General features: G+C 59.5%; 57 protein-coding genes and 1 tRNA gene (2 of these 58 only partly in view). 15 read left to right on the top strand and 43 right to left on the bottom strand.

Annotated elements, in window-relative coordinates; all coding sequences use genetic code 11:
* The 22 genes from secY to rpsJ form a co-directional block, all read right to left on the bottom strand.
* Window positions 1-768, bottom strand: the 5' portion of a protein-coding gene (gene secY / locus BN1137_RS14775) for a preprotein translocase subunit SecY (protein ID WP_042652867.1). Its footprint begins 561 nt before the window's first position; 768 of the gene's 1,329 nt are visible here — the first part of the coding sequence; it begins with the start codon at window positions 766-768; its stop codon lies off the left edge, out of view.
* 8 nt (window positions 769-776) lie between these two features.
* Window positions 777-1,214 carry a 50S ribosomal protein L15 gene (gene rplO / locus BN1137_RS14770; RefSeq protein ID WP_042652868.1) on the bottom strand — a complete coding sequence of 146 codons (438 nt, stop codon included), beginning with the start codon at window positions 1,212-1,214 and terminating at the stop codon, window positions 777-779.
* Window positions 1,215-1,216: 2 nt separating this feature from the next.
* Complete coding sequence (rpmD, locus tag BN1137_RS14765) at window positions 1,217-1,396, bottom strand: 50S ribosomal protein L30 (protein WP_005307985.1); 180 nt, start codon at window positions 1,394-1,396, stop codon at window positions 1,217-1,219.
* A gap of 6 nt (window positions 1,397-1,402) precedes the next feature.
* Window positions 1,403-1,903: a 30S ribosomal protein S5 gene (gene rpsE, locus BN1137_RS14760; protein WP_011704318.1), complete on the bottom strand. Its 501-nt coding sequence runs from the start codon at window positions 1,901-1,903 to the stop codon at window positions 1,403-1,405.
* A 14-nt stretch (window positions 1,904-1,917) separates the two neighbouring features.
* Window positions 1,918-2,271 carry a 50S ribosomal protein L18 gene (gene rplR / locus BN1137_RS14755; protein WP_005319717.1) on the bottom strand — a complete coding sequence of 118 codons (354 nt, stop codon included), beginning with the start codon at window positions 2,269-2,271 and terminating at the stop codon, window positions 1,918-1,920.
* Window positions 2,272-2,280: 9 nt separating this feature from the next.
* Complete coding sequence (gene rplF, locus BN1137_RS14750; protein WP_005319720.1) at window positions 2,281-2,814, bottom strand: 50S ribosomal protein L6; 534 nt, start codon at window positions 2,812-2,814, stop codon at window positions 2,281-2,283.
* Window positions 2,815-2,827: 13 nt separating this feature from the next.
* On the bottom strand, window positions 2,828-3,220 hold the full coding sequence (gene rpsH, locus BN1137_RS14745) for a 30S ribosomal protein S8 (protein WP_050719327.1): 393 nt from the start codon (window positions 3,218-3,220) through the stop codon (window positions 2,828-2,830).
* Between the two features lie 19 nt (window positions 3,221-3,239).
* Window positions 3,240-3,545 (bottom strand): 30S ribosomal protein S14, encoded by a 306-nt coding sequence (gene rpsN / locus BN1137_RS14740; protein WP_005319722.1) that lies wholly within the window; start codon window positions 3,543-3,545, stop codon window positions 3,240-3,242.
* A 10-nt stretch (window positions 3,546-3,555) separates the two neighbouring features.
* Window positions 3,556-4,095 (bottom strand): 50S ribosomal protein L5, encoded by a 540-nt coding sequence (rplE, locus tag BN1137_RS14735; RefSeq protein WP_005890912.1) that lies wholly within the window; start codon window positions 4,093-4,095, stop codon window positions 3,556-3,558.
* A gap of 13 nt (window positions 4,096-4,108) precedes the next feature.
* Complete coding sequence (rplX, locus tag BN1137_RS14730; protein WP_042652872.1) at window positions 4,109-4,426, bottom strand: 50S ribosomal protein L24; 318 nt, start codon at window positions 4,424-4,426, stop codon at window positions 4,109-4,111.
* 11 nt (window positions 4,427-4,437) lie between these two features.
* The gene (gene rplN / locus BN1137_RS14725; RefSeq protein WP_005890908.1) at window positions 4,438-4,806 is read right to left on the bottom strand and encodes a 50S ribosomal protein L14; all 369 of its coding nucleotides are present in this window, start codon (window positions 4,804-4,806) and stop codon (window positions 4,438-4,440) included.
* Window positions 4,807-4,954: 148 nt separating this feature from the next.
* Window positions 4,955-5,203 (bottom strand): 30S ribosomal protein S17, encoded by a 249-nt coding sequence (gene rpsQ, locus BN1137_RS14720; protein ID WP_005307966.1) that lies wholly within the window; start codon window positions 5,201-5,203, stop codon window positions 4,955-4,957.
* The gene (gene rpmC / locus BN1137_RS14715; RefSeq protein ID WP_005319733.1) at window positions 5,203-5,394 is read right to left on the bottom strand and encodes a 50S ribosomal protein L29; all 192 of its coding nucleotides are present in this window, start codon (window positions 5,392-5,394) and stop codon (window positions 5,203-5,205) included. Before rpmC ends, rpsQ begins: the two co-directional genes overlap by 1 nt.
* On the bottom strand, window positions 5,394-5,807 hold the full coding sequence (gene rplP / locus BN1137_RS14710) for a 50S ribosomal protein L16 (RefSeq protein WP_033130009.1): 414 nt from the start codon (window positions 5,805-5,807) through the stop codon (window positions 5,394-5,396). The genes rpmC and rplP overlap by 1 nt, the downstream gene beginning before the upstream one ends.
* Window positions 5,808-5,820: 13 nt before the next feature.
* Window positions 5,821-6,534, bottom strand: coding sequence for a 30S ribosomal protein S3 (gene rpsC, locus BN1137_RS14705; protein ID WP_033130008.1), 714 nt, complete (start codon window positions 6,532-6,534; stop codon window positions 5,821-5,823).
* Between the two features lie 3 nt (window positions 6,535-6,537).
* Window positions 6,538-6,882 carry a 50S ribosomal protein L22 gene (rplV, locus tag BN1137_RS14700; RefSeq protein ID WP_005890899.1) on the bottom strand — a complete coding sequence of 115 codons (345 nt, stop codon included), beginning with the start codon at window positions 6,880-6,882 and terminating at the stop codon, window positions 6,538-6,540.
* A 10-nt stretch (window positions 6,883-6,892) separates the two neighbouring features.
* Window positions 6,893-7,171, bottom strand: a complete 279-nt coding sequence (gene rpsS, locus BN1137_RS14695; protein WP_005307960.1) for a 30S ribosomal protein S19 — start codon at window positions 7,169-7,171, stop codon at window positions 6,893-6,895.
* A 22-nt stretch (window positions 7,172-7,193) separates the two neighbouring features.
* The gene (rplB, locus tag BN1137_RS14690) at window positions 7,194-8,015 is read right to left on the bottom strand and encodes a 50S ribosomal protein L2 (RefSeq protein WP_042652873.1); all 822 of its coding nucleotides are present in this window, start codon (window positions 8,013-8,015) and stop codon (window positions 7,194-7,196) included.
* Between the two features lie 15 nt (window positions 8,016-8,030).
* Window positions 8,031-8,333 carry a 50S ribosomal protein L23 gene (gene rplW / locus BN1137_RS14685; protein ID WP_005319747.1) on the bottom strand — a complete coding sequence of 101 codons (303 nt, stop codon included), beginning with the start codon at window positions 8,331-8,333 and terminating at the stop codon, window positions 8,031-8,033.
* On the bottom strand, window positions 8,330-8,935 hold the full coding sequence (rplD, locus tag BN1137_RS14680) for a 50S ribosomal protein L4 (protein ID WP_025325386.1): 606 nt from the start codon (window positions 8,933-8,935) through the stop codon (window positions 8,330-8,332). The genes rplW and rplD overlap by 4 nt, the downstream gene beginning before the upstream one ends.
* A 17-nt stretch (window positions 8,936-8,952) precedes the next feature.
* Window positions 8,953-9,585 carry a 50S ribosomal protein L3 gene (gene rplC / locus BN1137_RS14675; RefSeq protein WP_050719326.1) on the bottom strand — a complete coding sequence of 211 codons (633 nt, stop codon included), beginning with the start codon at window positions 9,583-9,585 and terminating at the stop codon, window positions 8,953-8,955.
* Between the two features lie 22 nt (window positions 9,586-9,607).
* Entirely contained in the window at window positions 9,608-9,919 is a 312-nt protein-coding gene (gene rpsJ, locus BN1137_RS14670; RefSeq protein ID WP_005307944.1) for a 30S ribosomal protein S10, read from the bottom strand.
* Window positions 9,920-10,274: 355 nt separating this feature from the next.
* Between rpsJ and BN1137_RS14665 the strand changes: the two genes are divergently transcribed.
* Window positions 10,275-11,189, top strand: coding sequence for a DMT family transporter (locus BN1137_RS14665; protein ID WP_050719325.1), 915 nt, complete (start codon window positions 10,275-10,277; stop codon window positions 11,187-11,189).
* A 37-nt stretch (window positions 11,190-11,226) separates the two neighbouring features.
* On the opposite strand, the gene envZ is transcribed toward BN1137_RS14665, so the two are convergent.
* Together envZ and ompR are read right to left on the bottom strand one after the other, a co-directional pair.
* Complete coding sequence (gene envZ, locus BN1137_RS14660) at window positions 11,227-12,537, bottom strand: two-component system sensor histidine kinase EnvZ (protein ID WP_050719324.1); 1,311 nt, start codon at window positions 12,535-12,537, stop codon at window positions 11,227-11,229.
* On the bottom strand, window positions 12,534-13,253 hold the full coding sequence (gene ompR, locus BN1137_RS14655) for an osmolarity response regulator transcription factor OmpR (protein ID WP_050719323.1): 720 nt from the start codon (window positions 13,251-13,253) through the stop codon (window positions 12,534-12,536). Before ompR ends, envZ begins: the two co-directional genes overlap by 4 nt.
* Window positions 13,254-13,477: 224 nt before the next feature.
* On the opposite strand from ompR, the gene greB reads away from it, so the two are divergent.
* Both greB and BN1137_RS14645 read left to right on the top strand, forming a co-directional pair.
* On the top strand, window positions 13,478-13,951 hold the full coding sequence (gene greB / locus BN1137_RS14650) for a transcription elongation factor GreB (protein WP_050719322.1): 474 nt from the start codon (window positions 13,478-13,480) through the stop codon (window positions 13,949-13,951).
* A gap of 192 nt (window positions 13,952-14,143) precedes the next feature.
* Window positions 14,144-16,471 (top strand): Tex family protein, encoded by a 2,328-nt coding sequence (locus BN1137_RS14645; protein WP_050719321.1) that lies wholly within the window; start codon window positions 14,144-14,146, stop codon window positions 16,469-16,471.
* Between the two features lie 205 nt (window positions 16,472-16,676).
* On the opposite strand, the gene BN1137_RS14640 is transcribed toward BN1137_RS14645, so the two are convergent.
* The 6 genes from BN1137_RS14640 to yqhD all read right to left on the bottom strand — a co-directional run bounded on the left by BN1137_RS14640 (window position 16,677) and on the right by yqhD (window position 26,007).
* Window positions 16,677-18,005: a CoA-disulfide reductase gene (locus BN1137_RS14640; RefSeq protein WP_050719320.1), complete on the bottom strand. Its 1,329-nt coding sequence runs from the start codon at window positions 18,003-18,005 to the stop codon at window positions 16,677-16,679.
* Window positions 18,006-18,087: 82 nt separating this feature from the next.
* Window positions 18,088-19,488, bottom strand: a complete 1,401-nt coding sequence (locus tag BN1137_RS14635; protein WP_050719319.1) for an L-cystine transporter — start codon at window positions 19,486-19,488, stop codon at window positions 18,088-18,090.
* Window positions 19,489-19,649: 161 nt separating this feature from the next.
* On the bottom strand, window positions 19,650-20,942 hold the full coding sequence (locus tag BN1137_RS14630; RefSeq protein WP_050719318.1) for an L-cysteine desulfidase family protein: 1,293 nt from the start codon (window positions 20,940-20,942) through the stop codon (window positions 19,650-19,652).
* A gap of 372 nt (window positions 20,943-21,314) precedes the next feature.
* A complete protein-coding gene (gene pntB, locus BN1137_RS14625; RefSeq protein WP_050719317.1) occupies window positions 21,315-22,799 on the bottom strand; it encodes a Re/Si-specific NAD(P)(+) transhydrogenase subunit beta in 1,485 nt (494 codons plus the stop codon).
* Window positions 22,800-22,810: 11 nt separating this feature from the next.
* On the bottom strand, window positions 22,811-24,337 hold the full coding sequence (locus BN1137_RS14620; protein WP_050719316.1) for a Re/Si-specific NAD(P)(+) transhydrogenase subunit alpha: 1,527 nt from the start codon (window positions 24,335-24,337) through the stop codon (window positions 22,811-22,813).
* 506 nt (window positions 24,338-24,843) lie between these two features.
* Window positions 24,844-26,007, bottom strand: coding sequence for an alcohol dehydrogenase (yqhD, locus tag BN1137_RS14615; RefSeq protein WP_050719315.1), 1,164 nt, complete (start codon window positions 26,005-26,007; stop codon window positions 24,844-24,846).
* Window positions 26,008-26,149: 142 nt separating this feature from the next.
* Here yqhD and BN1137_RS14610 point away from each other — a divergent pair, with 142 nt between their 5' ends.
* Together BN1137_RS14610 and BN1137_RS14605 are read left to right on the top strand one after the other, a co-directional pair.
* A complete protein-coding gene (locus BN1137_RS14610) occupies window positions 26,150-27,052 on the top strand; it encodes an AraC family transcriptional regulator (protein ID WP_050719314.1) in 903 nt (300 codons plus the stop codon).
* A gap of 196 nt (window positions 27,053-27,248) precedes the next feature.
* Window positions 27,249-27,692 (top strand): GNAT family N-acetyltransferase, encoded by a 444-nt coding sequence (locus tag BN1137_RS14605; protein ID WP_050719313.1) that lies wholly within the window; start codon window positions 27,249-27,251, stop codon window positions 27,690-27,692.
* A gap of 128 nt (window positions 27,693-27,820) precedes the next feature.
* Here BN1137_RS14605 and BN1137_RS14600 read toward each other — a convergent pair whose 3' ends face one another.
* Window positions 27,821-29,710, bottom strand: a complete 1,890-nt coding sequence (locus tag BN1137_RS14600; RefSeq protein ID WP_050719312.1) for a methyl-accepting chemotaxis protein — start codon at window positions 29,708-29,710, stop codon at window positions 27,821-27,823.
* Between the two features lie 235 nt (window positions 29,711-29,945).
* Here BN1137_RS14600 and BN1137_RS14595 point away from each other — a divergent pair, with 235 nt between their 5' ends.
* On the top strand, window positions 29,946-30,470 hold the full coding sequence (locus BN1137_RS14595) for a class IV adenylate cyclase (RefSeq protein ID WP_050719311.1): 525 nt from the start codon (window positions 29,946-29,948) through the stop codon (window positions 30,468-30,470).
* Window positions 30,471-30,525: 55 nt separating this feature from the next.
* On the opposite strand, the gene BN1137_RS14590 is transcribed toward BN1137_RS14595, so the two are convergent.
* Window positions 30,526-31,896, bottom strand: coding sequence for a phosphatidylserine decarboxylase family protein (locus BN1137_RS14590; protein ID WP_050719310.1), 1,371 nt, complete (start codon window positions 31,894-31,896; stop codon window positions 30,526-30,528).
* A 333-nt stretch (window positions 31,897-32,229) separates the two neighbouring features.
* Window positions 32,230-32,306 (bottom strand) — tRNA-Trp (locus BN1137_RS14585).
* A 201-nt stretch (window positions 32,307-32,507) separates the two neighbouring features.
* Between BN1137_RS14585 and BN1137_RS14580 the strand changes: the two genes are divergently transcribed.
* The 4 genes from BN1137_RS14580 to BN1137_RS14565 all read left to right on the top strand — a co-directional run bounded on the left by BN1137_RS14580 (window position 32,508) and on the right by BN1137_RS14565 (window position 35,423).
* The gene (locus BN1137_RS14580) at window positions 32,508-33,050 is read left to right on the top strand and encodes a hypothetical protein (protein WP_050719309.1); all 543 of its coding nucleotides are present in this window, start codon (window positions 32,508-32,510) and stop codon (window positions 33,048-33,050) included.
* Window positions 33,051-33,325: 275 nt separating this feature from the next.
* A complete protein-coding gene (gene pyrB, locus BN1137_RS14575) occupies window positions 33,326-34,246 on the top strand; it encodes an aspartate carbamoyltransferase (RefSeq protein ID WP_050719308.1) in 921 nt (306 codons plus the stop codon).
* Between the two features lie 17 nt (window positions 34,247-34,263).
* Window positions 34,264-34,728: an aspartate carbamoyltransferase regulatory subunit gene (pyrI, locus tag BN1137_RS14570; protein WP_050719307.1), complete on the top strand. Its 465-nt coding sequence runs from the start codon at window positions 34,264-34,266 to the stop codon at window positions 34,726-34,728.
* 203 nt (window positions 34,729-34,931) lie between these two features.
* Complete coding sequence (locus tag BN1137_RS14565; RefSeq protein ID WP_050719306.1) at window positions 34,932-35,423, top strand: arginine repressor; 492 nt, start codon at window positions 34,932-34,934, stop codon at window positions 35,421-35,423.
* A 202-nt stretch (window positions 35,424-35,625) separates the two neighbouring features.
* Here the strand turns inward: BN1137_RS14565 and BN1137_RS14560 are convergent, their stop codons facing one another.
* The 4 genes from BN1137_RS14560 to arcA form a co-directional block, all read right to left on the bottom strand.
* A complete protein-coding gene (locus BN1137_RS14560; RefSeq protein ID WP_050719305.1) occupies window positions 35,626-37,032 on the bottom strand; it encodes a YfcC family protein in 1,407 nt (468 codons plus the stop codon).
* Window positions 37,033-37,149: 117 nt separating this feature from the next.
* Window positions 37,150-38,154 carry an ornithine carbamoyltransferase gene (gene argF, locus BN1137_RS14555; protein ID WP_050719304.1) on the bottom strand — a complete coding sequence of 335 codons (1,005 nt, stop codon included), beginning with the start codon at window positions 38,152-38,154 and terminating at the stop codon, window positions 37,150-37,152.
* A gap of 71 nt (window positions 38,155-38,225) precedes the next feature.
* Window positions 38,226-39,152: a carbamate kinase gene (gene arcC, locus BN1137_RS14550; protein ID WP_050719303.1), complete on the bottom strand. Its 927-nt coding sequence runs from the start codon at window positions 39,150-39,152 to the stop codon at window positions 38,226-38,228.
* Between the two features lie 61 nt (window positions 39,153-39,213).
* Window positions 39,214-40,434 (bottom strand): arginine deiminase, encoded by a 1,221-nt coding sequence (gene arcA, locus BN1137_RS14545; RefSeq protein WP_050719302.1) that lies wholly within the window; start codon window positions 40,432-40,434, stop codon window positions 39,214-39,216.
* A 747-nt stretch (window positions 40,435-41,181) separates the two neighbouring features.
* On the opposite strand from arcA, the gene BN1137_RS22485 reads away from it, so the two are divergent.
* Complete coding sequence (locus BN1137_RS22485; RefSeq protein WP_157433775.1) at window positions 41,182-41,358, top strand: hypothetical protein; 177 nt, start codon at window positions 41,182-41,184, stop codon at window positions 41,356-41,358.
* Between the two features lie 943 nt (window positions 41,359-42,301).
* On the opposite strand, the gene BN1137_RS14540 is transcribed toward BN1137_RS22485, so the two are convergent.
* The 6 genes from BN1137_RS14540 to BN1137_RS14515 form a co-directional block, all read right to left on the bottom strand.
* Complete coding sequence (locus tag BN1137_RS14540) at window positions 42,302-44,035, bottom strand: methyl-accepting chemotaxis protein (RefSeq protein WP_050719301.1); 1,734 nt, start codon at window positions 44,033-44,035, stop codon at window positions 42,302-42,304.
* Window positions 44,036-44,093: 58 nt separating this feature from the next.
* On the bottom strand, window positions 44,094-45,104 hold the full coding sequence (mglC, locus tag BN1137_RS14535) for a galactose/methyl galactoside ABC transporter permease MglC (protein WP_050719300.1): 1,011 nt from the start codon (window positions 45,102-45,104) through the stop codon (window positions 44,094-44,096).
* A 15-nt stretch (window positions 45,105-45,119) separates the two neighbouring features.
* On the bottom strand, window positions 45,120-46,640 hold the full coding sequence (gene mglA, locus BN1137_RS14530) for a galactose/methyl galactoside ABC transporter ATP-binding protein MglA (RefSeq protein WP_050719299.1): 1,521 nt from the start codon (window positions 46,638-46,640) through the stop codon (window positions 45,120-45,122).
* 54 nt (window positions 46,641-46,694) lie between these two features.
* A complete protein-coding gene (gene mglB / locus BN1137_RS14525; RefSeq protein WP_050719298.1) occupies window positions 46,695-47,681 on the bottom strand; it encodes a galactose/glucose ABC transporter substrate-binding protein MglB in 987 nt (328 codons plus the stop codon).
* Window positions 47,682-47,905: 224 nt separating this feature from the next.
* Window positions 47,906-50,947 (bottom strand): beta-galactosidase, encoded by a 3,042-nt coding sequence (locus BN1137_RS14520; protein WP_050719297.1) that lies wholly within the window; start codon window positions 50,945-50,947, stop codon window positions 47,906-47,908.
* A gap of 553 nt (window positions 50,948-51,500) precedes the next feature.
* A complete protein-coding gene (locus BN1137_RS14515) occupies window positions 51,501-52,505 on the bottom strand; it encodes a substrate-binding domain-containing protein (RefSeq protein WP_050719296.1) in 1,005 nt (334 codons plus the stop codon).
* A gap of 215 nt (window positions 52,506-52,720) precedes the next feature.
* On the opposite strand from BN1137_RS14515, the gene galE reads away from it, so the two are divergent.
* The 4 genes from galE to galM all read left to right on the top strand — a co-directional run.
* On the top strand, window positions 52,721-53,734 hold the full coding sequence (gene galE / locus BN1137_RS14510; protein WP_050719295.1) for a UDP-glucose 4-epimerase GalE: 1,014 nt from the start codon (window positions 52,721-52,723) through the stop codon (window positions 53,732-53,734).
* 164 nt (window positions 53,735-53,898) lie between these two features.
* Entirely contained in the window at window positions 53,899-54,948 is a 1,050-nt protein-coding gene (locus tag BN1137_RS14505; RefSeq protein ID WP_050719294.1) for a UDP-glucose--hexose-1-phosphate uridylyltransferase, read from the top strand.
* Window positions 54,945-56,093: a galactokinase gene (gene galK / locus BN1137_RS14500; protein WP_050719293.1), complete on the top strand. Its 1,149-nt coding sequence runs from the start codon at window positions 54,945-54,947 to the stop codon at window positions 56,091-56,093. The genes BN1137_RS14505 and galK overlap by 4 nt, the downstream gene beginning before the upstream one ends.
* On the top strand, window positions 56,090-56,234 hold the 5' portion of the coding sequence (galM, locus tag BN1137_RS14495; protein ID WP_050719292.1) for a galactose-1-epimerase. Its footprint extends 842 nt past the window's final position; 145 of the gene's 987 nt are visible here — the first part of the coding sequence; its start codon is at window positions 56,090-56,092; the stop codon falls past the right edge of the window. Before galK ends, galM begins: the two co-directional genes overlap by 4 nt.

Genomic DNA, 56,234 nt, shown 5'->3' with positions numbered 1-56,234 from the left:
GGCGAATACCTGGCGGCCTTGTTGACGCTTGGCGTAGTTAACGACGATACGACGCTGACCACGTTCCACGAACACCACAAAGTAAGTCACTGCGAAAACAATCAAGCCCAGCAACAACAACAGCAGGATGTGCAATTCCCCTTGACGTGCCTGTTCGGCCGTAGCACCAATGGCATGCGGCAAACCAGCAACGATACCCGTGAAGATAATCAACGAGATACCATTACCGATCCCACGCTCGGTAATCTGCTCACCCAACCACATCAAGAACATGGTACCGGTGACCAGACTCACAACGGCCGTGAAATAGAAGCCCAAACCCGGATGAGTCACGAGTCCCTGCATCATATTCGGCAGACCGGTTGCAATACCAATGGCCTGGAAAGTTCCCAAAACCAGCGTGCCCCAACGGGTATATTGGCTAATCTTGCGACGGCCGGATTCACCTTCTTTCTTGAGTTCAGCAAGAGCGGGGTGAACCACAGTCAGCAGCTGGATAATGATCGACGCCGAAATGTACGGCATGATCCCCAGTGCAAGAATAGAAGCACGCGAGAGTGCACCACCACTGAACATGTTAAACATTTCAATGATGGTGCCCTTCTGTTGTTGGAACAACTCGGCCAGTACGGCGGCGTCAATACCAGGAATTGGCACATAAGAGCCTGCACGGAAAACGATAATCGCCCCGAGAACGAAGAGCAGACGGCTCTTCAGTTCACTCAGACCACCCTGTGCTTTAACATCCAATCCTGGTTTCTTAGCCATTGTACTGATTATTCCTCGATTTTACCGCCAGCGGCCTCGATGGCTGCACGTGCACCTTTGGTGACGGACAGACCACGAACGGTCACAGCACGGTCAATGTTGCCAGACAGAACAACTTTAGCGAAAACGATGTTCTTAGTAACAACACCGGCTTGCTTCAAAGTGCTCAAATCGACCACATCACCTTCTACCAGGGCGAGTTCGTTCAGACGCACTTCGGCAGATACCAAAGATTTGCGAGAGAAGAAACCGAACTTCGGCAGACGGATTTTCAAAGGCATCTGACCACCTTCGAAACCGTTGCGGACTTTGCCGCCACCGGAACGAGAGGTTTGGCCTTTAACACCACGACCACCAGTCTTGCCCAGACCAGAACCGATACCACGGCCCGGACGGTGCTTAGCAGACTTGGAACCTGGGGCCGGAGACAGAGTGTTCAGACGCATGCTTAGCCCTCCACCTTAACCATGTAATAAACCTGGTTGATCATGCCGCGTACGCAAGGAGTATCCTCCAGCTCGACGGTGTGACCAATGCGACGCAGACCCAGACCACGCAGAGTCGCCTTGTGCTTTGGCAGACGGCCGATAGAGCTGCGCGTTTGAGTTACTTTTACAGTGTTAGCCATGTCGCATTACCCCAGAATTTCTTCAACGCGCAGACCACGCTTGGCAGCGATCTGGGCCGGGGATTGACCCTGTACCAGAGCGTCGACAGTTGCGCGAACAACGTTGATTGGGTTGGTGGAACCGTAGGTCTTAGCCAGCACGTTGTGGATACCAGCAACTTCCAGCACAGCACGCATGGCGCCGCCTGCAATGATACCAGTACCTTGTGAGGCCGGCTTCATGAACACGGTGGAGCCAGAGTGAACACCACGCACCGGGTGGTGCAGAGTGCCATTGTTCAGCTCAACTTTGTTCAGGTTACGCTTAGCCTGTTCCATTGCCTTTTGAATGGCAGCTGGAACTTCACGGGCTTTACCGTAACCGTAACCTACACGGCCGTTACCATCACCCACCACGGTCAACGCGGTGAAGGACATGATACGACCACCTTTAACAGTTTTCGAAACACGGTTTACTGCAATCAGCTTTTCTTGCAGTTCGCCGGCTTGAGATTCGACTTTAGCCATCTTCGACTCCTAGCTTAGAACTGAAGACCAGCGTCACGAGCAGCGGTAGCCAGAGCGGCTACACGACCGTGATACTTGAAACCGGAACGATCGAAAGATACGTTCTGAACGCCTTTGGCAATAGCTCGCTCAGCGATTGCTTTACCTACCGCGGTAGCTGCATCAGCATTACCGGAGTATTTAAGAGCTTCACTGATGGCTTTCTCTACTGTTGAAGCAGAGGCCAGAACTTCGGAACCGTTGGCTGCGATAACCTGCGCGTAGATATGACGCGGAGTACGGTGAACAACCAGACGGGTCGCTCCCAGTTCCTGCATCTTCTTCCGAGCACGAGTAGCACGACGGAGACGAGCTGCTTTCTTGTCCATAGTGTTACCTTACTTCTTCTTAGCTTCTTTAGTACGCACTTGCTCGTTGGCATAGCGTACACCCTTGCCCTTGTAGGGCTCCGGAGCGCGGTAAGAACGGATATCGGCGGCGACTTGGCCAACCAGCTGCTTGTCCACACCACGGAGAACGATCTCAGTAGCAGTTGGGCATTCAGCGGTGACACCAGCCGGCAGCGCATGCTCTACCGGGTGAGAGAAGCCCAGGGCCAGCGCGACAGCATTGCCCTTGATGGAGGCTTTGTAACCTACACCAACCAGCTGCAGCTTACGCTCGAAGCCTTGGGTAACACCGATTACCATGTTGTTAGCCAATGCACGTGCAGTACCGGCCTGAGCGTCAGCACCAGCGATGCCGTCGCGCGGGGCGAACTTCAGTACATTGTCTTCTTTGGTCACTTCTACACCGGCGTGGATGGAACGAACCAGAGAACCTTTACCACCTTTGATGGACAGTTCTTGACCGTTCAGAGTCACCTCTACGCCAGCAGGAATAGTGACGGGTGCCTTAGCAACGCGAGACATTTCCGACCTCCTATTAAGCGACGTAGCAGATGATCTCACCGCCCATGCTTGCCTGACGGGCAGCACGGTCGGTCATCACACCTTTAGACGTGGACACGATAGCAACACCGAGACCGCCCATGACTTTCGGCAGATCAGTAGTGCGCTTGTAAATACGCAGGCCGGGACGGCTCACGCGTTGGATCAGTTCTACAACCGGCTTGCCTTGGAAATATTTCAATTCAATTTCCAGTTCCGGTTTCACATCACCTGCTACGGAGTAGCCAGCGATGTAACCTTCTTCTTTCAGCACTTTGGCAATAGCCACTTTCAGCTTGGAAGAAGGCATGGAAACCGCAACTTTGCTCGCCGCTTGACCGTTACGGATGCGGGTCAGCATGTCCGCGATCGGATCTTGCATGCTCATAGTCTAACTCCCGAGATTCTTACCAAGAGGCCTTTTTGAGACCTGGAATTTCGCCCTTCATGGCATGCTCACGCACCTTGATGCGAGACAGGCCAAACTTGCGCAGGAAACCGTGCGGACGACCAGTAATATTGCAACGGTTACGCTGGCGGGACGGACTGGAATCACGGGGCAGCTGTTGCAGTTGCAAGACAGCATCCCAACGCGCTTCTTCAGAAGCGTTCATATCAACGATGATAGCTTTCAGCTCGGTTCGCTTAGTGGCGAACTTGGCTACCAGCTTCGCACGCTTTGCTTCACGTGCTTTCATGGATGTTTTAGCCATAACCCTAACCTTACTTGCGGAATGGGAAGTTAAAGGCAGCCAGCAGAGCACGGCCTTCTTCATCGGTATTCGCGGAAGTGGTGATGGTGATATCCAGACCACGGACGCGATCGACTTTGTCATAGTCGATTTCCGGGAAGATGATTTGCTCACGCACGCCCATGGAGTAGTTACCACGACCGTCAAACGCTTTAGCGTTCAGGCCACGGAAGTCACGGATACGCGGTACGGAGATGCAAATCAGCCGTTCCAGGAACTCCCACATACGCTCGCCACGCAGGGTTACTTTACAACCTATCGGGTAGCCTTCACGAATCTTGAAGCCCGCAACAGATTTGCGAGCTTTGGTGATCAGTGGCTTCTGACCGGAAATGGCAGCCATATCGGCAGCAGCATTTTCCAGCAGTTTCTTGTCAGAAATCGCCTCACCAACACCCATGTTCAGGGTGATTTTCTCGATCCGAGGGACTTGCATGATCGTCTTGTAACCGAACTGCTTTGACAGTTCTTGTGCTACATCGGATCTGTAGTAATCATGCAGTTTCGCCATCGTTAAACTCCAATTACTTCACAAGTTCGCCGGTAGACTTGAAGAAACGAACTTTTTTGCCGTCTTCAATCCGGAAACCAACGCGATCAGCTTTGCCAGTGGCAGAGTTGAACAGCGCTACGTTTGAAACATCGATCGGGGCTTCTTTGGTGATGATACCGCCAGCCTGACCCAAAGCGGGTACCGGCTTCTGGTGTTTCTTCACCTGGTTGATGCCTTCCACGAGAACCTTACCTTTTGCGATCAGAACTTGAGTGACTTTGCCACGCTTGCCCTTGTCTTTGCCGGTAAGAACAATCACTTCGTCTTCGCGACGGATTTTAGCTGCCATCGTTCGACTCCTTACAGTACTTCGGGTGCCAGGGACACAATCTTCATGAACTTCTCATTACGGAGTTCACGGGTCACCGGGCCAAAAATACGAGTACCGATTGGCTGTTGGTTGCCGTTAAGCAAAACAGCCGCATTGTTGTCGAAACGGATGACAGAGCCGTCCGGACGACGAACGCCTTTACGGGTGCGTACGACCACCGCGTTATACACATCACCTTTCTTCACTTTACCGCGAGGAATGGCTTCCTTGATGGAAACCTTGATGATGTCGCCGATGCCGGCGTAACGGCGGTGCGAGCCACCCAGAACCTTAATACACATTACACTGCGAGCGCCGGAGTTGTCGGCTACACCCAGCATACTTTGCATCTGGATCATTTTAGTGCTCCGCTTTGTTTACTTCTTATCCCTTTCGGGATCTGGCTGCCTTCAAAAGGCGCGAAACTATAACACAGCTCTTTTTGAAAAGGTAGCCTAAAAAACAAACGGCCCCGAAGGGGGGCCGTTTGGGCAAAAAAGAACCTAATTAGGCCTTTTCTACGACAGCAACCAGGGTCCAGGACTTAGTCTTGGACAGCGGGCGGCATTCGCGGATTTCCACGAGGTCACCAGCTTTACACTCGTTGTTTTCGTCATGTACGTGCAGCTTGGTAGTGCGCTTGATGATCTTACCGTAGATCGGGTGCTTTACCTTGCGCTCGATAGCGACGGTGATGGACTTGTCCATCTTGTCGCTAATTACACGACCTTGCAGAGTACGGATTTTGTCAGTCATTACGCACCTGCCTTCTCTGTCAGTACAGTCTTGATACGTGCGACGTCACGACGCACTTGTTTCAGAGTGTGAGTCTGAGCCAGCTGGCCGGTGGATGCTTGCATGCGCATGTTGAATTGCTCACGCAGCAGACCCAGCAGCTCCTGGTTCAGTTCATCGACGCTCTTTTGACGCAGATCTTGGGCTTTCATCACATCACCGTCTTAATTACGAAAGTGGTCTGAACGGACAGCTTAGCAGCGGCCAGGGCGAAGGCTTCACGAGCCAGAGCCTCAGGAACACCGTCCATCTCGTACAGAACCTTGCCAGGTTGGATCGGGCATACCCAGTATTCGACGTTACCCTTACCTTTACCCATACGAACTTCGAGGGGCTTTTCGGTAATCGGCTTGTCCGGGAACACACGGATCCAGATCTTACCCTGACGCTTAACGTGACGGGTCATGGCACGACGGGCTGCTTCGATTTGACGAGCAGTCAGTTGACCACGGGTAGTCGCCTTCAGGCCAAAGGTACCGAAGGAAACTTCGTTACCTGAGTTGGCCAGACCGCGGTTACGACCTTTGTGGGTCTTGCGGAATTTAGTACGCTTTGGTTGCAACATTTACCGAATCTCCTTACTTAGCAGCGCGGCGCTTGTTGTCACGCTTGGGCTTTGCAGGAGCTTGCTCTTGAGCAGCGGCAGCATTGACTGCAGCCAGACCGCCCAGAACTTCGCCCTTGAAGATCCAAACTTTGACGCCGATCACACCGTAAGTGGTGTGGGCTTCAGAAGTTGCGTAGTCGATGTCGGCACGCAGGGTGTGCAAAGGCACACGACCTTCACGGTACCATTCGGTACGCGCGATTTCAGCGCCGCCCAGACGACCGGACACTTCCACTTTGATGCCCTTGGCACCCAGGCGCATGGCGTTCTGTACGGCGCGCTTCATAGCACGACGGAACATTACGCGACGTTCCAGCTGGGAAGTGATGCTGTCGGCAACAAGTTTGCCATCCAGCTCCGGCTTGCGGACTTCGGAAATGTTGATCTGAGCAGGCACGCCAGCAATTACGGCGACGGCTTTGCGCAGTTTCTCAACGTCTTCGCCTTTCTTACCGATCACAACACCCGGACGAGCGGTGTGAATGGTCACACGGATGCTCTTGGCCGGACGCTCGATGGTGATCTTGGACAAGGAAGCGTTTTTCAGCTCCTTGGTCAGGAACTGGCGTACTTGAAAATCGCTGTACAGGTTGTCAGCGAAGTCTTTGGTGTTCGCGAACCAGGTAGAATTCCAAGGCTTGGTAATACCCAGGCGAATGCCATTAGGATGTACTTTCTGACCCATTGCTTATCTCCCAGCCTTAGCGTCGGATACCACTACAGTGATGTGAGCGGTACGCTTGAGGATACGATCCGCGCGACCTTTGGCACGCGGGCGGATGCGCTTCATGGAGGGACCTTCGTCGACCATGATAGTAGCAACACGCAGGGCGTCGATGTCGGCGCCTTCGTTGTGCTCAGCGTTTGCAATGGCAGATTCCAGCACTTTCTTCACCAGAACAGCAGCCTTTTTCGGGCTGAAGGTCAGGAGAGTCAGAGCCTTGTCTACGGACAGACCACGTACTTGATCGGCTACCAGACGAGCTTTCTGGGCAGAAGTACGGGCATAACGGTGTTTAGCGATAGCTTCCATCATTTATCCCTTAGCGCTTCTTAGCCTTCTTATCAGCAGCATGGCCGCGATAAGTACGAGTCGGTGCGAATTCACCCAGTTTGTGACCGATCATTTCTTCGGTAACGAAAACCGGAACGTGCTGACGACCATTATGGACAGCGATGGTCAAACCGATCATGTTCGGGATGATCATTGAACGACGGGACCAGGTCTTAACCGGCTTTTTATCCCCGCTTTCCACCGCTTTCTCTACCTTCTTCAGCAAGTGCAGGTCAATAAAAGGACCCTTCTTGAGAGAACGTGGCATGGTGATTCCTCTATGTTAACAATTACTTGTTACGACGACGTACGATGTACTTGTCGGTACGCTTGTTCTTACGGGTCTTGAAGCCTTTAGCCTTCTGGCCCCATGGGGACACAGGCTGCATGCCCTTGTTACGACCCTCACCACCACCGTGCGGGTGATCAACCGGGTTCATCGCCATACCGCGAACGGTCGGACGAATACCACGCCAGCGGTTTGCACCGGCTTTACCCAGTTGACGCAGCATGTGCTCGGAGTTACCGACTTCACCGATGGTAGCGCGGCACTCGGCCAGAACTTTACGTACTTCGCCGGAACGCAGACGCAGAGTTACATAGTTACCATCACGCGCCAGGATCTGGATGAAAGTACCAGCAGAACGAGCCAGCTGGGCACCTTTACCAGGTTTCATCTCTACGGCGTGAACGGTAGAACCGACCGGGATGTTGCGCATCGGCAGGGTGTTACCCACCTTGATTGCAGCATCAACACCAGAAGCGATAGCGTCACCAGCTTTCAGGCCTTTCGGCGCCAGGATGTAACGACGCTCACCGTCTGCATACAACACCAGAGCGATGTTAGCGGTACGGTTAGGATCGTATTCCAGGCGTTCTACTTTAGCCGGGATACCGTCTTTGTCGCGCTTGAAGTCGACGATACGGTAATGTTGCTTGTGACCACCACCGATATGACGGGTAGTGATACGGCCGTTGTTGTTACGACCACCGGACTTGCTTTTGCTGTCCAGCAGAGCGGCGAAGGGCTTACCCTTGTACAGCTCTTGATTGACGATCTTAACGACGTGGCGGCGGCCCGGAGAAGTAGGCTTGCACTTAACGATTGCCATTTTTCAGAACTCCTCTTACTCGGCTGCGCCCATGAAGTCGATGTCCTGACCAGCTTTCAGGGTCACATAAGCCTTTTTCCAATCGGAACGACGGCCTACACGCGCACCTGAGCGCTTGGTTTTACCCTTCATGTTCAGGGTACGGACGGTCTCAACTTCGACCTCGAACAGTTTCGCAACTGCAGCTTTGACTTCCGCCTTGGTGGCATCAACAGCAATCTTGAACACGATAGTGTTCTGCTTTTCTGCGACCATGGTGCTCTTTTCAGAGATATGCGGAGCCTTCAGAACTTTCAACAAACGCTCTTCGCGGATCATGCCAGCATCTCCTCGATTTGCTTAACTGCGTCAGCAGTCATCAGAATCTTGTCGAAAGCGATCAGGCTGACCGGGTCGATACCGGCAACATCACGCACGTCAACTTTGTACAGATTGCGAGCAGCCAGGAACAGGTTCTCATCGACTTCAGCAGTCACGATCAGAACGTCAGTCAGTTCCATCTCTTTCAGCTTGGCGATCAGTTCTTTGGTCTTCGGCGCTTCGATGCCGAATTTCTCAACAACGATCAGGCGCTCTTGACGTACCAGCTCGGACAGGATGCTACGGATAGCGCCGCGGTACATCTTCTTGTTAACTTTTTGGCTGTGATCTTGCGGCTTAGCAGCAAAAGTCACACCACCGGAACGCCAAATGGGCGAACGGATGGAGCCAGCACGGGCACGACCAGTACCCTTCTGACGCCACGGCTTTTTGCCGCCACCAGACACTTCAGAGCGAGTCAGCTGCGCACGAGTACCCTGACGGGCACCAGCGGCATATGCAACGACGACCTGGTGAACCAGAGCTTCGTTGAATTCGCGCCCGAAGGTAGTCTCGGAAACTTCAAGAGCGCTCTTGGCGTCTTTCATTACCAATTCCATTACTATCTCCTCAGACGTTACGCTTTGACGGCAGGTTTGACGATCACGTTGCCGTTGGTTGCACCCGGTACTGCACCTTTGATGAGCAGCAGGTTACGTTCAGCGTCAACACGAACCAGTTCCAGGTTCTGAGTCGTTACACGCTCAGCACCCATGTGACCAGCCATCTTTTTGCCCTTGAATACACGACCCGGAGTCTGGTTCTGACCGATAGAACCCGGAGCGCGGTGAGACAAGGAGTTACCGTGGGTCATATCCTGGGTGCGGAAGTTCCAGCGCTTAACAGTACCGGCAAAACCTTTACCCTTGGATGTGCCGGTAACGTCTACCAGCTTAACGTCAGCAAGAAGATCTACTTTCAGCTCGCTACCAACAGTGAAAGTTTCACCGTTGTTCAAGCGGAATTCCCACAGACCGCGACCGGCTTCTACACCAGCGTTGGCGAAGTGGCCAGCTTCCGGCTTAGTTACACGGCTGGCTTTTTTGGCGCCAGTGGTAACTTGAATAGCGTTGTAGCCGTCGGTTTCTACAGATTTGACCTGAGTTACACGGTTAGCTTCAACTTCGATAACAGTCACCGGGATAGAAACGCCATCTTCAGTGAAGATGCGAGTCATACCCACTTTGCGACCTACAAGACCGATTGTCATTGTTATCAACCTCTTTCCGTAATTAACCCAGGCTGATCTGGACGTCTACACCGGCTGCCAGATCCAGACGCATCAGGGCGTCTACGGTCTTGTCAGTCGGCTCAACGATGTCTACCAGACGCTTGTGAGTGCGGATCTCGTACTGATCACGCGCATCTTTGTTGACGTGCGGGGAGATCAGGACGGTGAAGCGCTCTTTGCGAGTCGGCAGCGGGATAGGACCGCGAACCTGCGCGCCAGTGCGCTTTGCAGTTTCAACGATTTCCGCTGTGGATTGATCGATCAGGCGATGATCAAAAGCCTTCAGGCGAATACGGATTCTTTGGTTCTGCATTGACAGAGCTCCAATAGATAAAAGAACATAAACCAACACCGCCCGACCGAGAATTATCCCGCCAGAGGTGTGGTTTTTCACGTTTCCTCCCATATCGGGAGGACTGTATGGCTGGCGACACGTAAACGAGAAGCTCAGCAAGCAGACATATCGTCTGGCTTACCTCATGGGTAAGCGGAGGGGATTATACGGGTTTTTTCAATTCGCGCAAGCGTGGGCGGACAGATTGTGCGCAATATCGTGTGGCAGATGGATCTCGCCGGCGGCAGGTAAACGGCTCAATGTAAAGCGGTGACGACAATGTTGCAGGCAGACTGCTAGACTGCGCCCTCCCCCTGTCAGTGGAACGACCTCGATGCTCAAAGATCAAAAGAAAGCCTATCAATATGGGCTCTGCGCCGTCGCCCTCTGGTCAACGGTGGCCACCGCCTTCAAGATCTCCCTCACCTACTTCGAGCCGGTACAACTGTTGCTCGTGGCCGCCTTGACCTCGACCCTGACGTTGACGGCCATCGTCGCCAAACAGGGCAAGCTGCCGCTGCTGCTGAACTATATCAAGGCGCGTCCCTTCTACTATCTGGCGCTGGGGCTATTGAATCCCTTCCTCTATTACCTGTTGCTGTTCAAGGCCTACGATCTGCTGCCCGCCCAGCAGGCACAGACCCTCAACTACACCTGGGCCATCACCCTCAGCCTGCTGGCGGTGCCCTTCCTAGGCCAGAAGTTGCGTCGCCGCGACGGAGTTGCCATCGTGCTGGGCTACTTCGGCGCTTTGGTCATCGCTACCAAGGGGGATGTGTTCGGCCTGCAGTTCGACAGCCCGCTCGGGGTAGCGCTGGCGCTGGTATCTACCTTCATCTGGGCCGGCTACTGGATCCTCAATACCCGCAATCAGGGGGATCCCGTGGTCAGCCTGCTGCTCGGCTTTATCATCAGCCTGCCTTTCATTGTGGTGGCGACCTGGCTGCTCGCTGATTTTGCCATGACCGCCTGGCAAGGCTGGGCCGGTGCCATCTATGTGGGACTGTTCGAGATGGGCTTTGGCTTCGTACTCTGGCTGATGGCCTTGCGCCACGCCACCAACACGGCTCCCATCAGCAACCTTATCTTCATCTCCCCGTTCGCCTCCCTGGTGCTGCTCAACCTGCTGATCGGTGAAACCATACACCCGGCCACCCCCATCGGGCTGGCACTGATAGTGGCGGCCCTGCTCATCCAGCAGCTCAAATACGGCAAGCGTTACCGCAAGAAAGCTGAACCCGAGGCCTGATAAAGCAGAAGGGCGCATCCATCGATGCGCCCTTCTCTCAATCTATCCACTCCAGCGGCTGATGCTTGGGAAGCCGGATCTCCACCAGCAAGCCCCCCAGTTCAGCGTCCCCCAACCGGATGGTGCCGTGATGCTGGGACACTATCTTGGCGACGATGGCCAGACCCAGCCCGCTACCACCGCCGGTGCGCGCCACATTGCCCTGAGTAAAGGGCTTGAGCACCCGCGAGTGATCCTGCGCCGGAATACCGGGGCCATTGTCCGACAGCCGCAGCCGTACCCAGTGGCCGTCATCTTTCAACTCCGCCTGTAGCCGCGTCGCGCCATAGCGCAACGAGTTACCCGACAGGTTGTTGAGAATACGGCGGATGCTGATGGGGTTGCAGGCCACTCGCACCGCCTGCTCCGGCAGAATGAGTTCCACTTCCAGACCCTGATCGGTCTGCATCAGCAAGGCATCGTGGATCAGCTGGGTCAGATCGATCTGCTGGGTATCGAGCCCCTCGTCTGGGCGGATGTAGTCGATGAACTGATCGATGATGCCGTTGGATTCATCGATGTCCGCGTTGATGCTCTCCTTAAGGTACTCGTCGCCGGATGACATCATCTCGGTCGCCAGCCGGATGCGGGTCAGCGGGGTGCGCAGGTCGTGAGAGACCCCGGCCATCATCATGTTGCGCTCCTCGATCAATCGCTTGATGGAGCTCGACATGTGATTGAAGGTGCGGGTCAGCCGGCGCACCTCCCGCGACCCCTGCTCCCCCAGCGCATCGGGGAAGTTGCCACGCGCCACCGCCACGGCCCCCGCCTCCAGGTCTTCCAGCGGGCGCACCAGCTGACGGGCGAAACGCCAGGCGGCAAACAGCGTCACCACCAGCAACACGCTCATGTAGAGGATCAGCGGCTCGATGTCATCGTCCTCGATCTCGGTCAACGGGATCCGCACCCACATCTGATTGGCCTGAGGTGGCTGGATCCAGATGATGTAGTGATCCTGGATTTCGACCCTGACCTTGGTCTGACCCTTCAGCTCGTGGCTGATGCTCTCTTCCAGATAGGTATAAGGCTTGGACTCGTTGAGGCCATGTTGTTCCGCTTCACTCTGGGTATAGATATCGCTGCCGGTCGCCACATAGACCAGCGCCTCGGCGTCTTCACTGAGTGCCAGCTGCTTGCTGTCGATGGGGAAGATCAGTTTGACCTGATTGGCCAGCAGGTGGCTTATCTGCTTGACGGTCGGTGACAGCAGATAGTTGTAGAAGGTGGCGTAGGAGACAAATTGATAGACCACCAGCACGGCGGCCAAAAACCAGAGCATGCGGGAGAACATGCTGCTCACTTTCTTCATGCGCCATCACCGTCCGGCACGAACACATAGCCCAGACCCCAGACGGTCTGCAGGTAACGGGGCTGCGCCGGATCCTGCTCCAGCAGGCGGCGCAGGCGGGAGACCTGCACGTCGATGCTGCGCTCGGTCGCGGTGTACTCGCGGCCCCTTGCCAGGTTCATCAGCTTGTCGCGGGAGAGCGGCTCACGGGGATGGCTCACCAGCACCTTGAGCACCGCAAACTCACCGCTGGTCAGGGCGACGGGGTCGCCATCGCGGCTCAGCTCGCGGGTCGCCAGGTTGAGTTGATAGGTGCCAAAACTCACCATCTTCTCGGCCGCGGAGGGGGCGCCGGGCAGCTCGACGGTGTGGCGACGCAGCACGGCGCGGATCCGGGCCAGCAGCTCACGGGGATTGAACGGTTTGGGCAGATAGTCGTCGGCTCCCATCTCGAGCCCGACGATGCGATCCACTTCATCTCCCTTGGCGGTGAGCATCAACACCGGGATCTGGTTACCCGCCTCACGCAGGCGGCGGCAGATGGAGAGCCCGTCTTCCCCCGGCAGCATCAGATCCAGCACCATCAGGCTGAAGTTCTCGCGCGTCAGCAGGCGATCGGCCTGCTCCCCGTTGGCCACGCCCCTCACCATGAACCCCTGCTCGGTGAGGTAACGCTCCAGCAGGGAACGTAATTTCAAGTCGTCGTCGACCACCAGAACCTTATATTGCTGACTCATTGCCACCTCTCCTCTCTATTGCCTCAATACTAGGGCGGCTCCCGGCAACGGCAAAGCATAAATATGTTACCGGTTATTACCCCCAACCCGGCAGAACTGGGGACGACTCCACCCTGGGCGGACAATCCATCGGCACCTTTTTGCTCGACAGCTAGACGGCAATGGCTAAGATCCCGTGCAATAGAACGCAACCCGCCATGCTGGCGCAAGGGACTGATTAGCGTATGAAAACCAAACTCATCACCCGTGAAGGCTACAATCTGCTGCGACAAGAGCACGATATGCTGTGGCGGGAAGAGCGGCCCGAGGTTACCAAGAAGGTCGCCTGGGCGGCCAGCCTCGGGGATCGCAGCGAGAATGCCGACTACCAGTACAACAAGAAACGGCTGCGGGAGATCGACCGCCGAGTGCGTTACCTGCGCAAATGCTTGGAGGAGCTGACCATAGTCGATTACGCCCCCTCCCAGGAGGGCAAGGTGTTCTTCGGCGCCTGGGTCGAGGTGGAAAGCGAGGAGGGAGAGACCAAGCGCTTTCGCATCGTCGGCTACGACGAGATCTTCGGCCGCAAGGATTACATCTCCATCGACTCCCCCATGGCCCGCGCCCTGCTCAAGAAAGAGGTCGGCGACGAGGCCATAGTGCGTACGCCAGTGGGTGACGCCTGCTGGTATGTCAACGAGATAAGCTACCCCAAATAATCCTGCCGAGAAGGCTCGCCTAGCCAGCCCCCAGACAGCGCAGTCCGTCGCCCCTTGCCCTGGCTGGGCTGGCATCCCCTGCCCCGACCCCATATAGTGCTCACACTTGGCGCGTCAGCGCAGACCCGACCCCAGGCGTTCCCGATGCACACCACAGGGTGAGCGGAATGGACCCGATCGCAGAGAGCCCCGATGAACAGCATAGAGAGACAGATCGCCACCGAGCTCAACGCTCGCCCGGAACAAGTAGAGGCGGCCGTGCGCCTGCTGGATGAAGGCTCGACCGTGCCCTTCATCGCTCGCTACCGCAAGGAAGTGACCGGCGGCCTGGATGACAGCCAGTTGCGTACCCTGGAGAGCCGACTCGGCTACCTGCGCGAGTTGTCGGATCGCCGCCAGGTGATCCTGCGCTCCATCGAGGAGCAGGGCAAACTCACCCCGGAGTTGGCGCGCGATCTGAACGAAGCCGACAGCAAGACCCGGCTGGAAGATCTCTACCTGCCCTATAAACCCAAGCGCCGCACCAAGGGGCAGATGGCCATCGAGGCCGGGCTCGAGCCGCTGGCCAATCTGCTGCTGACCGATCCCATGCGGGATCCCGAGCAGGAGGCCGCCACCTTCCTCAATGCAGAGCAGGGTATCGCCGATACCAAGGCCGCCCTCGACGGCGCCCGCTACATCCTGATGGAGCGCTTCGCCGAGCAGGCGGATCTGCTGGAGAAGCTGCGTGACTACCTGTGGCACAACGCCACCCTGCGCGCCCGGGTGGTGGCGGGCAAGGAGCAGGAAGGGGCCAAGTTCAAGGACTACTTCGAACATGACGAGCCCCTGCACAAGGCACCCTCCCACCGGGTGCTGGCCATGCTGCGCGGCCGCAACGAAGGGATACTCAACCTGGCGCTGGTCACCGGCGACGATGACAGCGTCAGCCCCTGCGAGGGCATCATCACTCATCACCTCAGACTCAACCTGCAGAGCCGCCCGGCAGACAAATGGTTGCAGGGCGTGGTGAGCTGGACCTGGAAGATCAAACTCTCCCTGCAGATGGAAACTGAGCTTATCGGCCGCGTCCGTGAGAGTGCAGAAGAAGAGGCGATCAAGGTGTTTGCCATGAACCTGCAGGATCTGCTGATGGCGGCGCCGGCCGGCATGCGCTGCACCATGGGGCTGGATCCCGGCATCCGCACCGGGGTCAAGGTCGCCGTAGTCGATGCCACCGGCAAGCTGGTCGATCATGCCACCATCTACCCGTTCGAACCCAAGAAGCAGGTCGATCAGAGCCTGCGCACCCTGAACGAGCTGTGCCAGAAGCACAAGGTCGAACTCATCAGCATCGGCAACGGCACCGCCTCCCGGGAAACTGACCGACTGGTCAGCGATCTGTTCGAGCGCTACCCCGCCGCCAAGGCGCAGAAAATCGTGGTAAGCGAGGCCGGTGCCTCGGTCTACTCCGCCTCCGAGCTCGCCTCTCAGGAGTTCCCGGATCTCGACGTCTCCATCCGTGGTGCCGTCTCCATCGCCCGCCGGCTGCAGGATCCCCTGGCCGAGTTGGTCAAGATCGATCCTAAGAGCATAGGGGTCGGCCAATATCAGCACGACGTGGGCCAGAGCCAGCTGGCGCGCCGACTGGACGCAGTGGTCGAAGATTGCGTGAACGCGGTCGGGGTGGATGTGAACACCGCCTCGGTCGCCCTGCTGAACCGGGTCTCCGGCCTCTCCCAGACCATGGCCCAGAACATCGTCGCCTATAGAGACGACAACGGCGCCTTCCGTAATCGCCAGCAACTGCTGAAAGTGAGCCGGCTCGGTCCCAAGGCTTTCGAGCAGTGCGCCGGCTTCCTGCGCATCCGCGGTGGCAGCAACCCGCTGGACGGCTCGGCGGTGCACCCGGAATCCTACCCCGTGGTGGAGCGGATCTTGGCGCAGCTCCAGCAGCAGGTAGAAAACCTGCTCGGCAACAGCAGCCTGCTACGCGGTCTGAAGCCCGCCGACTACACGGATGAGCGCTTCGGGGTGCCCACCGTCACCGACATCATCGGCGAGCTGGACAAACCGGGCCGCGATCCGCGCCCTGAGTTCAAGACCGCGACCTTCAAGGACGGGGTGGAGAAGATCAGCGATCTGGTGCCCGAGATGGTGCTGGAAGGGGTGGTCACCAACGTCACCAACTTCGGCGCCTTCGTCGACATTGGCGTGCATCAGGATGGGCTGGTGCATATCAGCTCCCTCACCGATCGCTTCATCAAGGATCCCCGCGAAGTGGTCAAGGCAGGTGACATCGTCAGGGTCAAGGTGCTGGAGGTGGATGCCCCGCGCAAGCGCATCAGCCTCACCATGCGCCTCGATGAAAAAGCCGGCGAGCAGCGCGGGCCGGGACGCAAACCGGCAGAGCAGCGTCAATCATCGGCGGGCAACTCCAAGCCAAAGAGTGCGGCTGGCAACAAGCCAACCCCAGCTGCCCCCCTGGGAGGCGCCATGGGCAACGCCTTCGCCGCCGCCCTCTCCAAGAACAAGAAGTAGATCGTTCAAAAAACAACAAAGCCCCGCGAGGGGCTTTTTTATGCTGTCCTAACTTGGTATTGGAGGGCGAACCTTGAAGCCGTCATCACATTGAGGGCCTCCGTCATTGATTTCCACCCCATGTCACAATATGTCGTCCCACATAAGCATATTTCCGGTGCGAGAAAGAGACGGCGCAGAGACCTGTGCCGCCGTCACTACATGGCTATTTGGCCACATTGCCCGCCACGTTGAGCACGTCCCAGGTGCGGGAGAAGGGTGGCGCGTAGGCGAAGTCCAGCATGCCGAGCTGCTCAGTGGTCACCCCCATGGTGATAGCGACCGCCAGTGCATCGATGCGGTGCACCGCCCCCTTGCGTCCCAGGATCTGGCCACCCAGCAGCCGCTTGCTGGTCGCCTCATACACCAGCTTGACGTGGATGTCGGACTGACCGGAGCAGTAGTTGGTGTGGCACTTGTCCTTGATTACGACGGTGCGATAGTCGATGCCCATTTGTTGGGCCTCTTTCTCTGAAAGCCCGGTGCGACCAGCCTCCAGCCCCAGTACCTTGAGCGCCGCCGAGCCCAGGGTGCCCGGGAATTCCAGTTCGGCCCCGGCCAGGTTTTCCCCCACCATGCGCCCCAGCTTGTTGGCGATGGTGGCAAGCGGCACATAGACCTGCTGCTGTTTCACGCTGTGCCAGACGCTGGCGCAATCCCCCGCCGACCAGACGTTCGGCAGCGAGCTGCGGCCCTGCCGGTCTACTTCGATGGCGCCGTTGACCAGTCGCTTGATGCCGGTCTCGGCCAGGAACTCGGTATTGGGTCTGACCCCGGTGCAAACCACGACGATATCGGCCTCGTACACGCCCTGGTTGGTGCGCACACCAGTCACACCCCCTTCCCCCAGCAAGGCCTCGACTCGCTCGCCCAGATGCAGCGAGACGCCCTGTTCGCGCAGTTCGGTCTCGAGGTGCTGGGTTATCTCGCTATCGAAGGCATCGGGGATGACCCGCTCTGCCAGCTCGATGAGGCGCACCTCTTTACCCTGATGGACCAGCGCTTCCACCACTTCCAGCCCGATAAAACCGGAGCCGATGACCACCGCCTTTTGCTTGCGGCCATCCCGTACCGCGGCCTTGAGTGCCAGTCCGTCAGCCATGCGGCGCAGGCCGAACACCCCTTGCTGCTGCAAGCCGGGAATCGGCGGCATCGCTTCACGGGCACCGGTGGCGATCATCAGCCGATCGTAATGATCGCTGAAGCTGTCGCCATTGTGCTCGACGGTGATGGTCTGACTGTTGGGATCCAGCGCGCTCACGCGGTGACCGGTCTTGACCTCGATCCCCTTGGCGGCGAACTGTTCGACACTGAACTCGGCCATGAAGCCCGGATCCTGGAAGTCGTCGCCGACAAAATAGGGCAGGCCGCAGGCACCGAAGGAGATCACCTCGGAGGCCTCATACACCACAATCTCGGCATCCTTTGCCAGGCGGCGGGCCTTGGCGGCCGCACTCATGCCGGCGGCTTCGCCACCGATGATCACAATACGCATTGTTTGACTCCTGCTACGACAGGGGAGGCATCGCCTCCCCTTGATGATTCGATGACTCGGGGAACGAGTCCCGCGAAACAGCTCAGACCACGGACTCTTCACCGTCCAGACTGACCTCGGCATCGCTGTTGAATACCACCATGTCGGTCTGTCCCATCAACCGGCTGGTGACGGTGCCGGCGGTGATGGAGCCGGAGACGTTGAGGGCGGTGCGGCCCATGTCGATGAGCGGCTCAATGGAGATGAGCAGACCCGCCAGTGCCACCGGGAAGTCCAGCGCGGAGAGCACGATCAGTGCCGCGAAGGTGGCGCCGCCACCCACACCGGCCACCCCGAACGAGCTCACGGTGATGATGGCGATCAGCGTCATGATGAAGCCGGGATCCAGCGGATTGACCCCAACGGTCGGCGCTATCATCACCGCCAGCATGGCCGGATAGATACCGGCGCAGCCGTTCTGGCCTATGGTGGCACCGAAGGAGGCTGCGAAGTTGGCGATGCCTTCCGGGATGCCAAGGACCCGGGTCTGGGTCTGCACGTTCATCGGGATCGAGCCCGCGCTGGTGCGCGAGGTGAAGGCGAAAGCCAGCACCGGCATGATCTTCTTCAGGAAGCGCAGCGGGTTGATACCCACCAGGCTCACCAGCAGCAGGTGCACGCCGAACATGAGGGCGATGGCGCCGTAGGAAGCCAGTACGAAGTTCAGCAGGTTGAGGATATCCGCATAGTTGGAGCCGGAGACCACCTTGGCCATCAACGCCAGCACGCCATAGGGAGTGAGGCGCAGCACCAAGGTCACCATCCGCATTACTATGACGTGGGCGACCTGCATGAAGCGGTCGAAGCTGGCGAAGATCTCCGGCTTCTTGCGGGCGATGCCAGTGGCCGACACCCCGATGAAGATGGAGAAGATCACCACGGCGATGGTAGAGGTCTTGCGCGCGCCCGTCATGTCGAGGAAGGGATTGGCCGGAATGAACTCCAGCACCATCTTGGCAAAGGACATGCTCTCGACGCTGCCGAGGCTGGTCTGCAAGGCCGCACCACGGGCGGTCTCGGCGGCGCCGGCGGTGAGCCCCTCGGCGGTCAGGCCGAACAGGTTGGACATCAGGATACCCGCCCCGGCGGCCAGCATGGTGGTGAAGATCAGTACGCCTATGGTCATGGCGCTGATCTGGCCGAGTGCGCTGCCGCCACTCAGCTTGAGGATGGCGCCGATGATGGAGACCATGATCAGCGGGGTGATGATCATCTGCAGCAGCTTCACATAGCCACTGCCGACGATGTCCAGGTAGTCATTGGTCTGCACCAGTACGTCCGAGCCGACCCCGTACAACAGCTGCAGCGCGCCGCCGAACAGAATGCCCAGCCCCAGCCCGGAGAAGACCCGGCGGGTGAAGCTGACGTGGGTCTGTTGCAACCGATAGAGAAACAGCAACAACATGGCCAGGATGGCCAGATTACCGATAACGCTGAGAGTCATGATATTCCCCAAAAATAAACGGGCGAGGCCCGAGATGGATGGACGAACGCAGCCTGCGCCCTCGCCCTGAAACTGGCCGCATCGTGGCGGCCCGTCCCCCGGTATGCCGGGGTGACGTCAGTTGCTGTAAACACAGAGGGTGGCCTGCGCCACCCTCTTCATCAGCTCGCCTTGCCTTGTTGCTTGGCCCGCATGATGTTGATGATCTCGATGTCGGTATCCAGCATCCCCTGCTTGGAGAGGCGGCCCAGGTTGGCGATGGTCTGGTCCACATCATCGGAGACGATGCCCTCGCTCTGGGGCACATGCAGGTTGTTGATCGCCATCAGCGACGACTTGACTGCCGCCGAGGTGGAGGTCGACACCTTCATGGAGCAGGCACTGCCCGCACCGTCGCAGATGATACCGGAAACGTCGCCAATCATGTTGTTGATGCAGTGGCTGATCTGCTCGAACTGGCCGCCCAGCAGCCAGGTGATGGCGGCGCCCGAGCCCATGGCGGCGGTGCTGGCGGCGCACAGGGCCGACAGCTTGTTCTGGTACATCTTGATGTAGATGGCGACCAGATGGCTCATCACTAGCGCCCGGGTCAGCTGCTCTTCATTCGCCTTGAGGAAACGAGCCGCGGCCACCACCGGCATGGTGGCGGCGATGCCCTGGTTGCCCGAGCCGGAGTTGGACATGGCCGGCAGCATGGCGCCATCCATGCGCGCGTCCGACGCGGCAGAGGACAGGCGCATGGCCAGCGTCATCAGATCGTCCGACAGCAGCTTGCGCTCCACCTGCTCGGTCAGGATCTTGCCGATGCGCAGGCCGTAGCCCTGCAGCCCTTCGTCCGCCAATGCCTGGTTCATGCTGGCGGCCTCGCGGATGAAATCGATCTTGGCCAGCGGCACCTCAAGGGCGAACGACACTATGTCGCGCAGGGTCATGTTGGGCTTGTCGGATTTGGCAGGCTGGATCTGCACACCGGGAGCGCTGGCCTGCTCCATCAGCACCTCGCCATCCTTCTCCAGCAGCACGATGCGGGTGTGATCGGTGCAGATCACTACCCGGGCACTGTGGCCATCCGCCTCGGCCAGTACCTCGGCATAGAGCACGTCCGGCACATCCTTCACGTCCACCTTGATGATGGGCAGCAACGCCTTGGCGGCATCCACCTGGGCCGGGGTGAGGGTTTTCAGCACCTCGAGACCGGCGTCCGGGTTGCCCCCGGTGATGCCGACGGCGGCGGCCACCGGCAGGCCAATCATGCCGGTGCCGGGCACGCCGACGCCCATGCCGTTCTTGAACAGGTTGCCGCTGACCCAGACGCTCAGGCGCTCCGGTGTCTGACCCAGCAGTTTGCGGCAGTTGGCCGCCGCCAGGGCGACCGACATCGGCTCTGTACAGCCAAGGGCCGGAACCACTTCACGCTTGAGCAGGGTTATGAAATCGGTCCATTGTGCTTTCATCTGTGGATTCTCTGGTTCGCTATGCCGCTGGGCATATATTTCATGGTCGGATCCACCATCAAGGTGAATGGGACTGGGATGCCTGACTGACAGCCGTCATCCATATAACTTTATTTGATTTTAAGGACGCCTGAATCAAATAAAATTGAGCCAGTTCGCTTTTCACCGCCATTATGCCTTCCAGTAGGGGCAACGTCACCGGATTGCGATCCTGATCACGACCGGTCGAGCGGGTCTGCCCGACCAGTAAGCCATGACAGATTGCCGCCCTCACCAAGCCGCGCCTTTGCCATCAATGGCTTGCTAGCAAACGCTGAAAAACGGGCAATAAAAAAGGAGGCCTAAGCCTCCTTTTTACATTCCCGATAACGCTTACAGCGCCTTCAGGATGGCCTCGACGCTGGCCTTGGCATCGCCAAACAGCATCTGAGTGTTCTCTTTGAAGAACAGCGGGTTCTGGACACCGGCGTAGCCGGTGTTCATGGAGCGCTTGAAGCCGATGACGTTCTGCGCCTTCCACACTTCCAGTACCGGCATGCCGGCGATGGGGCTGCCCGGATCTTCCATGGCGGCCGGGTTGACGGTGTCGTTCGCACCGATCACCAGTACCACGTCGGTGTCGTTGAAGTCGTCGTTGATCTCGTCCATTTCCAGAACTATGTCATACGGGACCTTGGCTTCCGCCAGCAGCACGTTCATGTGACCCGGCAGACGACCGGCCACCGGATGGATACCGAAGCGCACCTTGACGCCGCGATCACGCAGCTTCTGGGTGATTTCGGCCACCGGATACTGCGCCTGCGCCACCGCCATGCCGTAGCCCGGGGTGATGATGACGGAGCTGGCATTTTTCAGCATGTCAGCCACGTCTTCAGCGTTGGTCTCGCGGTATTCGCCCATCTCCTGGTCAGCCGTGGAGGCCACACCGTCGGAGCCAAAGCCACCGGCGATCACCGAGATGAAGGAGCGGTTCATCGCCTTGCACATGATGTAAGACAGGATCGCACCGGAGGAACCCACCAGGGCACCGACCACGATCAGCAGGTCGTTGGAGAGCATGAAGCCCGCCGCCGCCGCCGCCCAACCGGAGTAGGAGTTCAGCATGGAGACCACGACCGGCATGTCGGCGCCACCGATGGAGGCAACCAGATGCCAGCCGAACGCGAAGGCGATCAGGGTCATCAGCAACAGTGCGAAGGTGGAACCACCAGCGTTGACGAAGTGGATCATCAGCGCAAGGGAGACCAGCACGGCCAGCAGGTTCAGCTTGTGGCGATGGGGCAGTTGCAGCGGCTTGGACGAGATCAGGCCACGCAGTTTGCCGAACGCAACGATGGAGCCGGTGAAGGTCACCGCACCGATGAAGACGCCGAGGAACACTTCCACCAGGTGGATGTTCAGCATGGCGCCGGACAGGTGATCGACCTGAGCGACACTGGCCGCCTGCTCGAACGCCGCCCGGGCCGCGGCCAGGGTCGCATCCAGGTTGGAACCGACGGAGACCACCACTTCAGCGGGAGCGGACGGGTGCAAGTCGATGAAGCTGTTGAAGCCCACCAGCACCGCCGCCATGCCCACGAAGCTGTGCAGCACGGCCACCAGCTCGGGCATCTCGGTCATCTCGACCTTGAGCGCCAGCCGCACACCGATGGCGCCGCCGATGATCATGGCCAGGATGATCCAGTGCACACCACTGGTTTCCGGGTTGAATACGGTCGCGAGCAGCGCGATGGCCATCCCCGCGATACCGAACAGGTTGCCATGTTTAGCCGTTTCTTGCTTCGACAGTCCCGCGAGACTGAGGATGAAGAGCACGGCGGCAACGATATAGGATGCTGTTACCAGTCCTTGAGACACGTTAAACCCCCTTAATCCTTACGGAACATCTTCAGCATGCGCTGAGTGACGGTGAAGCCACCGAAGATGTTGATACTGGCAATCAGCACGGCGATAAAGGCCAACACGGTGACCAGGGTCGACCCTTGCCCAATCTGCAGCAGCGCACCGACCACGATGATACCGGAGATGGCATTGGTGACCGACATCAGCGGCGTGTGCAGAGAGTGAGACACGTTCCACACCACGTAGTAACCGACCACACAGGACAGAATGAAGACGGTGAAGTGAGACAGGAACTCGGCAGGCGCGACCGCAGCCACCCAACCGAAGGCGGCGATGCCGAGGGCACCGAACACGAACTTCTTGTTGGACGGTTTCTTCTCTTCGGCCTTCTTCGGCGCAACCTTGGCGGCCGGCTTTTGCGGCGCGGCGGAGACGGCGATAGGGGGCGGCGGGAAGGTCACGTCACCGGCCTGGATCACCGTCATGTTGCGCTGAACCACGTCCTCGAAGTCGATGGCAACCTTGCCGTCCTTCTCCTTGCACATCAGCTTCATCAGGTTGACCAGGTTGGTACCGTAGAGCTGGGAGGATTGGGCAGGCAGGCGGCCTGGCAGGTCGGTGTAACCGATCACCTTGACGCCATTAGGGGTCACGAACAGCTCGGTCGGCTTGGTGTATTCACAGTTGCCACCGGTAGCCGCCGCCAAGTCCACGATCACCGAACCCGGCTTCATGCTGTCGACCATTTCCTTGGTAATCAGCTTGGGAGCGGGACGGCCCGGGATCAGGGCGGTGGTGATGATGATGTCCACTTCCTTGGCCTGCTGGGCAAACAGCTCCATCTCGGCCTTGATGAACTCATCGGACATGACCTTGGCATAACCATCGCTGGAGGCGCCATCTTCATTGCCGAAGTCCAGCTTGAGGAATTCACCCCCCATGGATTCGATCTGCTCGGCCACTTCCAGACGGGTGTCAAACGCTCGCACTATGGCGCCGAGGGAACCGGCGGTTCCGATGGCGGCCAAGCCAGCCACGCCGGCACCGATCACCAGTACCTTGGCAGGCGGTACCTTGCCGGCGGCGGTGATCTGACCGGTGAAGAAGCGACCAAACTGGTGAGCAGCTTCGACCACGGCGCGATAGCCACCGATGTTGGCCATGGAGGAGAGGGCATCGAGGGACTGAGCACGGGAGATCCGCGGCACCATGTCCATCGCCATCACATTGATATTGCGCTCGGACAGCTTCTTGACCAGCTCAGGGTTCTGGGCAGGCCAGATGAAGCTCACCAGAGTGGCGCCATCTTTAATCTGTGCGATCTCGGCATCGGTCGGCGCATTGACCTTGAAGATAAGGTCGGCTTGCCAGACGCTCGGTACCACGCTGGCACCGGCAGCCTCGAAGGCGGCATCATCGAAGCTGGCCAGCTGACCAGCACCGGCCTCGATGGCGACCTCGAAGCCGAGCTTTTTCAGCTGCTCAACGGTGGCCGGGGTCGCTGCGACCCGGGTCTCACCGACGAGACTCTCTCTCGGTATTCCAATCTGCATGACTATTCCCTGATGGTTAATAAACAATCATTGCCCAGTCTCTCATGTCTGAGCAGACAAGGCATGACCAAAGTACAGGTCACGGGCCCTTTGTTATGAAAATCAGCAGGCTTTACCTCAACCTCCTGTCATGGTCAGGCCCCCACTTTTCAGGCGCGAAGGTGATTAGTATCAAATTTTGGAGTTTTATTACAACCGCAGCCCAGCCGACGCCGGTACAGAATTCAGCCCATCCCGAGCTGGTATTTAAAAAAACAAACCAAATTAGCGACTTATACCAGTAAAAAGCACTGTAAAAAGTGATCCAACCAGTCAAAAAAAATGTTTTGCCGGCCCTCTATCTTAGCGTTTTTTGTTCTTACGAAATCTATTCCTGGCTCATCTCTCGCGCCGGAAAGGAAAAAAGTAACCGTTCTGTAACGAGCAGAGGGCCACGCCCCTGCCATGCGGCAGGTGCGGGCCCCCTCGATTCACTACGGCTATCGACCGGATCCGGCGGCGGACGCTTACCAGGCCGCCTCATAAATATGCTGACTCTGCACCAGATCGATGTCGCCGTGCTCGCCCAGGCTGGTCATGCCGTGCTCCGCGAGCTTGGCCACCAGGGTGTCTACCCTGGCATCGGCCAGGCCGTAGTCCCGCAGCCGGGTCTTGATGCCCATCCGCTCGAAGAAGTCGCGGGTGGCGGCGATGGCGCCGTCGATGCGCTCTTCCTCGGTGCCACTGCGCAAGTCCCACACCCGCTCGGCATATTGCAGCAGCTTGGCGTGCTTCTGGGCTCGCTTGGCCTGCAGTAGCGCCGGCAGCACTACCGCCAGGGTCTGGGCATGGTCAAGACCGTGCAGGGCGGTGATCTCGTGGCCCAGCATGTGGGTCGCCCAGTCTTGCGGCACACCGGCACCGATCAGGCCGTTCAGGGCCATGGTGGCGCTCCACATGATGTTGGCGCGCACGTCGTAGTTTTCCGGCTCCACCAGCGCCTTGGGGCCTTCCTCGGCCAGGGTCAGCAGCAGCCCTTCGGCGAAGCGATCCTGTACCTTGGCATTGACCGGGTAGGTGAGGTACTGCTCCAGGGTGTGGATGAAGGCATCCACCACCCCGTTGGCGACCTGACGGGCCGGCAAGGTGTAGGTGAGCACCGGATCCAGCACGGCAAAGCGCGGCATCACGAAGGGGGAGAAGAAGTGCTGCTTGTCACCACTGCTCTTGCGGGTGATGACGGCGCCCATGTTCATCTCGGAGCCGGTGGCCGGCAGGGTCAGCACGGCGCCGAGGGGAATGGCGGAGGCCACCTCACCGCCGACGGTCTCGAGGATGTGCCAAGGGTCCTTGGCCAGATCGTAATGGGCCGCGGCGGCGATGAACTTGGTGCCATCCAGCACGGAACCGCCACCGACGGCCAGCAGGAAGTCGACCTTCTCGGCGCGGGCCAGTTCGACGGCGCCCATCAGGGTCTCGTAGGTGGGGTTCGGCTCGATGCCGCCGAACTCGAACAGGCTCATGCCCGCCAGATCCTGTTTGATCTGGGCCAGCAGGCCGCTGCGCACCACGCTGCCGCCACCATAGGTGATCAGGATGCGGGCGTCGCTGGGAAGCTGTTCACGCAACTGGGCAACCTGGCCCTTGCCGAACAGCACCTTGGTCGGGGTGTGCAGAGTGAAATTGTGCATCGCTATTACCTTCATGATGACGGGGCGGCCTGGCCGCAAAATGTTGATTGCATTTTTCTACAGACAACCTCTACCATCAAGGCAACATTCTGCACATTACTTGCCTATTTCTACAAATTATTGAATTTCACCTGGAGCGCCCATGTCCAACCGCTACACCGAACTCGCCGCCAAGCTGACCCGCCACGTGCGCGAGCCCGGCATCACCGCCTCCCCGGTGGAGCAGGTCAGCCTCATTTACACCACCGAGTACCACGGCCGCACCCCGGTGCTCTATCAGCCGCGGATGATAGTGATCCTGCAGGGTCACAAGGTGGGCTATCTGGCGGATCAGGTGTTTCGCTACGATCCCAACCACTACCTGCTGATGACGCTGCCGCTGCCGTGCGAGTGCGAGTGCTTCGCCTCCCCCGAGCAGCCCCTCATCGGCTTCACCCTGGAGATCAACGTCGCCACTCTGCAGGAGCTGCTGCTGGAACTGGGGGACAGCCTGCCCGCGCCGCCGCCCCAGAAGAGCGGCGTACATTCTGTGCCTCTCTCCGAGGAGATGTTCTGCGCCGCCGAGCGGCTCATCGATCTGATGGACAAGCCCCAGCACGCCCGGGTGCTGGGGCCGCAGACGGTGCGGGAGATGCTGTTCTACGCCCTGCACGAGGGGGGCGGCCCGGCGCTGCAGGCGCTCGCCAACCGCCACAACCACATGGGGCAGATTGCCAGGGTGCTGCGCCTCATCGAGCAGCGCTACGCCGACACCCTGACCATGGAGGAGCTGGCGCGGGAGGTGAACATGAGCGTGTCGGCCTTCCATCACCACTTCAAGGCGGTCACCGCCACCTCGCCGCTGCAGTACATCAAGTCGTTTCGGCTGCACAAGGCGCGGATGATGATGCTGCACGACGGCATCAAGGCCGGCACGGCGGCGGCCCGGGTCGGCTACGAGAGCGGCTCCCAGTTCAGTCGGGAGTACAAGCGCTTCTTCGGCAGCACCCCCACAGATCAGGCCTCCCGCTTCCGGGACGGCCAGCTCAGCATCATGCATGGGTGAGCAGGCGGCGGACATCCTGCGTCAGTTTCTGGACCCCGGGCGCCGATGAATTGATATGTCGCAAACAAGGGGGAGAAAGGGGTATTGCCGCCTCGCCTGGGTGCCCCCTGGCCGTTACCCTGCCCAAGGTGCGACCCGCAGCCTTACGGTGACGGGTCTTTTTCATTTCCCCTGCACCGCCCATGAGGAGCAACCCGTGAAGATTTTCCAAGCCAAGGTCGACGACATCCCCCGCGCCGCCCCCCTGTTCGTGCAGTACCGCGAGTTCTACCAGGTGCCTGCCGAGCCCGCGGCTGCAGAGGCCTTCCTGCGAGAGCGCTGCGCCCGCCAGGAGTCCGTACTGTTCCTGGCCGAGAACGAGGCCGGCGAGCTGCTGGGCTTCGCCCATCTCTATCCCCTGTTCTGCTCCCTCGAACTCAAGCCCATCTGGCTGCTGTATGACCTGTTCGTGGCGCCGAGCGCTCGTAAACAGGGGGTCGCCCAGGCCCTGCTGGCCCGGGCCGACGACCACGGCCGTGCCACCGGCGCCGCCTTTCTGATGCTGAGCACCGCCACCGACAACCTGGGCGCCCAGGCGCTCTACGAGCAGCACGGCTATCACAGAGATCTCGACTTCTACAGCTACAACAAGCTGCTCTGACGGCGCCCGTAGGACTTATCAGCCCAATCAGGTGCACTTCATTCATATGGTGCATGGGCTGAGAAAATCCATTCGTAGAATGAATAAAGGCGGCCCGAGCCGCCTTTTTTGCCGCTGCAACGCCGCCATCAAAGCCTGAAGCGGCCGATCTCCTGCTCCAGTCGCTCGGTCAGGGCCTTGAGGGATGCCGCCTGATGGGCCTCTTCTCGCGCCTGCTCCGCCAGCTCCTGGGAGACATGGCGGATATTCTCGGTGTTGCGGCTGATTTCGCCAGTGACCGAGGTCTGCTCCTCCGCCGCCGCCGCTATCTGGGTCGCCATGTCGCTGATGGCGCCGATGGCCTCGTTGATCTGGCCGAGGCTCAGGTTCGCGGCCTCGGCGTCCTCCACGCTGGTGCTCGCCAGCTGGCGGCTGGTCTCCATGCCGTTGACCGCGCGTCTGGTGGTCTGCTGCAGGGTCTCGATCATCTGCTGGATCTCGGCGGTGGAGTCGTGGGTGCGGCGCGACAGCACCCGCACCTCGTCCGCCACCACCGCGAAGCCGCGCCCCTGCTCCCCGGCCCGGGCCGCCTCAATGGCGGCGTTTAGGGCCAGCAGATTGGTCTGCTCGGCGATGCCGCTGATGGTGGCCAAAATGCCGCTGATCTTCTGGGCATGGGTATCCAGCTCATGGATGGTCTGGCTGGCATCGGCGACTTCATCGGCGAGCCCCGTGATGCTGCGCTGGCTCTGGCTAACCTGAGATTGACCGGCGACCGCGAGTTGCACCGCCGCCCCCGAGGTGGTGGCGGCAAATTCGGCGTTGCCGGCGATCTCCTGGGTGGCGGAGGCCATCTCGGTCACCGCGGTCGCCACCATGACGATCTCGTCCTGCTGCTGGCGTACCCGCTGGCTGCGGGCCTCGGCGCCGCTGGCCTGGGCACGGGACTGGGCCGCCAGCTCAGCCGTTGCATCCCGCAAGCGGCTGACGATGCCGTGCAGCCTAGCCACGAACTGGTTGAAGCTTCGGGCCAGCTGACCCACCTCATCCTGACTGCGGGTGTCGATCTGCACCGTCAGATCTCCCTCGCCGTGGGCGATGTTGGCAAGCGCCTTCGACACCCGGCCGAGGTCGGCGAACAGGTAGTTGAACATGGCGATGAGCAGGGCGCCGAACACCAGCAACAGCACCAGGGTCAGCCCCACCAGCTGCCACAGCAGGGTGGCGAGCGGCGCCTCCAGCACATCCTTGTACATCACCATGGCCAGCAGCCAGTCGGTACCGGGCACCCCCTGCACCGACAGCAGCACGTCACGGCCGTCGATGGTGGCACCATGCAGCTCCCCATCCCGGCTCCAGCCGTCCAGACTCGCCCCCGACAGGCCGGGATCCAGCTCGGCCACCTGCTTGAGGGCCAGTTCCTTCTGGGGATGGCCGACGATGAGGCCGGAGCGGTCAAGCAGCATGGCGTAGCCCTCCCCCTGCACCTTCATGGCCAGCACCTCGTCGATGAGGGTATTAAGCGCCAAATTGGCCCCCACGGCACCGATCACCTGGCCCTGATGGCTCACAGGCTCGGCCAGGGTCACCACCAGCTGCTGCATGGTCACGCTCACATAGGGGGCGGTGACGATCAGCTTGCCCGCCTTGAGCGCATCCTGATACCAGGGGCGCTCGCGGGGATCATAGTTGCCGGTGTTGAGGGAGGGGTCTTGGCGGGTCATCACACCCTCGGTCGAACCGAAGTAGGTGAGCCCGAAACCACCAGAGGTAAACGCCTGCTTGAGGTGTGGCACCAACGCAGCCTCGGGGTTATCGGCAATGGCAGCGACTAGGGCATCAACCGCATGTTTACGATCCACCATCCAGTCGCCGATGGCCACCGAGTAGGCGTGACCATAGTTGACGGCCTCGCTCTGGATGGCCGCTTGGGAGCGGGACTTGAGGGTCTGGAAGGCAACCACGCCGAGCAGGGCCGCCATCAGCAGCACTACCCCCAGGCTGGTCGCGAGCAGCTTGCCGCGCAACGAGAGTGTCATGACTACAAATCCTTGTGGTGACTGGAGGCCAAGAGAGTCCCCATACTGATCAAGGCTATCGGCGCTATAGTCGCCTGACTTTAGTGAATCCGATTAATTTCGTGCTCCCTGACAACAGGACGTGCTGCCAGTCACGAAAATGACGGAAACCTCGACTGCCATTACCATCGCAAGCCACCTCCACAGGCCACAGCCGTGATAGCTTGGAGACCGCCATTGCCTCAAGGAGACTCCCATGCCCCGAAATATCGAGATCAAGGCCAGGATAGCGCAGGTCGATGCCCTGATCCCCAGGGTGGCCGCCATCGCCGATCGAGGACCCGTCGAGATAGCCCAGGATGACACCTTCTTTCGTTGCGACGCCGGCCGCCTCAAGCTGCGCACCCTGTCCCCCAGTGCCGGCGAGCTCATCTTCTACCGCCGCGCCGATCAGCAGGGTCCCAAGGAGAGTTTCTATCATCTGACCCCGACGACCGAGCCGGACCGCCTACGGGAGACCCTCGGCCTGGCTTGGGGCCAGATCGGCAGAGTACAGAAGACCCGCATCCTGTTTATGGTCGGCAGAACCCGGGTTCACCTCGATCGAGTGCAGGAGCTGGGCCACTTCCTCGAGCTGGAGGTAGTGCTGGAGGATGACGAACTCCTCGAGGTGGGGATAGAGGAGGCCCACGGCATCATGGCATGCCTCAGCGTGGCGCCATCCCAGCTGATCGAAGGCGCCTATCTAGACCTGCTGATCCGACAACAGAACACACAGTGAAACGAAGAAACGAACAGGCCGCCCGCAGGCGGCCTATTGCCATGATGAATCGCCTTCACTTCACTCGCGCGATGGCGGTGTTGAGTCGCAGGTTGGTGGCATCCAGCCCCGGCGCCTGACCATGGAAGTCAAACGCCAGCTCCACCCCCTTGCGAAACACCAGGCAGTGGGTCGAGCCGCCGAAGTGGAACATGCCGAGCTGGTCCCCCTTCTTCACTCTATCCCCCGCCTTCACCGTGATGTCGCAGCTCGACACCTCCGCCATGCCCACCGGCACCACGCACATCAGGCCGATCTTGGGGTTATCTGCCTCGATAAAGATCAGCGCCCGGGTCGCCACCGAGGTGAGGAAGGGCTGGGAGTTGTTGGGGGCGCTGGGATCGGCGCCGTCGGCATCGAGGAAACCCTCGTACTGGTTCTCCAGGTAGTAGGTGCCGTTGACCACCTTCACCTTGCGGATGGTGCCGCTCACCGGGCTGTGCCAGCGGTGGTAGCTCAGGGCGCTGAGGAAGGCCTGATAGACAGTGCCGCCATCGAACTGGGAGGCGGTCTCGTCAAAATCGAGCATGTTGTCAAGTGAATAGGGCTGACCCTTGAGCCAGAAGCGATCGCTGCGGCTCACCCCGCTCTTGACCTGCAGCGGGGCCGACTCGCAGGCGTTGACGATGACGCCATCATCCCCCTGCGCCGAGATGGGCCGCACGCCGGGGCGGAAGGTGCGGGTGAAGAAGTCATCCCAGCAGCCAAAGCCATAGTGAGGATCCGCCGGATCGCACTGGAAGATGGACGCGAAGCTGGTTGGCGTCGGGTTGCTGCCCTCCCCCAGGGCCGAGTCGGCCACCTGCACCATCTCGGCCTGGGCCGCTTGGCCGAGCCAGGGCACGATCAGGGTCTCCCGATCCAGCCGGCTGACCGGCTCGGTCAGCACATAGCGTGAGGCCGGGCTTTGCAGGAACAGCGCCCAGTAGCTCAGGATCTTCTTGAACTGCTGGTTGATCAAGGCGTTGGCGAAGAACAGGTAGCCCGAGCGGGTCGCCATGGGCCAGTCGAGCAGGGCATTGATGGGGAAGCCGATGAGGCCGGAGGGAGAGTGACTCTGCACATCCTGATAGGCCTCGGGGGCCGTGGTCATGATGCCGTTGAGCAGTGTCAGAAACTCATCGAAGCTCTTCACCTCGACCTGGCCGAGGGGAGTCAGGTGCTCGTGACGCCAGGCCTCCTTGAACATAGCATCGGCCTGGGCGTGCAACAGGGGATCCGACTTGACCAGATCCTGCAGCTGGGCGATGGGCGGCACCAGCGGCCGTGGCTGCTGGGCCACGTATTTGTGCAACCGCGTGACCCATCGCTCGATGTGGGCCTGATCCTGCGGCACCCAGCCACCGGGGCGGGACTTGTTCAATCGGGTTTCAACGGCCTTGTTCATGACTCATCTCCTCGCATTATCTTCATGCCCAGCCCTTCACGGCTGGCGCATCCATGCTGACGAACCGCTCACGCGACCTCCCGGCACTGCGTGGCACAGCCCATGTGGTGTAGCACAGGGAAGCGAATGGCACGATTGCCAGAAACGACAGGGCAGAAAGCGGCAAGAGCGGCTAGCGAAGAGCGACGGGGCCAAGCCGTTGAGACTCAAGGGATAAGGTCGGAGGGCAGATCGGCAAGGCTGGTCAGCGGCGACGACCGAAACGGGCAAGGCGAGAAAACGCGGATGACAGAAATGCGAAAGGCCAGCTCAATGAGCTGGCCTTTCTAAAAATGGCAGGGGCGGCAGGACTCGAACCCGCAACCATCGGTTTTGGAGACCGCTGTTCTACCAATTGGAACTACGCCCCTGCAACAAACGAGGCGAATTATACAAAGCCGGGATCAAAGGTAAAGGCTTTTTTCTCACTTTCGATGCGATTGCACAAATGACGAGCAAGTCGTGGCTATTTGTACAGCTTAGTGGGGTAACTTGCTGTATTTGCAGCCTTGCCTGGGTAGGAAAGCCTCACGAATGGAGGTAGGGTGGATCTTGGCAAGAGGAGGCTGCTCATGCTCAATTACCGCTTACTTCAACAACTTGCACCGCTCAACTTCAGGGATGAGCGCAAAACCGAGTCGCTGCCCGACTATCTCGAACGGGTCGCTCCACGGGTGCCCTTCATTCCCCAAAACGTGCTGGCCCAGTGGATTTACCGTCATTGGCGCGGTTTTGAGTCCAACTGGAGCTTTATCGATCTCGCCCACCACAGCTTCGAGTGCGAAGCCTGGCCCACGCAGCAGATCCTGAGCCAGATAGGCTCCCGCCACATGGAGGTGATCGAGCGCTGGGGCGAGATGCTGCGCCACAATCGCTACGTGCGCCGCTCCTGGCTCGGCGAAGACATGCTGAGCCGGGGCACCTGGTCCGAGCCCATCATAGTGCTGGCCCCGACCCCGGGCAGTTGCTACCCGGACGGGCAGCCCCTGCCGCAACCCTATTGCCTGCTGGAAGGGCACCACCGACTCGGTTATCTGCGCAGCATGGCCGACGATGGGCTGTCGCTGCAGGACAACCACCAGTTGTGGGTTTGCCGACCCATTCACGACAGTTAAACGTTTTTTCGGCGTAAAAAGTGCCTGAAAAATAAATTTTTGACAATTCAGAAAGCGACTCTATAATCGTTGCGGTTTTGATAAAGGTCGGGACATTGAGATGCCGTTTTTGATGCACAAAACAGCCTTGCAGACGGGTGGAGCGCACCAGAGCGGCCCCGTTGTTTCCAGTTCCCGACCCGCAGATCCCCAGTTATTTTTAAAAAGAGCCCCTGTTTCAGGGGCTTTTTTTTGTGCCCGAAAAACCTTCATTGATGTCAAAGGGAATGCAGACGATGGCCAATCCACTCTATAACAAACACGTCATCTCCATCTCGGATCTGACCCGGTCCGACATGGAACTGGTGGTCGCAACCGCCCAGCGGTTGAAGGCCGAACCCGATACCCGCCTGTTGAAAGACAAGCTGGTCGCCAGCTGTTTCTTCGAAGCCTCCACCCGCACCCGCCTCTCGTTCGAGACCGCGGTACAGCGCCTTGGCGGCAACATCATCGGCTTCGCCGACGGCGGCAACACCAGCGCCAAGAAGGGCGAGACCCTGGCGGACTCCATCAAGATCATCGGCTCCTACAGCGATGCGGTGGTGATGCGCCACCCGAAGGAAGGCGCCGCCCGCCTCGCCGCCGAGTTCTCCCGAGTGCCGGTCATCAACGGCGGTGACGGCTCCAACCAGCATCCGACCCAGACCCTGCTCGACCTCTTCTCCATCCACGAGACCCAAGGCAAGCTGGATGGCCTCAACGTCGCCTTCGTCGGCGACCTGAAATACGGCCGCACTGTGCACTCTCTGGCCCAGGCCCTGAGCCTGTTCAACTGCCGCTTCTTCTTCATCTCGCCGGAGGCGCTGGCGATGCCGGACTACCTGTGCGAGGAGCTGGAAGAGAAGGGCATCCAGTTCAGCGTGCACGAGACCATGGAAGAGGTGATGCCGGAACTCGACGTGCTCTACATGACCCGGGTGCAGAAAGAGCGCTTCGACGAGACCGAATACAAGCACATGGCCGCCAAGTTCGTGCTGGAGCTGGCCACCCTGGAAGGGGCCAAGCCGACCATGAAGATCCTGCATCCCCTGCCCCGCGTCGACGAGATCGAGGTGGCGGTCGACAAGACTCCCCACGCCTACTACTTCCAGCAGGCGGAAAACGGGGTCTATGCACGCCAGGCACTGCTGGCACTGGTACTGAACGAAACTGTCTGAGCCGAGGGGAACACATCATGTCCGAGAAGAATCAACTGCAAGTCGAAGCCATCCGTCACGGCTCCGTCATCGACCACGTCCCCGCCGGTCAGGGCATCAAGATCCTCAAGCTGTTCCAGCTGATCGAGACCCAGGAGCGCATCACCGTCGGTTTCAACCTCAAATCCGGCGCGCTGGGCAAGAAGGATCTCATCAAGATCGAGAACACCCAGCTGACCGAGCAGCAGGCGAACCAGCTCGCGCTGTTCGCCCCCAAGGCGACCGTCAACATCATCGAAGACTTCGTGGTGGTGAAGAAGCACCAGCTGGCGCTGCCGGAGTTCATCGCCGGGGTGTTCCACTGCCCCAACTCCAACTGCATCTCCCACAACGAGCCGGTGGACAGCTACTTCCGGGTGCGCGAGGTGAAGGGTGTGGTGCGCATGAAGTGCAAATACTGCGAGAAGTCCTTCACTCAGGACATCGTTAGCGAACGTTATTGATAGCCAAGCGGGCCCCAAGGGGCCCATTTTTGACCCCTGTCACATCACCGCGGCACCGCTTTGTTATAATTTGCCATCCTGAAATGGCAACACATTGCTCATTCCCTGCCTAAAGCCTCGCCATCAGCATTATTTGCTATAAAAAGCACGGATGGCAGCACCAGAGCTATTGCCATTGGTCATAGTCTGCAAAGGAAATCACCTTGGTCAAGACCCTCAGTCGTCCCGTTGAACAAGAGTCCGATCTGGCCCAGCTGGATGCCTGCCGCCAGATCATCGGCCAGCATTGCTACAGCACCCAGGAGGAGATCCGCCGCGAGCTGACGGTGCGGGGATTTGCCGACATCAGCCAGTCCACCATCTCCCGCCTGCTGCGTCGCCTCGGCGTGGCCAAGGCCCAGAACGCCAACGGCAAGAAGGTCTACACCTTGGTGGACGACCAGTTGGAGCCCGCCGGCAGCACCCGCTCCATCCACGACATGGTGCGTGGCGTGGTTTATAACCAGCAGATGGTGCTGGTGCACACCACCCCGGGGGCCGCGACCGTGGTGGCCCGCCTGCTGGATCGCAACGCCGATCCCGAGATCCTGGGGGCCGTGGCCGGCAACGATGTGGTGCTGGTCGCTCCGCGCCATATCAGCCGCACCCGCCAGGCCCACGCCGCCGTGGTACGCACTTTGGCCCAGGCTCGCTAAGCCTCTCTCCTCGAATGAAAAGGCGCCCCTGGGGTCGCCTTTTTCATTTCCGTACCTTTCCCCTCTTTAGCTATCTGCCTGCCGCCAGCACGGGCCTGCGCGGCAATCAGCGCCTCTCTCCCACTGGCTAGCCACCTTGTTCCAGACGCAATAAAAAACGGGAGCCAGCGGCTCCCGTTTGGTGTCGATATGGGGTGCTTGCTTAGGAGAGCAGCGCCCCCAGGCTCAGGCAGACCACGATCAGCACGGTCAGGATGCCGAGCAGCGGGGCCACCCACTTCAGCCAGCGCACATAAGGCACCTTGGCAATCGCCAGGCCACCCATGACCACGGCGGAGGTCGGAGTCACCAGGTTCACCAGGCCGGAGGCAGACTGGTAAGCGGTCACCACCAGCTCGCGACCCACGTTGGCGAAGTCGGCGAGCGGCGCCATGATCGGCATGGTCAGCACCGCCAGACCAGAGGAAGACGGCACCAGGAAGGAGAGCACCAGTTCCAGCACGAACATCACGTTGATAAACACCACGGTGGAGAGGCCGGTCACTATGCCTTCTGCACTGTGCAAGATGGTGTGGGTGATCATGCCGTTGTCCATCACCACCACGATACCGCGGGCGATACCGATGATGAGGGCCACGCCGAGCAGGTCACGGGCACCGTCGATGAAGTTGGTGGTCAGCTCCTCCTCGCTCATGCGGGAGATGACACCGACGATGATGGCCGCGGCCAGGAACACCCCGGAGATCTGCGCCATCCACCAGCCGAGCACGGCCACACCGTAGATCATCACGGCGAAGGCGGCGACGAAGATACCCAGCACGATTTTGCGAGTCAGGGTGAACTCCAGCATCTCGTCACTCTTGTTGCCGAGGAAGTGGGCACGGTTCTCATCCCACTTGTCAGCCACCAGCGATTTGCTCGGATCGTTGCGCACCATCTTGGCGTAACGCATCACATAGGCGACACACAGCAGCCAGCCGGCCACCAGCATGGCGACACGCAGCCAGATACCGTCGGTGAAGGAGATACCGGCGGCGTTGGCGGCGATGACTGTGGCGAACGGGTTGATGGTGGAGCCCAGGGTACCGATACCGGCGCCGAGCAACACGGTGGCGGCAGCGACGACCGGGTCGAAGCGGGCGGCCATCATCACCGGCACCAGCAGGGTGTAGAACGGCAGCGACTCTTCGGCCATGCCGTAGATGGTGCCCCCTGCGGCGAACAGTGCCATCAGTATCGGGATCATCCACTCCTCGCGGCCGCGCAGTCGATCGGTGACGCGCTCGATGCCGGCATCGATGGCACCGGTCTTGGTCACTATGCCAAGGAAGCCACCGATGATCAGGATGAAGAGGGAGACGTCGATGGCGCCAGCCTCATAGGTATCGTGGTTGTAGAGGCCGTCGATGGGTGCCAACAGCACGTCGACGATCCCCTGGGGATTGCCCTCCACCAGCTTGTAAGTACCCGCCACCGGCACTTCCTTGCCGAGGGCTTCGTTCATTACCATGTCGTATTTGCCGGCCGGCACTACCCAGCTCAGGGCGGCCACCAGGGCGATCAGCACAAACAATATCGTGTAGGCTGACGGGAATTTGAATTTGGTCATGGTCCAGCTTCCTTCTGCGGTATCCATGCAATCTGCGGGTCGTAGGGTTCGAGGTATTATGCCGCTGTCACATGGTCGAAAAGCCGGGGGTCACCCCCCGGCACCACTACTGCGACCTTAGTCGCCCAGCGTAGCAACCATCACTGCCTTGATGGTGTGCATCCGGTTTTCGGCCTCGTCAAACACGATGCTGTGCTCGGATTCGAACACGTCCTCGGTCACTTCCAGACCCTTCATGCCATATTTCTCGGCCACTTCTTTGCCCATGGTGGTCTCATCGTTGTGGAACGCAGGCAGGCAGTGCATGAATTTCACATCCGGGTTCTTGGTGGCGTTGATGACATCCATGTTGATCTGATAAGGAGTCATCAGTTTCACCCGTTGATCCCAGGCTTCCTTCGCTTCACCCATGGAGACCCAAACGTCGGTGTAGAGGAAGTCGGTACCCAGCACACCCTCTTTCACATCTTCGGTCAGGGTGATGCGGGCGCCGGTCTCTTCGGCGATCTGGCGGCACTGGGCGACCAGTGTTTCTTCTGGCCAGAAGGCTTTGGGGGCAACCAGGCGGATGTCCATGCCCATCTTGGCGGCACCGACCATCAGGGAGTTACCCATGTTGTTGCGGGCATCACCCAGGTAGGCGAACTTGATTTGATCCAGACGCTTGCCCTTGCCGTGCTCCAGCATGGTCATGAAGTCGGCCAGGATCTGGGTCGGGTGGAACTCGTTGGTCAGGCCGTTCCAGACCGGGACGCCAGCGTGGGCACCCAGCTCTTCGACGATTTCCTGGCCATAGCCACGGTATTCGATGCCGTCATACATGCGGCCGAGGACGCGTGCGGTGTCCTTCATGGACTCCTTGTGACCAATTTGGGAACCACTTGGGCCAAGGTAGGAGACCTGGGCGCCCTGGTCGAAGGCCGCCACTTCAAAGGCACAACGGGTGCGGGTAGAGGTCTTCTCGAAGATCAGGGCAATGTTCTTGCCAGTCAGATGCTTGCGCTCATAGCCACCGTATTTGGCTTTCTTCAGGTCGATGGCAAGGTCAATCATGAATTGGATTTCGCGCGGGGTGAAGTCCAGCAGTTTCAGGAAGTTACGGTTACGCAGATTAAAGGCCATGATGAGTTCTCTCTATTAATTTGTTCAAACCAATTTGGGCAGTGTTGTTAACTACGCAGTTATTCAACGACTCAGACATTCACGGTATTGGTGGCAACGATATTGGTGCCGGCTTCGCCTCTGAGGATGGCCAGACCATCTTCCAGGGAGCCGATCCCGACCATGCCGCCGGTCGCTTTGACAAATTCACAGGACGCTTCGACCTTGGGCCCCATAGAGCCTGCATCGAACTGGACGCCAGCCAGCTCATCCGGGCTGGTGATCCGCAGCGGACGCTGGGTCGGTTTGCCCCAATCCAGGTAGACGGCATCGGCGTCGGTCAGGATCAGCAGGGCGTCGGCCTTGATCTGCTTGGCCAGGTAGGCGGCAGACATGTCTTTGTCGATGACGGCTTCGATACCGGTCAGACACTGGCCATCCCAGGTCACCGGAATGCCACCACCACCGGTACAGATGATGAGGTGCCCCTGGGCGATCAGGGTTTCGATGGCGTCGCCTTCGACGATGCGCTGGGGCAGCGGGGACGGCACCACACGGCGGAAGAACTTGCCGTCGGCCTTGACGCTCCACTGCTTCTCGGCAGCCAGGGCGCGGGCTTCGGCTTCGTCATAGACGGGACCGATAAACTTGGTCGGATTGGCAAAGGCCGGATCCTTGGGGTCGACCTGTACCTGAGTCAGCAGCGCGGTGACGTTGCGGCTCGGCATCAGGTTTTTCAGTTCCTGGATCAGCATGTAGCCGATCATGCCCTGAGACTCGGCGCCCAGCACATCCAGCGGATAGGGGGCGACCTTGGTGTAGGCGCTGTTTTGCAGGGCCAGCAGGCCGACTTGCGGGCCGTTGCCATGCACCAGCACCACGTTGTACTCCTGGGCGATCAGGGCGATGGTCTTGGCGGCGGTGGCGATGTTCTTGCGCTGAATGTCAGCTTCAAGCGGCTCGCCACGACGGAGCAGGGCATTGCCCCCCAGGGCGACGACGACAGTTGGTTTTTTCATAAGGTTGATCTCGAGTGTGAGTCTGTGTGGCGCCAGCCTCTGCCGGCGCCACGCCGTCTGGTTAGATGCCGTCACGTTCCATCGGGCAGCTCATGCAGCGAGCGCCGCCGCGGCCACGTCCCAGCTCTTCGCCCGGGATGGACAGCACAGTGATGCCGGCCTTGTCGTATTTTTCGTTGGTGTAGGTGTTGCGCTCGTAGCCCACGACCACGCCAGGACGCACGGTCAGCACGTTGTTGGCATCGTTCCACTGCTCACGCTCGGCCTCGAAGGTGTCGCCACCGGTGGTGATGAGTTTCAGCTGATCCACACCCAGCGCCTTCTCGATGGCGGTCACGAAGTAGCCTTCTTCCTTGATGTTCATGCCGGTGGCACCGCCCGGGGTCAGGCTCCAGCAGTTCACATCCTTGCGGATGACTTCCGGATAGACGGAGAAGGTGTCTATGTCCATGTGGGTCATGACGGTGTCGAGGTGCATGCAGCTGCGGTGTTTCGGCAGTTGCATGGCGATGACTTGCTTGGCCTGACCGTGTTTGAACAGGCTGCGAGCCAGGTGCTCGACCCCTTGTGGCGTGGTGCGCTCGGACATGCCGATGAGCACGGCGCCGCGGCCGATGACCAGCACGTCCCCGCCTTCGATGGTGGAGTTGTCGTAGTCACGATCCTCGTCACCGAAGTACTTGATGAAGTCCTGACCGGCAAACTGCGGGTGCCAGCGGTAGATGGCCTTCACATGGTTGGTCTCGCGGCGACGAGCGGCCTTGGCCATGGGGTTGATGGAGACGCCACCGTAGACCCAGCAAGAGGTGTCACGGGTAAAGAGGTGGTTGGGCAGCGGCTCGATGATGAAATCGGTCGGGGCATGCATGCCGACTACCATGTTGACGCCACTGTAAGGCATCTCGGAGTAGGTCAGGCCGCCGGAGAGGATGCGGGCCAGCTCGCGGTGTGGCATGTCCGCCAGGAAGCAGCGCACGTCGTTGGCAAGAGAAGAGCCAAGGCGATAATCGGAGACCTGATGTTGCAGCAGCCAGGCTTTGGCTTCCGGCACATCCAGGGTTTCGGCCAGCAGATTGGTCAGCAGGAAGACTTCGACATTCTGATCGCGCAGCACTTGAGCGAATTTGTCGTGCTCCTGGCCGGCACGTTCCACCGACAAGACGTCATCGAATAGCAGGTCCTGGCAGTTGGAGGGCGTCAGACGCTTCAGGCTGAGGTTGGGGCGGTGCAACATGACACGGCGCAATTGGCCAACTTCAGAACCTACATAAAATTTGCTCATGATTATATTCCGTCTAGCAGTGGTCCCTGCGAGTGATTGAATAGATTCCTTCTATTCATGCTCGTGGCTAAGGCGGGATATTCTTTATGTAGGGTACTCAGCTTGTGTTCTATCCTGCCCTTGCCTTTCGAGACCGAGGTTAGACCTGCAAATCACACCAAACTTAGACATTGATCACATTCACTCAGAACTGAATAAAATCAGAACTTAATTTTTGATAGCACCGACATAAATGACAATTCGTCCTCCATTGCCGCTGAATCGATAATCAAAAAACCCTCCATTAATTTCATTGAATCGCCAATTTCATTCATTATCACTATCTACAAAGGGATACTTAAAGATAATAAAATCCATTAAATTCAATGTGATAGCGAGTTATTGATTAGATATTGAATTTTATATGCAAATGTATGAATTTCTCCCCAATATTGGCGGGCAACCTGACGACATAAAAAGTCATAATTGAACTCTCGGCTGAATAATCCATCTCTTGTTCCAGATCATGGAATTCAGGTGAAGCCGCCTGGCAAGGCCCTCTGGCAATGGCGCTGACATATCGTCTTTTAGATGAATATGCACTCGGTTCGCATCTTGGTCAGCCAGATCCAGGCAACGCCATCTTTTCTTCCTTTTAAACTTTTTTCATTAGTTGAATTTATCTCGACACCTTGCATGACTCAACGGCTCGGCTTAACTCAGAAAGTGATCTGGATCACACCGAGTCCTGTCACCAAGGAGATAGCCATGAAGATCAAATCGCTGTTGCTGCTCGTCGCCCTGGTTCTGTCCATGAGTCCTGCATTGGTCAGCGCTCAGGGGGCCCCCGCCATTCCCCTGGTGGTGTGCCATGTCGGCCAGGCACCTCAGATGCTGGTTCCCGCGTATGTGTGTCAGTGGTATGGCGGCAGCCAGCACTACTGAAGCGAAAGCCCAAGGGGAGGTATCCTCCTCTTGGCTTGTCTGAGAGGCTAAGCAATCCGCGGTTTCATCCAGGCCATCGCACCAAGCCAACCCTCAGTAAACCGCGCATCCCAACCGAATAGCCCGAGCCTTTCCCCCTCTTTCTCACCTCAATGACTCCTACTTCGACGCTATGCCGCATGAAGCTATGCCATATGAAGCTATGCCATATAAGGCAGCGCCATGACTGCCACCCAATGAGGGTTCGCAGCGGCAACACCTATCCCATTGACCGAGACTATTTTGGATGCCTGTTGGTAAGCCCGGGGCACACATATCTGCGAACGGCTCTGGCCTCTGTGACTTTCCTGAACCTCAGTTAAACGGCGCGTAAGACATTCGCCATTCCACTTGTAGGTAAACAACCTGCAAAGATCCCGCTATAGTCGGAAGACTGGATCAAAAAATCGGCATAATAAAATCACAACTAAATGATTCTTAACAAAAAAGCATCATTCCAGTTTCTTGAGAAACGAGTTGGATAAAAACGTTTTTCAGCATGTCGTTGTCGTCCTGCGGGAAATCCTTATAGTTACTCCTGCACGGACGCAATGAAGTCGGTCAGGAAGACTGGCTGCCAGGGTTGGGCAAATGGACTAACCACAGGATGTGGTAAAGGACACCTCCCAGGACGGAGAAAGTGCGACGGGAATGGATGACTCGTCAGGCCATGATGGCTAAAGGACACCCCAAAGGATTGGGAAGGGGAAACCTAAAGGAAGAGGTATAGTCAGGGATTGCAGGGAGCAACTTCGTTCAAGGACATGAGCGATAAGACTATCGGGGGCGACGCAAGTCGCCCCCATCTTTTTTGTCCATTTTCCAGCCTTTTCCGCAATTCAGGCCGGATCTGCTCCGGCCATCTGATACTCAATACTGTCTTACCGGCGATCATTGCAGCCAGTCATTGCAAACGAAAGTGCCCCACTATCTCCCTCAGCCTGTCATAGGTACGCTGCATCGAGGTTGAGCTGTCCACCGTCTGTTCACCATTACCCTTGAGTTGGGTGATCACCTCGGCAATGGCGCTCATGTTGCGGTTGATCTCCTCGGCGACCGCACTCTGCTGTTCCGCTGCGGTGGCGATATGGCTGATGAGATCGTTGATCTCCACCACCTCCCCCGCCATCAGATCCAGCGACGCATTCACCTTGCTAGTGTTCTCTGCCGCGTCCTGACAGCTCTGGCGGGTGTTACCCATGGCCGCGACCACCGTCTGGGTGCCCCGTTGCAGCCGGGTCAGCATGGTCTGGATCTCGGCGGTGCTCTGCTGGGTGCGCCCGGCCAGGGAGCGCACCTCGTCGGCTACCACCGCGAAGCCACGGCCCTGCTCGCCAGCCCGGGCCGCCTCGATGGCCGCGTTGAGCGCCAGCAGATTGGTCTGCTCGGCGATGCTGCCGATGACCCCGAGGATGGAGCCTATCTGCTGCACATCCTGCTGCATGGCCGCAATGGAGTTGGCGGTGGTTTCCACCTCGGCCACCAGCGCCGTCACACTGGCCATGGCCTGATCGACCACCTGCCGCGACTGGCTGGCGAGCTGCTGGCTCTGGCCAGCCAGCTCGGCGGTGCTGGCCGCGCTCTCCGATACCGAGACGGCGGTACGGCTCATCTCGTTGATGGCGGTGACCACCTGCTCCGTCTCGCGCACATGTTCGGCCAGCAGGCCCTGGGCCGACCCAGTCTGCCTAGCCAAGCCCGAGATGCCGTCATGGAGTTGCCCGCTGGCTTCTTTTACTTCCCCCATCATCTCCTGCAGTCGCTCGATGAAACGGTTGATGCCACTCGAGATCTGGCCGAGATCGTCCTTGCCGGTCACGGTCAGGCGGCGGGTCAGATCGCCGCTCCCCTGAGACAGCTCCTGTACCAGATCCCGCAGGGAGAGGATGGGTCTATAGGCCAGATTGAGCGCTACCACAGACAGCAGCAACACCAGCGCCGCCACTCCGAGCAGCGCCAGGGTGATCTTGCCGTTGAGTGCCTGGGTCATGGCCCGGATATAGTCCAAATCCACGTAACCGGTCAGGGTCCACTGGCTGCCGCGGATATCGAACTGATTAGGGCGGGCCTCGCTCTCCCCCTGCGGCTTGCTGCTGTAGAGCACCTTGCCCTGACTGTCGGTCAGGGAGAAGTAACGCCCCTCCCCGCTCACCTTCTCCAGCAACGTCTTGAACTCGCTCATGTCGAGGTAATAGAGGTAGGCGGAATCGGCGCCGCGCGGCACCAGGATTGAGATGACGGGCTTGCCATCCAGCTGCTCCAGCGAGCCGACGGTGATCTGGTTGTTGGCGGCGGGGATCAACTTGCGCAACGTCTCGACCCTGGCCGGATCGTCGATAACCCCGTTCACGTCGAACGCCATGTCGCCGATCAGTTTGACGATATTGTGAAAGCCGGTCTCTTGCAGCGCCTTCTTGACGCTGGTTACCCCGAGGTTGAGGTTGGCGGCCAGCAGTACCTTCTGGTTGATGTCGCCCGCCAGCTTCTCTTTGACCAGGGTGATCTGCTCGTTGATGTTCTGGGTGGCCTGAGTGCGGATGTAACCGCTGATGAAGTGATTGACGCTGAGCCAGGCGGTGCCGATGGTGACCAGGATGGCGAGCAGCAAGAGGACATTGATCTTGAGTTTGAATGGCATGGAATGGGTCCCTCCAAAGAAAAAGGGCCGGAATTGCTCCAGCCCTCTCTGCCAACGCTTACTTCTTCTTGGCGTATTTCATGGAGTCCAGCGCGACCGCCAAAATGATGATGCCGCCCTTGATGATGAACTGCCAGTAAGGGCTGACGCCGATGTAGGTCAGGCCGTAGTTGATCAGGGTGAAGATGAGCACCCCCGTGATGACCCCGGCCACGGTGCCCACACCGCCGGCGAACGACACCCCGCCCACCACGCAGGCCGCGATGGCATCGAGCTCATACATGAAGCCCAGGTTGTTGGTGGCACTGCCGACCCGACCCGCTTCCAGCATGCCGCCGAAGGCGTAGAAGACGCCGGCAAGGGCATAGATGATCACCAGGTTGACGGCCACGTTGACGCCGGACACCTTGGCGGCTTCCGGGTTGCCGCCGATGGCGAAGATGTTCTTGCCAAAGCGGGTCTTGTTCCACAGCACCCAGACGAACACGCTGGCGATGGCCGCATAGAAGGTCAGATACGATAGTTTAAAGCCCCCTATCCGGATAAATCCCTGCGCGAAGCTGGAGAAACGAGGATCGAAACCCGCCACCGGCGATGCACCTACTGAGTCGAAGTACAGCGAGTTGATGCCGTAGACGATGATCATAGTGCCCAAGGTGGTGATGAAGGGGGTCACGTTCAGGTAGGCCACGATCAGGCCGTTGACCAGCCCTATCAGCGCACCCACGGCACAGACCAGCAGGATCACCACCGGAATGGGCACTTCACCCAGGCTGGGGAACACCTTGTTGACGTTGGTCAGGGCCTGCAACATGGTGGCCGCGATCAGCGCCGCCAGACCGACCTGGCGACCGGCCGACAAGTCGGTGCCCTGGGTGATGATGATGCCCGCCACCCCGAGGGCGATGATGACCCGCACCGAGGACTGGGTCAGGATGTTGCTGAAGTTGGTGAGGCTCAGGAAGGAGGGTTCCTTGATCACGATGACCATGAGCAACACCAGCAACACCACATAGATGCCGTTCTCTTTGAGCGCCCGCATCAGATTGAAATTTTTAGCCGACTCCATAAATGTCTTCCTGTCTTATAGGTACAGAGATGCCAGGCGCAGGATCTCGCTCTGGTCAGTTTCTTTGGTGTTGACGATCCCCGCGACCCGGCCATTGCTCATGACCAGGATCCTGTCCGTGATCCCCAGCAATTCCGGCATCTCGGACGAGATGATGACGATCCCTTTGTCTTTCTTCGCCAGCTCCAGAATGAGCTGATAGATCTCGAACTTGGCCCCCACGTCGATGCCGCGGGTCGGTTCGTCCAGCATCAGGATCTCGGGTTGGGTCAGCAGCCAGCGGCCGATGATGACCTTCTGCTGGTTGCCGCCAGACAGGGAGCCGATCTGTGTCTGTTGGGTCGGTGTCTTGACCCGCATGGAGTCGATGACCCACTGGGTATCGCTCTTCATCTTGTTGTCGCTGAGCAACCCCATGGAGCTCTTGTAGCTGTCCATGTTGGCGATCAGGGAGTTGAAGGCGATGTCGAGACGGGAGTAGATGCCGGTGGAGCGACGCTCCTCGGTCACCAGCGCGAAACCGTTCTGGATAGCCTCATGAGCGTTGTGGTTCGCCACCGCCTTGCCGTGCAGCTTGATGGTGCCACCGCTGCGATCGCGAATGCCGAACAGGGTCTCGACGATGTCGGTACGCTTGGCCCCCACCAACCCGGCGATGCCGAGGATCTCCCCCTTGTGCAGGTCGAAGGTGATGTCCTGAATGGAGGGTTGGTTCTTGGCCGTCAGGTGCTCGACCTCGAGGATCACCTCTTTCGGCTGGTTGGTTTTCTCCGGGAAGCGCTGGGTCAGTTCCCGGCCGACCATCATGCCGATGATCTGATCCATGGTCATGCCTTTGAGCGGCTGGGTGGCCACCCATTGCCCATCCCGCAATATGGTGATCTCGTCACACAGCTGGAAGATCTCTTCCATCTTGTGGGAGATGTAGACAATGCCGCAGCCCTTGTCCTTGAGCTTGTTGATGATCTTGAAGAGGTGATTGACCTCTTTCTCGGTCAAGGACGAGGTGGGCTCATCCATGATGACGATCTTGGCGTCATAGGAGAACGCCTTGGCGATCTCGATCATCTGCATTTGGGAGACGGAGAGGGTCGCGACCTTGACCCGTGGGTCTATGTCGATGTCCAGCTCGTCGAAGATGTGTTTGGTGTCTTCATACATCTTGCCGTGGTCGACGAACCAGCCCTTGGTGGGGTAGCGGCCGAGCCACATGTTGTCCATCACGGTGCGTTGCAATACCAGGTTCAACTCCTGGTGCACCATGGAGACGCCATTTTCCAGGGCTTCTTTGGAGGAGGTGAAGTTGATCTCCTCGCCCTTGAAGAAGATCTTGCCCTCATCCTTTTCATAGATGCCGAACAAGCATTTGAGCAGCGTGGATTTCCCTGCGCCATTCTCGCCCATCAACGCATGCACAGAATGAGGACGGACCCGTAAATTGACATTATCGAGTGCCTTGACGCCAGGAAAGCTCTTACTGACGTCAATCATCTCCAACAGCCATTCTGATTGTTGCCGTGTTGTCATATCAGCCATCACATCGGGTTGAAACAGAGGGCAAGGGGGTCTCCCTTGCCCAGAGGGAGGGAATTATTCGAATTGAGACAGGTTGTCTTTATCTACACCCACGTAGGCAACGCGGACGACCTTGTTGTCGATCTTCCAGTTGGTGCCTTCACCGGCCGGTTTGCCTTCCGCCAGGTTCTTGGTCAGCTCGAAGGTCGCCTTGGCCTGGTTGGCCGCATCGTTCAACACGGTACCTGCCATGGCGCCGCTCTTGACCATGGCCAGGGCTTCCGGCAGGGCATCGACGCCGAACACCGGGATGGCGGTCTTGCCTTGGGCCTTAAGGGATTCAACAGCGCCCATTGCCATGCCGTCGTTGTTGGCGATGACCACTTCGATCTTGTTGGCGTTCGGGCCGGAGATCCAGGCGTCCATCTTGTCTTTGGCCATGGCGGTATCCCACATACCGGTATCCATGTGCAGCTGCTGGGTCTTGAGGCCGCCGTCATTCAGGGTCTTGATGACATAGGTGGTACGGGCTTCGGCATCCGGGTGGCCCGGCTCGCCCTTGAGCAGCACGAACTGGATGACGCCATCCTTGTTCAGATCCCATTCCGGGTGCGCCTTCCAGTGCTTGGCGATCAGCTGGCCCTGGATGATGCCTGATTCCTTGGAGTCGGTACCCACGTAGTAGGCCTTGTCATAGCTGGCCAGATCCGCAGCGCTCGGTTCCTTGTTGTAGAACACCACGGGGATCTCGTCGGCACGGGCCTTCTCGATCACGACAGGGGCCGCCGCCGGGTCAACCAGGTTGATGGCCAGTGCTTTCACGCCCTTGGCCAGCAGCACGTCGATCTGATCGTTCTGCTTGGACTGGTCGTTCTGGGAGTCGTTCATCAGCAGCTCGACGCCCGGGTTGGCCACGGCTTCTTTCTCGATGGCCTTGCGTACCACAGCCATGAAGTTGTCGTCGTACTTGTATACAGTTACCCCGATACGAGTATCAGCGTGGGCAGTAGCGCCTGCCGTCAGTCCCATCAGCAGGGCGGCAACTGTCGTGAGTTTTTTCATTGTTATGCTCCGATCTCTATGTCTGTTTTTGTAGGGAATGCTGTACACCATATGAACTGGCGCGAGCCTAATGTAATCAGTTTGTTGTCCGATGTTCTGTGATCCTGACGACAAAATGAAAACGTTTACACTCTGTTACACAGCACTAAACTCATTAAATATTAACGACTTAACAATAACTGAGACTCTTTTGGTTCATTTTGATGTCAGTGAGGGTGTCTGGTTCAGCGTAGAACACAGTTCCAATAGTAGCTCCCTGGTCGCAACCAATATTCGGGTCGCACGCTCTGACTCCAGGAGTCATCGCCGCCCACGCCCATGTGGAAGCCGTCGAGGCAGAGGTGCAGACCGCCCTCGGCCACCAGATCGGTCTGATGGCGCGCCAGCGCGAGCTGCTGCTGGCTGTAGCGACTGACGCTGAAGTGGAACTGGCCGTCGATGGCGAGATCCCCCAGCTGCAGTTGGCGGGTGTCGCAGCGCAGCCCGTTGTCGGTCGGGAACACATAAGGGGTGTGCAAGGCGTCGAACGGCAATTGCCAGCGGCCGATGTCGGCGGCGAGCAGCCTGTCCGGGTAATTCTCATGAGGGCCGCGCCCCAGCCAGCTCACCTCGTCTGCAGCGTCCGACAGCCAGAGCAAGGCACCGATACGTGGCAATGACGGCATGCTGGCCGCGACCTCCACCTCGATGCGAAGCGCCATGGCGCCGTCGGCGCTGAATTGGTGGTGCCAGCGGGTCAGCAGCTTGAGCTCCTCACCGACGAAGTAACCGTGCCGAGCCACCGCCGTCCCCTGCTCCGGGCTCACCACCAGGTCGAGGCAGCGATGCTGCAGATCGCCCAGCCCGGCGACCTGCCAGCGGGCAATCCAGGCGTTGGGATCGGCGTGATCCGCTTCGCTGGTGCCGATGTCATTGTCGAGCGGCGCCCGATAGAAATGATCGCCGATGGCGTCTCGCAGCCGCTCACGGCCCTGTTTGCACCAACTGCGGATACGACCACTGACCTTGTCCAGATGCCACTCACTGCCTGAGGTGGCAATCACCCAATGATCCGACTGCTCACTCACAGTGGCGCAGTCCAATACCGCTGGTAATGCCAGGGGGGTTGGCAGAATAAACTGCTGACGGGCCACCTCGTGCCCCGCCTCGGACCAGTCGGTGGCGGCAGGCTGCACTATGGCGACGTCCAGCCAGGCTTGCGTGCCGGCCTTGAAACGCGGCAGTTGCTCCAACAGGGTCAGGGTCACACTGCCCTGCGCCGTCAGGGATAGTGGGTATTCACCCTGGCTCAGCACCCGGCCGTCTTCTTGCAGCTGCCAGCGCAGCAGCTCGTTGTCGGTGGCACGGAACAGATGCTCGCTGCGAACATCGACCTTCAGCGGTGCCTGGCTCAGCAAGGCCAACACAAACGGCTGCTGGGCACGCTTGGCCTCGGCCAGCGCGGGGTGAGGCGTCCTGTCCGGGAACAGCAGGCCGTTGCAGCAGAACTGGCGATCGTTGGGGGTGTCACCGAAGTCACCGCCGTAAGCCCAGAAGTGGCGGCCATCCTCGGTGGCTTTGTCCAGCCCCTGATCCACCCAATCCCAGACGAAGCCACCTTGCAGCCGCGGATGGTCACGAAACGCCTGCCAGTAGTGGACGTAGCCCCCCAGGCTGTTGCCCATGGCGTGGGCGTATTCACACAGGATCAGCGGGCGGGTCTCCCCTGGCAGGCCGATCCACTTGGCCAGCGCCCATTTCGGCACCGCCGGGAAGGGTTGATCCTGATGGGTACGGGCGTACATGGGGCAGATGATGTCGGTGGCCGGGGTGTCGCCGCCGCCGCCCTCATACTGCACCGGCCGGCTCGGATCGCTCCCCTTGACCCATTGATACATGGCATCGTGGGCGGGGCCATAGCCGGACTCGTTGCCCAGCGACCAGATGATGATGCTGGGATGGTTGAAGTCCCGCGCCACCATGCGGGTGGCCCGCTCGAGGAAGGCACTGCTCCAGGCGGGATCCCGCGCCAGCCGCCCCATGGGGGTCATGCCGTGAGTTTCCAGATTCGCCTCGTCCACCACATAGAGGCCGAGCCGGTCGCACAGAGCATAGAAATCGGGGTGGTTGGGGTAGTGGGAGCAGCGCACCGCATTGAAGTTATTGCGCTTCATCAGCAGCAGATCCTGCTCCATGGCGGCGGGCGTCACCACATGACCCAGGGCCGGATCGTGCTCGTGGCGATTGGCGCCACGGATCAGCAAGGGTTGGCCATTGACCCGCAGCAGGCCGCCACTGATCTCCACCGTCCGAAAGCCCACGTCATAGGCCTCGCTCTCGATGGGCGAGCCCTGCTCGTCCTGCAAAGTCAGGGTCAGTCGATAGAGGTGAGGGGTCTCGGCGCTCCATTTATGCGGCGAGGTAACCGTCAGCCACAGCTCGCTCCTGTCGCCGTAAGCCCCCTTCTCATCGATGGGAGCCGTGCCAAGTGGCTGACACCGGCTGGCAATCAGGTCATTGCCCAGATAGAGATTCGCTTCCACCGCCAGCCCGGCACCCTCGTTGACCTGCACCTCCAGCTTGAGGCGGGCATCCCGATAGCAGGTATCCAGCTGTGGTGTGACGCGCACATCCAGCAGATGGCGCGCCGGTTTATGCAGCAGGCTGACGGAGCGGAAGATGCCGCTCAGACGCCACATGTCCTGATCTTCGAGGTAAGAACCATCAGACCAACGCAGCACCAGTACCGCCAGGCGATTTGAGCCAGCCTGCAGGAAGGGGGTCAGATCGAATTCGGCGGGCAACCGGCTGTCTTGTGAGTAGCCGACCCAGCGGCCGTTGCAGAACAGATAGAAGGCGCTGTCCACCCCGTCGAAGATGATGCGGGTCTGGCCGCTGGCCAGCCAGTCGGCAGACAGTTCAAACTCACGAGAGTAACAGCCGGTGGGATTAAGCGCCGGCACCCTGGGGGGATCGCAGGCGAAGGGGTACTTGATATTGGTGTAGATGGGGCGATCGAACCCCTGCAACTGCCAGTTGCCCGGCACCCTGATGCCGGTCGCAGCGGGCAGATCCTGGTTCAGCCAGGCATCTGGCACCTGCTCGGGCGCCTCGAAGAAAGAGAACTGCCAATCGCCGTCCAGCAGTAGACGCGATGACGAGGGAAGCCCTACCTGCGCATCGGCCTCACTGCGCCAGCTGGACAGGGGGGTATGGGCGGCCAACCGGTTGACGGATGTAATCGCCTGGGTCTGCCAATCCTGACGGGCCAAGATCTCCCTGAGCATCCTCTCTCTCCCTGCATTGAGTCATGAATATGAAAACGTATGCAGTGTAGGAGAGTTTGATATGGGAAACGGCGATCCTGCTCACACAGGTGTAAACGATTACACTCTAAATGTTAAGTAAAACGGGGTAAAAATAATTAAAGATAAGTAAAAATCACCATGGTCGTCATGGCGAGTTCCATAACGGTGCCGAACAGGGATGTATGAGGCTCCCTTACCCCTGACTGGGGCGAGCGGATGATGGTGGATCAGGTTTGGCATATGGGGATGGCGCTGTGCCAGTCCCATCGAGGCAGGATCAGGGCCTGACCGGCACCACCGAGGGATGGTTGATCAGGCTTGATATAGGGGCGGGGCGCTGTGCCAGCACCATCGAGACAGGATCAGGGTCTGACCGGCGCCACCGAGTGACGGTTAATCAGGCTTGGTGTGTAAACGCGGCGCTGTGTCAGCGTTATCGAGGCAGGATCAGGGTCTGACCGGTGCCACCGAGTGGCGGTTGATCAGGCTCGGTGTGTAAACGCAGCGCTGTGCCGGCGTCATCGAGGCAGGATCAGGGCCTGACCGGTGCCACCGAGTGGCGATTGATCAGCGTCGGGGTGTAGACGCGACTCTGCACCGCTTCGCTCTCCCCTGCGGCGAGTTGCAGCGCCAGCTTGGCCGCCTGGGCCGCCATCAGTTCGATGGGGTAACGCATGGTGGACAGCTTGGGCCTCAGATACCTGGCGTAGATGATGTCATCGAAGCCGACCACCGAGACCTCTTCCGGCACCTTGAGGCCGTTGTCCGCCAGCACCGAGATGGCCCCCGCCGCCATGGCATCGTTATAGGCCACCACGGCCGTGATGGGCAGCCCCTTGGCCAGCAGGTTGAGCATGGCGCGCTCGCCCCCCTCTTCGTTGGGCATGCCGCTCTCGATCAATTCGGGATCCGCACTCAGACCCGCCTCGAACAGGGCATCCTGATAGCCCTGATGGCGCAGCAGGGCATCCTCGATGGCATGATCCGAGCTGACGAAGGCGATATGGCGGTGCCCCAGCTCCAGCAGATGACGGGTCGCGGTAGCGGCCCCCTGCCGATTGTTGAGGGAGATGCAGCGCCCTTTGAGGGCCGAAATATCGCGGTTGATCAACACCATACCGGGTGCCCGCAGGGCATAATCGACAAGCTCTTCATCGCTCAGCGCCTTGCTGTGCACCACCAGCGCCTCACAGCGCTTGCCGATCAGCAGCTCGATGGCTTCCCGCTCCTGCTGCGCCCTGTGAAAACCATTACCCATCAGCAGATGCAGCCCCTGCTCCACCGCCACCGCAGCCACCCCTTTGACCAGGGCGCCGAAGAAGGGATCGGCCACGTCGCCGACCACCACGCCCATGGTGTCACAGGTCTGGTTGACCAGCGCCCGGGCGTTGGCATTGGGGGTGTAGCCCAGCTCGGCCATGGCTTTTCGCACCACCTCGCAGGAGGCGGCGCTGGCCTTGGGTGAGTTGTTCATCACCCGTGAAACCGTTGCCACCGATACATTGGCCAAACGGGCGACATCCTTGATGGTGCTCATGCTGTTTTCACTTATTTCACGGTATTGGACCGGGTCATTATACCGAGCAATGCCACTGATAACAGGGGTAAGGCCGACGGAGTCCCATTTTTGCCCCAGCAACAATGTGTAATCGTTTACACAAATATGTTACCCCGCTCACAGTTCGAAAGAGAGCGCCTCGGCTAGACTCCTGCTCAGGCTTTCTTGTGTGGGGAATAAGCGTGGAGAAGAGGATGAAAGTACTGGTCACCGGCGGCTGCGGCTACATTGGCAGCCATACCTGTCTTGCCTTGCAGGCCGCAGGCATAGAGCCCGTGGTGGTGGATAACCTGTGCAACAGCAAGCGCGGCGTGCTGACCCGCATTGCCGCCATCAGCGGCCATGAACCCGTCTTCTATCAGGGTGACATCCGTGACGAGGCGCTGCTGGATCGCATCTTCACCGAGCAGGATATTGCGGCGGTGATCCACTTCGCCGCCTTCAAGGCGGTCGGCGAATCCACCCGCATTCCCCTCGCGTACTACCAGAACAACCTGAGCGGCACCCTGGTGCTGCTGGAGGCGATGAAGCGTGCCGGCGTCCACAACCTGGTGTTCAGCTCCTCTGCTACCGTCTATGGCGACCCCGCAAGCACCCCCATCAGGGAAGATTTCCCCCGCAGCGCCACCAACCCCTACGGTCGATCCAAGTTGATCATCGAGCAGATCCTCGAGGATCTGCAGGCCGCCGAGCCCCACTGGAGCATGACGCTGCTGCGCTACTTCAACCCAGTTGGCGCCCACGAATCCGGCACCCTGGGGGAAGATCCCCAGGGCATTCCCAACAATCTGATGCCCTTCCTGACCCAGGTTGCCATCGGTCGCCGCCCCAGTCTCTCGGTCTTTGGAAACGATTACAATACGCTGGATGGCACCGGGGTGCGCGACTATATCCATGTAATGGATATCGCCGAGGGCCACGTCAAGGCGCTGCAGCATTGCACCCACAAGGCGGGCGTTCACGCCTACAACCTGGGCACCGGTCAGGGCCAGAGCGTGTTGCAGATGGTGGCGGCATTCGAAGCGGCCAGCGGTCGCCCCCTGCCCTACCAGATCGAACCAAGACGCCCCGGCGACATCGCCGAGTGCTGGGCCGACCCGACCAAGGCAGAGCGCGAGCTGGGCTGGCATGCCAACCGGGATCTTGCCGCCATGTGCGCCGATAGCTGGCGCTGGCAATCCACCAATCCACAAGGCTATGAAGCCTGATGCGCGTTGACCCGCTGGCGCTGGCAATCCGCCCGCCCACGGGGCTACTAGGCGTGATGTTCGTTTTGCGCCCTTCTCCCCTCGCGGGAGAAGGGCTGGGGATGAGGGGGCATAAAGCGCCTCATCCTGCCCGCAACCCTTTCATTCAGTTTTGAGGAGTGATGATGTTCAACCCGGTTGATCACCCCCACCGCCGTTTCAATCCGCTGACCGGCCAGTATGTGCTGGTCTCCCCCCACAGGGCCAAGCGCCCCTGGCAGGGGCAGGTCGAGAAGATAAGCCAGGCGCCGAGTCAGGCTCACGATCCTGACTGCTTCCTCTGTGCGGGCAACCGCCGCGTCACCGGCGATATAAACCCCGATTATCAGAGCACCTTCGTCTTCACCAATGACTTCGCCGCCCTGATGCAGGACACCCCGGCCGCCGACGACGCGCAGGATCCTCTGCTCAAACTGGAGGCCGCTCGCGGCACCAGCCGGGTCATCTGCTTCTCGCCGGATCACGGCAAGACGCTGCCCGAGCTGCCCTTGCCCGCCATCGAGGCAGTGATCCGCACCTGGATGGATCAAGTCGCCGAGCTGTCGCAGCAGTGGGAATGGGTGCAAGTGTTTGAAAACAAGGGCGCCGTCATGGGCTGCTCCAATCCGCACCCCCACGGCCAGCTGTGGGGCAGTGACTTCCTGCCCAACGAGATCGCCCGTGAAGAGCAGCATCAGCAAGCCTGGCTGGCCGAACACGGCCGCCCGCTGCTGCTCGACTATGTGGAGCGGGAATTGAAAGACAGATCCCGCATCGTGGTGGAAACCGAACACTGGCTGGCAGTGGTGCCGTTCTGGGCCGCCTGGCCGTTCGAAACCTTGCTGCTGCCCAAGACTCACGTGCCCTCCATGCTGGACCTCAATACCGAGCAACAGCAAGATCTGGCGGTGGCGATCAAGGAGCTCACCAGTCGCTACGACAACCTGTTCGAATGCAGCTTCCCCTACTCCATGGGCTGGCACTTCGCCCCGCCCCACTCCGATTGCCCAGAGGCCTGGCAGTTGCACGCCCACTTCTACCCGCCCCTGCTGCGCTCCGCGACGGTGCGCAAGTTCATGGTGGGTTTCGAGATGCTGGCCGAGACCCAGCGCGATCTGACCCCGGAGCAGGCAGCAGAACGGCTGCGCGCGCTTTCCCCCATTCACTACAGCCAGACCAATGAGGTAACCCCATGACCCCCAGCCAACGCGTCAGCGCCGTCTATGCCGAGCAGTTTGAGCAGCAACCCGACCTGCTGGTGCGCGCCCCCGGCCGCGTCAACCTCATCGGGGAACACACCGACTACAACGATGGCTTTGTGCTGCCTTGCGCCATCGACTACGAGACCTGCGTCGCCATCGGCCTGCGCAGCGACAATCTGATGCACGTGATCGCCGCCGACTACGGCAACCAGCGGGATATCTTCAGCCTCGACCAACCCATCAGCCATCACCCGGATCAACGCTGGAGCGACTATATCCGTGGCGTGGTGAAGCACCTGCAGGCCCGTGGTTATGCGCTGCGCGGTCTCAATCTGGTGGTCTCCGGCAACGTGCCGCAGGGCACCGGGCTCTCCTCCTCCGCCTCGCTGGAGGTGGCCATCGGTCAGGCCTTCAAGGAGGCGCTTGGACTGGACATCAGCCAGGCCGAGATAGCGCTGAACGGCCAGCAGGCAGAGAACCAGTTCGTCGGCTGCAACTGCGGCATCATGGATCAGATGATCTCCGCCAGCGGCGAGGTAGATCACGCCCTGCTGCTGGATTGCCGCTCCCTCGAGACCCGCCTCATCCCCATGCCGACCGACCTGGCAGTGCTGATCGTCAACTCCAACGTGCGCCGCGGCCTGGTGGACAGCGAATACAACACCCGCCGTCAGCAGTGTGAGACAGCCGCCCGTCACTACGGGGTCAAGGCGCTGCGCGACCTCGATCTGGCCGCACTGGAGGCTGGGAAAGCGGGGCTGGATGAAGTCTGTTATCGCCGCGCCCGTCACGTGGTGGGGGAAAACACCCGCACCCTGGCCGCCGCCGATGCGTTGGCCAGCGGCGATCTGGTGCGCCTCGGCGAGCTGATGGCACAGTCTCATGCCGCCATGCGCGATGATTTCGAAATCACTGTGCCCCCCATCGACGGCCTGGTGGAGATCATCAAGGCGCAGATCGGCACCGAGGGTGGCGTGCGCATGACCGGCGGCGGCTTCGGCGGCTGCGTGGTCGCCCTGCTGCGCCCTGAGCGAGTGAGCGAGGTGATCGCCACGGTCGAGGCTGAATACTCAGAGCGCTTCGGCCTCAAGGCGGATTGTTATGTCTGCCGCGCCACCGCCGGGGCTGGCCGGCTATGAGCCAAGCCATGACGCCGTTCGAGCTGGAAAACGAGCTGGGGCTGCGCCTGCGCGGCCTCGATTTTGGCGCGACCCTGACCTCCCTCAGCCTGCCGCTCGGTGAAGGGCGGCGAGAAGTGCTGCTCGGCTGCACCGACGCCG

The sequence above is a fragment of the Aeromonas tecta genome (assembly GCF_000820185.1).
Lineage (GTDB): Bacteria > Pseudomonadota > Gammaproteobacteria > Enterobacterales > Aeromonadaceae > Aeromonas > Aeromonas tecta.
This window is presented reverse-complemented; position numbering and strand designations above follow the sequence as displayed.

Bases quoted from the DNA above. Each gene is read 5' to 3' on its own strand.
- mglB (WP_050719298.1), bottom strand. From the start codon at position 47,681: ATGAAAAAACTCACGACAGTTGCCGCCCTGCTGATGGGACTGACGGCA.
- BN1137_RS14665 (WP_050719325.1), top strand. From the start codon at position 10,275: ATGCTCAAAGATCAAAAGAAAGCCTATCAATATGGGCTCTGCGCCGTC.
- BN1137_RS14515 (WP_050719296.1), bottom strand. From the start codon at position 52,505: ATGAGCACCATCAAGGATGTCGCCCGTTTGGCCAATGTATCGGTGGCA.
- BN1137_RS22485 (WP_157433775.1), top strand. From the start codon at position 41,182: ATGAAGATCAAATCGCTGTTGCTGCTCGTCGCCCTGGTTCTGTCCATG.
- rpsE (WP_011704318.1), bottom strand. From the start codon at position 1,903: ATGGCTAAAGTCGAATCTCAAGCCGGCGAACTGCAAGAAAAGCTGATT.
- galK (WP_050719293.1), top strand. From the start codon at position 54,945: ATGACCCCCAGCCAACGCGTCAGCGCCGTCTATGCCGAGCAGTTTGAG.
- BN1137_RS14645 (WP_050719321.1), top strand. From the start codon at position 14,144: ATGAACAGCATAGAGAGACAGATCGCCACCGAGCTCAACGCTCGCCCG.
- rpsJ (WP_005307944.1), bottom strand. From the start codon at position 9,919: ATGCAGAACCAAAGAATCCGTATTCGCCTGAAGGCTTTTGATCATCGC.
- rpsQ (WP_005307966.1), bottom strand. From the start codon at position 5,203: ATGACTGACAAAATCCGTACTCTGCAAGGTCGTGTAATTAGCGACAAG.
- galE (WP_050719295.1), top strand. From the start codon at position 52,721: ATGAAAGTACTGGTCACCGGCGGCTGCGGCTACATTGGCAGCCATACC.
- rplV (WP_005890899.1), bottom strand. From the start codon at position 6,882: ATGGAAGCTATCGCTAAACACCGTTATGCCCGTACTTCTGCCCAGAAA.
- BN1137_RS14595 (WP_050719311.1), top strand. From the start codon at position 29,946: ATGCCCCGAAATATCGAGATCAAGGCCAGGATAGCGCAGGTCGATGCC.
- argF (WP_050719304.1), bottom strand. From the start codon at position 38,154: ATGGCCTTTAATCTGCGTAACCGTAACTTCCTGAAACTGCTGGACTTC.
- mglC (WP_050719300.1), bottom strand. From the start codon at position 45,104: ATGGAGTCGGCTAAAAATTTCAATCTGATGCGGGCGCTCAAAGAGAAC.
- mglA (WP_050719299.1), bottom strand. From the start codon at position 46,640: ATGGCTGATATGACAACACGGCAACAATCAGAATGGCTGTTGGAGATG.
- pyrI (WP_050719307.1), top strand. From the start codon at position 34,264: ATGTCCGAGAAGAATCAACTGCAAGTCGAAGCCATCCGTCACGGCTCC.
- BN1137_RS14635 (WP_050719319.1), bottom strand. From the start codon at position 19,488: ATGACTCTCAGCGTTATCGGTAATCTGGCCATCCTGGCCATGTTGTTG.
- BN1137_RS14520 (WP_050719297.1), bottom strand. From the start codon at position 50,947: ATGCTCAGGGAGATCTTGGCCCGTCAGGATTGGCAGACCCAGGCGATT.
- rpsS (WP_005307960.1), bottom strand. From the start codon at position 7,171: ATGCCACGTTCTCTCAAGAAGGGTCCTTTTATTGACCTGCACTTGCTG.
- rpsC (WP_033130008.1), bottom strand. From the start codon at position 6,534: ATGGGTCAGAAAGTACATCCTAATGGCATTCGCCTGGGTATTACCAAG.
- rpmC (WP_005319733.1), bottom strand. From the start codon at position 5,394: ATGAAAGCCCAAGATCTGCGTCAAAAGAGCGTCGATGAACTGAACCAG.
- rplP (WP_033130009.1), bottom strand. From the start codon at position 5,807: ATGTTGCAACCAAAGCGTACTAAATTCCGCAAGACCCACAAAGGTCGT.
- rplF (WP_005319720.1), bottom strand. From the start codon at position 2,814: ATGTCTCGCGTTGCTAAGGCACCCGTCACTATTCCTGCTGGCGTAGAG.
- rplX (WP_042652872.1), bottom strand. From the start codon at position 4,426: ATGGCAGCTAAAATCCGTCGCGAAGACGAAGTGATTGTTCTTACCGGC.
- pyrB (WP_050719308.1), top strand. From the start codon at position 33,326: ATGGCCAATCCACTCTATAACAAACACGTCATCTCCATCTCGGATCTG.
- BN1137_RS14590 (WP_050719310.1), bottom strand. From the start codon at position 31,896: ATGAACAAGGCCGTTGAAACCCGATTGAACAAGTCCCGCCCCGGTGGC.
- BN1137_RS14610 (WP_050719314.1), top strand. From the start codon at position 26,150: ATGTCCAACCGCTACACCGAACTCGCCGCCAAGCTGACCCGCCACGTG.
- rpsH (WP_050719327.1), bottom strand. From the start codon at position 3,220: ATGAGCATGCAAGATCCGATCGCGGACATGCTGACCCGCATCCGTAAC.
- BN1137_RS14505 (WP_050719294.1), top strand. From the start codon at position 53,899: ATGTTCAACCCGGTTGATCACCCCCACCGCCGTTTCAATCCGCTGACC.
- rplW (WP_005319747.1), bottom strand. From the start codon at position 8,333: ATGATCCGCGAAGAGCGTTTGTTGAAAGTTCTGAAGGCTCCGCATATC.
- rplE (WP_005890912.1), bottom strand. From the start codon at position 4,095: ATGGCGAAACTGCATGATTACTACAGATCCGATGTAGCACAAGAACTG.
- BN1137_RS14580 (WP_050719309.1), top strand. From the start codon at position 32,508: ATGCTCAATTACCGCTTACTTCAACAACTTGCACCGCTCAACTTCAGG.
- arcA (WP_050719302.1), bottom strand. From the start codon at position 40,434: ATGAGCAAATTTTATGTAGGTTCTGAAGTTGGCCAATTGCGCCGTGTC.
- BN1137_RS14640 (WP_050719320.1), bottom strand. From the start codon at position 18,005: ATGCGTATTGTGATCATCGGTGGCGAAGCCGCCGGCATGAGTGCGGCC.
- BN1137_RS14560 (WP_050719305.1), bottom strand. From the start codon at position 37,032: ATGACCAAATTCAAATTCCCGTCAGCCTACACGATATTGTTTGTGCTG.
- greB (WP_050719322.1), top strand. From the start codon at position 13,478: ATGAAAACCAAACTCATCACCCGTGAAGGCTACAATCTGCTGCGACAA.
- rplD (WP_025325386.1), bottom strand. From the start codon at position 8,935: ATGGAATTGGTAATGAAAGACGCCAAGAGCGCTCTTGAAGTTTCCGAG.
- ompR (WP_050719323.1), bottom strand. From the start codon at position 13,253: ATGAGTCAGCAATATAAGGTTCTGGTGGTCGACGACGACTTGAAATTA.
- rplO (WP_042652868.1), bottom strand. From the start codon at position 1,214: ATGCGTCTGAACACTCTGTCTCCGGCCCCAGGTTCCAAGTCTGCTAAG.
- rplN (WP_005890908.1), bottom strand. From the start codon at position 4,806: ATGATCCAGATGCAAAGTATGCTGGGTGTAGCCGACAACTCCGGCGCT.
- yqhD (WP_050719315.1), bottom strand. From the start codon at position 26,007: ATGCACAATTTCACTCTGCACACCCCGACCAAGGTGCTGTTCGGCAAG.
- BN1137_RS14620 (WP_050719316.1), bottom strand. From the start codon at position 24,337: ATGCAGATTGGAATACCGAGAGAGAGTCTCGTCGGTGAGACCCGGGTC.
- rplR (WP_005319717.1), bottom strand. From the start codon at position 2,271: ATGGACAAGAAAGCAGCTCGTCTCCGTCGTGCTACTCGTGCTCGGAAG.
- BN1137_RS14600 (WP_050719312.1), bottom strand. From the start codon at position 29,710: ATGACACTCTCGTTGCGCGGCAAGCTGCTCGCGACCAGCCTGGGGGTA.
- BN1137_RS14630 (WP_050719318.1), bottom strand. From the start codon at position 20,942: ATGAAAGCACAATGGACCGATTTCATAACCCTGCTCAAGCGTGAAGTG.
- rplC (WP_050719326.1), bottom strand. From the start codon at position 9,585: ATGACAATCGGTCTTGTAGGTCGCAAAGTGGGTATGACTCGCATCTTC.
- rpmD (WP_005307985.1), bottom strand. From the start codon at position 1,396: ATGGCTAACACTGTAAAAGTAACTCAAACGCGCAGCTCTATCGGCCGT.
- rpsN (WP_005319722.1), bottom strand. From the start codon at position 3,545: ATGGCTAAAACATCCATGAAAGCACGTGAAGCAAAGCGTGCGAAGCTG.
- rplB (WP_042652873.1), bottom strand. From the start codon at position 8,015: ATGGCAATCGTTAAGTGCAAGCCTACTTCTCCGGGCCGCCGCCACGTC.
- arcC (WP_050719303.1), bottom strand. From the start codon at position 39,152: ATGAAAAAACCAACTGTCGTCGTCGCCCTGGGGGGCAATGCCCTGCTC.
- BN1137_RS14540 (WP_050719301.1), bottom strand. From the start codon at position 44,035: ATGCCATTCAAACTCAAGATCAATGTCCTCTTGCTGCTCGCCATCCTG.
- envZ (WP_050719324.1), bottom strand. From the start codon at position 12,537: ATGAAGAAAGTGAGCAGCATGTTCTCCCGCATGCTCTGGTTTTTGGCC.